Source organism: Silvimonas soli (assembly GCF_030035605.1).
Lineage (GTDB): Bacteria > Pseudomonadota > Gammaproteobacteria > Burkholderiales > Chitinibacteraceae > Silvimonas > Silvimonas soli.
On record NZ_CP106736.1, the window covers coordinates 3,283,024 to 3,340,000 of the forward strand.

54 protein-coding genes (2 of these 54 running past the window's edge) are annotated in these 56,977 nt (G+C 57.5%); 33 read left to right on the forward strand and 21 right to left on the reverse strand.

The window, feature by feature from the left end; translation table 11 throughout:
* A protein-coding gene (glgX, locus tag N7220_RS15095; RefSeq protein WP_283148346.1) for a glycogen debranching protein GlgX crosses the window boundary here: on the reverse strand, positions 1–779 show its 5' end (the start). 1,312 nt of this gene lie to the left of the window's left edge; only the first 779 of its 2,091 coding nucleotides appear in the window; it begins with the start codon at positions 777–779; the stop codon falls past the left edge of the window.
* On the reverse strand, positions 776–2,956 hold the full coding sequence (glgB, locus tag N7220_RS15100) for a 1,4-alpha-glucan branching protein GlgB (protein ID WP_283148347.1): 2,181 nt from the start codon (positions 2,954–2,956) through the stop codon (positions 776–778). The genes glgX and glgB overlap by 4 nt, the downstream gene beginning before the upstream one ends.
* 258 nt (positions 2,957–3,214) lie before the next feature.
* On the opposite strand from glgB, the gene N7220_RS15105 reads away from it, so the two are divergent.
* Together N7220_RS15105 and N7220_RS15110 are read left to right on the forward strand one after the other, a co-directional pair.
* The gene (locus N7220_RS15105; protein WP_283148348.1) at positions 3,215–4,891 is read left to right on the forward strand and encodes an alpha-glucosidase; all 1,677 of its coding nucleotides are present in this window, start codon (positions 3,215–3,217) and stop codon (positions 4,889–4,891) included.
* Positions 4,892–4,970: 79 nt separating this feature from the next.
* Entirely contained in the window at positions 4,971–6,116 is a 1,146-nt protein-coding gene (locus N7220_RS15110) for a glycerate kinase (RefSeq protein ID WP_283148349.1), read from the forward strand.
* 44 nt (positions 6,117–6,160) lie between these two features.
* Here N7220_RS15110 and N7220_RS15115 read toward each other — a convergent pair whose 3' ends face one another.
* Together N7220_RS15115 and N7220_RS15120 are read right to left on the reverse strand one after the other, a co-directional pair.
* On the reverse strand, positions 6,161–6,718 hold the full coding sequence (locus N7220_RS15115; protein WP_283148350.1) for a YbhB/YbcL family Raf kinase inhibitor-like protein: 558 nt from the start codon (positions 6,716–6,718) through the stop codon (positions 6,161–6,163).
* Positions 6,719–6,904: 186 nt separating this feature from the next.
* Positions 6,905–7,825: an AraC family transcriptional regulator gene (locus N7220_RS15120; protein ID WP_283148351.1), complete on the reverse strand. Its 921-nt coding sequence runs from the start codon at positions 7,823–7,825 to the stop codon at positions 6,905–6,907.
* Positions 7,826–8,188: 363 nt separating this feature from the next.
* Between N7220_RS15120 and cysE the strand changes: the two genes are divergently transcribed.
* From cysE to N7220_RS15180, 12 genes are all read left to right on the forward strand, one after another.
* Entirely contained in the window at positions 8,189–8,941 is a 753-nt protein-coding gene (gene cysE, locus N7220_RS15125) for a serine O-acetyltransferase (protein WP_283148352.1), read from the forward strand.
* Between the two features lie 116 nt (positions 8,942–9,057).
* Positions 9,058–9,558 (forward strand): Fe-S cluster assembly transcriptional regulator IscR, encoded by a 501-nt coding sequence (gene iscR / locus N7220_RS15130; protein WP_283148353.1) that lies wholly within the window; start codon positions 9,058–9,060, stop codon positions 9,556–9,558.
* Positions 9,559–9,689: 131 nt separating this feature from the next.
* The gene (locus tag N7220_RS15135) at positions 9,690–10,904 is read left to right on the forward strand and encodes an IscS subfamily cysteine desulfurase (protein WP_283148354.1); all 1,215 of its coding nucleotides are present in this window, start codon (positions 9,690–9,692) and stop codon (positions 10,902–10,904) included.
* Between the two features lie 150 nt (positions 10,905–11,054).
* The gene (gene iscU, locus N7220_RS15140) at positions 11,055–11,438 is read left to right on the forward strand and encodes a Fe-S cluster assembly scaffold IscU (RefSeq protein ID WP_283148355.1); all 384 of its coding nucleotides are present in this window, start codon (positions 11,055–11,057) and stop codon (positions 11,436–11,438) included.
* A gap of 93 nt (positions 11,439–11,531) precedes the next feature.
* The gene (gene iscA / locus N7220_RS15145) at positions 11,532–11,855 is read left to right on the forward strand and encodes an iron-sulfur cluster assembly protein IscA (RefSeq protein WP_283148356.1); all 324 of its coding nucleotides are present in this window, start codon (positions 11,532–11,534) and stop codon (positions 11,853–11,855) included.
* A gap of 141 nt (positions 11,856–11,996) precedes the next feature.
* On the forward strand, positions 11,997–12,530 hold the full coding sequence (gene hscB / locus N7220_RS15150) for a Fe-S protein assembly co-chaperone HscB (protein ID WP_283148357.1): 534 nt from the start codon (positions 11,997–11,999) through the stop codon (positions 12,528–12,530).
* A 207-nt stretch (positions 12,531–12,737) separates the two neighbouring features.
* Positions 12,738–14,594 carry a Fe-S protein assembly chaperone HscA gene (gene hscA / locus N7220_RS15155; RefSeq protein WP_283148358.1) on the forward strand — a complete coding sequence of 619 codons (1,857 nt, stop codon included), beginning with the start codon at positions 12,738–12,740 and terminating at the stop codon, positions 14,592–14,594.
* A 19-nt stretch (positions 14,595–14,613) separates the two neighbouring features.
* On the forward strand, positions 14,614–14,952 hold the full coding sequence (fdx, locus tag N7220_RS15160) for an ISC system 2Fe-2S type ferredoxin (protein WP_283148359.1): 339 nt from the start codon (positions 14,614–14,616) through the stop codon (positions 14,950–14,952).
* Positions 14,952–15,446 carry a YbaK/EbsC family protein gene (locus N7220_RS15165; RefSeq protein WP_283148360.1) on the forward strand — a complete coding sequence of 165 codons (495 nt, stop codon included), beginning with the start codon at positions 14,952–14,954 and terminating at the stop codon, positions 15,444–15,446. Before fdx ends, N7220_RS15165 begins: the two co-directional genes overlap by 1 nt.
* A complete protein-coding gene (iscX, locus tag N7220_RS15170; protein ID WP_283148361.1) occupies positions 15,443–15,634 on the forward strand; it encodes a Fe-S cluster assembly protein IscX in 192 nt (63 codons plus the stop codon). The genes N7220_RS15165 and iscX overlap by 4 nt, the downstream gene beginning before the upstream one ends.
* 107 nt (positions 15,635–15,741) lie before the next feature.
* Positions 15,742–16,713, forward strand: a complete 972-nt coding sequence (locus tag N7220_RS15175) for an HD-GYP domain-containing protein (protein WP_283148362.1) — start codon at positions 15,742–15,744, stop codon at positions 16,711–16,713.
* Between the two features lie 54 nt (positions 16,714–16,767).
* The gene (locus N7220_RS15180) at positions 16,768–17,082 is read left to right on the forward strand and encodes a DUF2322 family protein (protein WP_283148363.1); all 315 of its coding nucleotides are present in this window, start codon (positions 16,768–16,770) and stop codon (positions 17,080–17,082) included.
* A 96-nt stretch (positions 17,083–17,178) separates the two neighbouring features.
* Here the strand turns inward: N7220_RS15180 and cysB are convergent, their stop codons facing one another.
* The gene (gene cysB / locus N7220_RS15185) at positions 17,179–18,129 is read right to left on the reverse strand and encodes an HTH-type transcriptional regulator CysB (protein WP_283148364.1); all 951 of its coding nucleotides are present in this window, start codon (positions 18,127–18,129) and stop codon (positions 17,179–17,181) included.
* A 132-nt stretch (positions 18,130–18,261) separates the two neighbouring features.
* On the opposite strand from cysB, the gene N7220_RS15190 reads away from it, so the two are divergent.
* The 9 genes from N7220_RS15190 to N7220_RS15230 all read left to right on the forward strand — a co-directional run bounded on the left by N7220_RS15190 (position 18,262) and on the right by N7220_RS15230 (position 27,982).
* Complete coding sequence (locus N7220_RS15190) at positions 18,262–19,035, forward strand: sulfite exporter TauE/SafE family protein (protein WP_283148365.1); 774 nt, start codon at positions 18,262–18,264, stop codon at positions 19,033–19,035.
* Positions 19,036–19,092: 57 nt separating this feature from the next.
* Entirely contained in the window at positions 19,093–19,830 is a 738-nt protein-coding gene (locus tag N7220_RS15195) for a phosphoadenylyl-sulfate reductase (protein WP_283148366.1), read from the forward strand.
* A 174-nt stretch (positions 19,831–20,004) separates the two neighbouring features.
* The gene (locus tag N7220_RS15200; protein WP_283148367.1) at positions 20,005–20,886 is read left to right on the forward strand and encodes a glucosamine kinase nucleotide-binding domain-containing protein; all 882 of its coding nucleotides are present in this window, start codon (positions 20,005–20,007) and stop codon (positions 20,884–20,886) included.
* A gap of 101 nt (positions 20,887–20,987) precedes the next feature.
* On the forward strand, positions 20,988–21,728 hold the full coding sequence (locus N7220_RS15205; RefSeq protein ID WP_283148368.1) for a GntR family transcriptional regulator: 741 nt from the start codon (positions 20,988–20,990) through the stop codon (positions 21,726–21,728).
* 576 nt (positions 21,729–22,304) lie between these two features.
* Positions 22,305–23,558 carry an ABC transporter substrate-binding protein gene (locus N7220_RS15210; protein WP_283148369.1) on the forward strand — a complete coding sequence of 418 codons (1,254 nt, stop codon included), beginning with the start codon at positions 22,305–22,307 and terminating at the stop codon, positions 23,556–23,558.
* A gap of 193 nt (positions 23,559–23,751) precedes the next feature.
* Positions 23,752–24,999: an ABC transporter substrate-binding protein gene (locus N7220_RS15215; protein WP_283148370.1), complete on the forward strand. Its 1,248-nt coding sequence runs from the start codon at positions 23,752–23,754 to the stop codon at positions 24,997–24,999.
* 98 nt (positions 25,000–25,097) lie between these two features.
* Entirely contained in the window at positions 25,098–25,961 is an 864-nt protein-coding gene (locus N7220_RS15220; RefSeq protein ID WP_283148371.1) for a carbohydrate ABC transporter permease, read from the forward strand.
* 18 nt (positions 25,962–25,979) lie between these two features.
* The gene (locus tag N7220_RS15225; protein ID WP_283148372.1) at positions 25,980–26,819 is read left to right on the forward strand and encodes a carbohydrate ABC transporter permease; all 840 of its coding nucleotides are present in this window, start codon (positions 25,980–25,982) and stop codon (positions 26,817–26,819) included.
* A gap of 62 nt (positions 26,820–26,881) precedes the next feature.
* Positions 26,882–27,982, forward strand: a complete 1,101-nt coding sequence (locus N7220_RS15230; protein ID WP_283148373.1) for an ABC transporter ATP-binding protein — start codon at positions 26,882–26,884, stop codon at positions 27,980–27,982.
* 153 nt (positions 27,983–28,135) lie between these two features.
* Here the strand turns inward: N7220_RS15230 and thrC are convergent, their stop codons facing one another.
* Genes thrC through N7220_RS15260 form a run of 6 tightly spaced genes read right to left on the reverse strand, consistent with a single transcriptional unit; the run spans position 28,136 to position 33,246 of the window.
* Positions 28,136–29,545: a threonine synthase gene (thrC, locus tag N7220_RS15235; protein WP_283148374.1), complete on the reverse strand. Its 1,410-nt coding sequence runs from the start codon at positions 29,543–29,545 to the stop codon at positions 28,136–28,138.
* Positions 29,546–29,559: 14 nt separating this feature from the next.
* Entirely contained in the window at positions 29,560–29,853 is a 294-nt protein-coding gene (locus N7220_RS15240; protein WP_283148375.1) for an antibiotic biosynthesis monooxygenase family protein, read from the reverse strand.
* Between the two features lie 16 nt (positions 29,854–29,869).
* Positions 29,870–30,271, reverse strand: a complete 402-nt coding sequence (locus N7220_RS15245; protein WP_283148376.1) for a hypothetical protein — start codon at positions 30,269–30,271, stop codon at positions 29,870–29,872.
* Positions 30,264–31,580 carry a homoserine dehydrogenase gene (locus N7220_RS15250; RefSeq protein ID WP_283148377.1) on the reverse strand — a complete coding sequence of 439 codons (1,317 nt, stop codon included), beginning with the start codon at positions 31,578–31,580 and terminating at the stop codon, positions 30,264–30,266. The genes N7220_RS15245 and N7220_RS15250 overlap by 8 nt, the downstream gene beginning before the upstream one ends.
* A complete protein-coding gene (locus N7220_RS15255; RefSeq protein WP_283148378.1) occupies positions 31,577–32,017 on the reverse strand; it encodes a GNAT family N-acetyltransferase in 441 nt (146 codons plus the stop codon). The genes N7220_RS15250 and N7220_RS15255 overlap by 4 nt, the downstream gene beginning before the upstream one ends.
* Entirely contained in the window at positions 32,017–33,246 is a 1,230-nt protein-coding gene (locus tag N7220_RS15260) for a pyridoxal phosphate-dependent aminotransferase (protein WP_283148379.1), read from the reverse strand. Before N7220_RS15260 ends, N7220_RS15255 begins: the two co-directional genes overlap by 1 nt.
* Positions 33,247–33,588: 342 nt before the next feature.
* Between N7220_RS15260 and N7220_RS15265 the strand changes: the two genes are divergently transcribed.
* The gene (locus N7220_RS15265) at positions 33,589–33,957 is read left to right on the forward strand and encodes an Mth938-like domain-containing protein (protein WP_283148380.1); all 369 of its coding nucleotides are present in this window, start codon (positions 33,589–33,591) and stop codon (positions 33,955–33,957) included.
* A 4-nt stretch (positions 33,958–33,961) separates the two neighbouring features.
* Here the strand turns inward: N7220_RS15265 and hutG are convergent, their stop codons facing one another.
* The 8 genes from hutG to N7220_RS15305 all read right to left on the reverse strand — a co-directional run bounded on the left by hutG (position 33,962) and on the right by N7220_RS15305 (position 43,454).
* On the reverse strand, positions 33,962–34,771 hold the full coding sequence (gene hutG, locus N7220_RS15270; protein ID WP_283148381.1) for an N-formylglutamate deformylase: 810 nt from the start codon (positions 34,769–34,771) through the stop codon (positions 33,962–33,964).
* Positions 34,772–34,806: 35 nt separating this feature from the next.
* A complete protein-coding gene (locus tag N7220_RS15275) occupies positions 34,807–36,198 on the reverse strand; it encodes a formimidoylglutamate deiminase (protein WP_283148382.1) in 1,392 nt (463 codons plus the stop codon).
* Positions 36,199–36,238: 40 nt separating this feature from the next.
* Positions 36,239–37,468: an imidazolonepropionase gene (hutI, locus tag N7220_RS15280; RefSeq protein WP_283148383.1), complete on the reverse strand. Its 1,230-nt coding sequence runs from the start codon at positions 37,466–37,468 to the stop codon at positions 36,239–36,241.
* The gene (locus N7220_RS15285) at positions 37,461–38,072 is read right to left on the reverse strand and encodes a HutD/Ves family protein (protein WP_283148384.1); all 612 of its coding nucleotides are present in this window, start codon (positions 38,070–38,072) and stop codon (positions 37,461–37,463) included. Before N7220_RS15285 ends, hutI begins: the two co-directional genes overlap by 8 nt.
* 1 nt (position 38,073) lies before the next feature.
* On the reverse strand, positions 38,074–39,762 hold the full coding sequence (gene hutU / locus N7220_RS15290) for a urocanate hydratase (RefSeq protein ID WP_283148385.1): 1,689 nt from the start codon (positions 39,760–39,762) through the stop codon (positions 38,074–38,076).
* 423 nt (positions 39,763–40,185) lie between these two features.
* Positions 40,186–40,896 carry a histidine utilization transcriptional repressor HutC gene (gene hutC, locus N7220_RS15295; protein WP_283148386.1) on the reverse strand — a complete coding sequence of 237 codons (711 nt, stop codon included), beginning with the start codon at positions 40,894–40,896 and terminating at the stop codon, positions 40,186–40,188.
* A 77-nt stretch (positions 40,897–40,973) separates the two neighbouring features.
* Complete coding sequence (locus N7220_RS15300) at positions 40,974–42,158, reverse strand: GGDEF domain-containing protein (protein WP_283148387.1); 1,185 nt, start codon at positions 42,156–42,158, stop codon at positions 40,974–40,976.
* Positions 42,159–42,377: 219 nt separating this feature from the next.
* Positions 42,378–43,454, reverse strand: coding sequence for a BMP family ABC transporter substrate-binding protein (locus N7220_RS15305; protein WP_283148388.1), 1,077 nt, complete (start codon positions 43,452–43,454; stop codon positions 42,378–42,380).
* Between the two features lie 199 nt (positions 43,455–43,653).
* On the opposite strand from N7220_RS15305, the gene N7220_RS15310 reads away from it, so the two are divergent.
* From N7220_RS15310 to guaD, 8 genes are all read left to right on the forward strand, one after another.
* On the forward strand, positions 43,654–44,163 hold the full coding sequence (locus N7220_RS15310; protein WP_283148389.1) for a nucleoside deaminase: 510 nt from the start codon (positions 43,654–43,656) through the stop codon (positions 44,161–44,163).
* Between the two features lie 813 nt (positions 44,164–44,976).
* A complete protein-coding gene (gene xdhA, locus N7220_RS15315; protein WP_283148390.1) occupies positions 44,977–46,440 on the forward strand; it encodes a xanthine dehydrogenase small subunit in 1,464 nt (487 codons plus the stop codon).
* Positions 46,437–48,791 (forward strand): xanthine dehydrogenase molybdopterin binding subunit, encoded by a 2,355-nt coding sequence (xdhB, locus tag N7220_RS15320; protein ID WP_283148391.1) that lies wholly within the window; start codon positions 46,437–46,439, stop codon positions 48,789–48,791. The genes xdhA and xdhB overlap by 4 nt, the downstream gene beginning before the upstream one ends.
* Positions 48,788–49,825: a xanthine dehydrogenase accessory protein XdhC gene (gene xdhC, locus N7220_RS15325; protein WP_283148392.1), complete on the forward strand. Its 1,038-nt coding sequence runs from the start codon at positions 48,788–48,790 to the stop codon at positions 49,823–49,825. Before xdhB ends, xdhC begins: the two co-directional genes overlap by 4 nt.
* Positions 49,825–51,366: an ABC transporter ATP-binding protein gene (locus tag N7220_RS15330; protein ID WP_283148393.1), complete on the forward strand. Its 1,542-nt coding sequence runs from the start codon at positions 49,825–49,827 to the stop codon at positions 51,364–51,366. Before xdhC ends, N7220_RS15330 begins: the two co-directional genes overlap by 1 nt.
* Positions 51,353–52,426, forward strand: coding sequence for an ABC transporter permease (locus N7220_RS15335; RefSeq protein ID WP_283148394.1), 1,074 nt, complete (start codon positions 51,353–51,355; stop codon positions 52,424–52,426). The genes N7220_RS15330 and N7220_RS15335 overlap by 14 nt, the downstream gene beginning before the upstream one ends.
* Complete coding sequence (locus tag N7220_RS15340; RefSeq protein ID WP_283148395.1) at positions 52,423–53,349, forward strand: ABC transporter permease; 927 nt, start codon at positions 52,423–52,425, stop codon at positions 53,347–53,349. Before N7220_RS15335 ends, N7220_RS15340 begins: the two co-directional genes overlap by 4 nt.
* 62 nt (positions 53,350–53,411) lie before the next feature.
* Complete coding sequence (gene guaD, locus N7220_RS15345; RefSeq protein ID WP_283148396.1) at positions 53,412–54,731, forward strand: guanine deaminase; 1,320 nt, start codon at positions 53,412–53,414, stop codon at positions 54,729–54,731.
* Positions 54,732–54,784: 53 nt separating this feature from the next.
* Here guaD and N7220_RS15350 read toward each other — a convergent pair whose 3' ends face one another.
* Positions 54,785–55,291 carry a GFA family protein gene (locus tag N7220_RS15350; protein ID WP_283148397.1) on the reverse strand — a complete coding sequence of 169 codons (507 nt, stop codon included), beginning with the start codon at positions 55,289–55,291 and terminating at the stop codon, positions 54,785–54,787.
* 135 nt (positions 55,292–55,426) lie between these two features.
* Here N7220_RS15350 and N7220_RS15355 point away from each other — a divergent pair, with 135 nt between their 5' ends.
* Positions 55,427–55,813 carry an MAPEG family protein gene (locus N7220_RS15355; RefSeq protein WP_283148398.1) on the forward strand — a complete coding sequence of 129 codons (387 nt, stop codon included), beginning with the start codon at positions 55,427–55,429 and terminating at the stop codon, positions 55,811–55,813.
* A 19-nt stretch (positions 55,814–55,832) separates the two neighbouring features.
* Here the strand turns inward: N7220_RS15355 and N7220_RS15360 are convergent, their stop codons facing one another.
* A protein-coding gene (locus tag N7220_RS15360) for a urate hydroxylase PuuD (RefSeq protein ID WP_283148399.1) crosses the window boundary here: on the reverse strand, positions 55,833–56,977 show its 3' portion. The gene runs 61 nt beyond the window's last position; the window shows 1,145 of its 1,206 coding nt (coding positions 62–1,206); the start codon falls outside the window, past its right edge; the stop codon is at positions 55,833–55,835.

The following is a 56,977-nucleotide window of genomic DNA, read 5'->3' on the forward strand; positions in this document are numbered from 1 at the left end:
CCCGCACGATGCAGCGCTTTGACCAGATCACGAAACTCGGAAAGCGGCGTACTGCCTTTGGCGCCGGACCAATAACGCGTTTCCAGTGCCATCAGCGCCAGCGGGTTGTAGCCCCAGTAATTGACCAGGTTCATGCGTTGCAAACGCGGTTCGTCGGCATGCAGCGTTACCGGTAGCAATTCAACCGTCGTCACGCCCAGCTTTTGCAAATGCGCAATCACGGCGGGGTGCGCAAAACCGGCGTAGGAACCACGCAACGCTTCAGGCACATCCGGGTGCAACATGGTCATGCCGCGGACGTGGGCTTCGTAAATCACGGTTTGTGACCATGGATGACGCGGGCCAGCGTCACCTTCCCAATCGTATGTTTCGGCCGTGACTCTCGCTTTGGGGGCGAGTTCAGCGCTGTCGGTCGGATCTGCCTGACCCGGGTTTTCCAGATCATCCCCCAGAAAGTTGGAGTGATCGTGGACATGCCCGACGACATCCTTGGCGTAGGGGTCGAGCAACAATTTATTGGGATTGAAACGATGTCCGTCACGCGGCGCATAAGGGCCGCTCACCCTATACCCGTAAAGCTGTCCCGGTTTGCCATTGGCCAGATAGCCATGCCAGATGCCGTTCTCGTTAGCGGGCAAGCTCAGCCTGGTTTCGGTGCCGGCGGCATCAAACAGACACAGTGTGACCGCCGTGGCGTTCTCCGAGAACAAGGCAAAGTTGATGCCCTCGCCATCGAAAAAGGCACCAAGCGGCCAGGCACGCCCTTCTTGCAGCGTCATGGTGCTACCCGCTTCAGATAGATGGTCGCCAGAGGTGGCAAGGTCAGCAGCAGCGATTGGGCAAAGCCGTTGCAAGCTTCATCAGTGGTGTATTGCGGCGGATTGCCGATGTCGCCGCCGCAGTAATATTGCGAATCGGTATTGAGGATTTCGGCGTACTGGCCGCTGTGTGGCACGCCCACCCGGTAGCCTTCGCGCGGGACCGGGGTGAAGTTACAGATCACCACGATTTCTTCACCGGCCACGTCATTGCGGCGGAAGAAGGCGTAGATCGAATTGGCCGCATCGTCGGCGCTGATCCAGCCAAACCCTTCCTCGGTGAAATCCTTCTGATACAGCGCACCTTCGCGGCGGTAAGTCTGGTTCAGATCGCGCACTAGCGTTTGCACGCCACGATGCCAATCGATTTCCAGCAAATGCCAATCCAGGCTGGTTTCGTGATTCCACTCTTGGCCCTGGGCGAACTCGCAGCCCATAAACAGCAGCTTCTTGCCCGGATGCGCCCACATAAAGGCGTAATACGCGCGCAGATTGGCAAATTTTTGCCAGGTATCGCCGGGCATGCGGGTCAGCAGTGAGCCTTTGCCATGGACCACTTCATCGTGCGACAGCGGTAGCACAAAGTTTTCGTGCCACGCGTACATCAATCCAAAACTCATCTTGTTGTGATGATGTTTGCGATGCACCGGGTCCAGCATCATGTACGACAGCGTGTCGTTCATCCAGCCCATATTCCACTTGAAGTGAAAGCCCAGCCCGCCATCGGCAGGCGGTCGGGTTACGGCCGGGAAGGCGGTAGATTCTTCGGCAATGGTGATCGCCTCCTGGCGCACCGTGCCGACGGTTTCGTTCATGCGTTTGAGAAAATCAATGGCTTCCAGGTTTTCCCGTCCGCCAAAGCGGTTGGGAATCCATTCACCTTCTTTGCGGCTGTAGTCGCGGTAGAGCATCGAGGCCACGGCATCCACCCGCAGGCCGTCAATGCCGTAACGCTCAACCCAGTACAACGCGTTGCCGATCAGGTAATTGCGGACCTCATTGCGCCCGTAGTTAAAGATGAGGGTGTTCCAGTCCTGATGAAAGCCTTCGCGCGGATCGGCGTGTTCGTACAGGTGAGTGCCGTCAAAGGTGGCCAGCCCCGCGGCGTCGGAGGGGAAGTGTCCAGGCACCCAATCCAGAATGATGCCTAAGCCGGCTTTGTGTGCGGTGTCGACAAAATGACGGAAGTCATCGGGCGAACCAAAACGTGAGGTCGGCGCATAGAGCCCTAGCGGTTGATAGCCCCAGGAGGCATCAAACGGATGCTCATTCACCGGCATCAACTCGATATGGGTAAAGCCCAGACCTTGCACATATGGCACCAGTTGATCGGCCAGTTCGCGGTAAGTGAGCCAACGCTGGCCTTCTTCGGGGATGCGTCGCCATGAACCAAGATGCACTTCGTAAACGCAAACCGGCGCGTTAAAGGCATTGGCCTGGCGGCGCTCAACACTCGGCTCCACCCACGCCGGCAAACGGCTAACGCGAGAGGCTGTGCCTGGCCGCAACTCCATCGACAAACCATACGGGTCGGACTTCAAAAACACATCGCCGTTGTGGTCGCGAATTTCGTATTTGTAGAGTTGGCCGATCTGCGCGCCGGGCATGAATAATTCCCAGACACCGCATTCAGGCCGATACCGCATGGGATTGCGGCGGCTATCCCAGAAATTGAAATCGCCGACCAGTGCTACGCGGCGGGCGTTGGGCGCCCACACAGCGAATGACACGCCACCGACGCCATCAATGGTGGTCGGATGCGTGCCCAGTTTTTCATAGGGGCGAGTGTGTGTCCCTTCTGCCAGCAGCCAGATGTCCATATCGCCCAGACTCGGGCCAAACCGATAAGCATCTTCCAGATCAAACTGGCCGTGCTCCCAGGTCACCAGCAAGCGGTAGGCAAAGCGGTTTTTGCGGCGCGGGATAACACCTTCAAAAAAACCGCGCTCATCGGTGCGTTCCAGCGTGGCCAGCTTGCGGGCGTTGATGTCTATAACGCTGACTTCAGTTGCATCCGGCTGAAAAGCGCGCACCACCAAGCCTTCGTCAGTTTCATGCAGACCAAGTATCGAGAATGGATCGGCGTGATCGCCAGTGAACAGGGCATCCCGGGCGGCGGTTGCTAGCTTATAAGGCATGACGCGATCTCTTGGTGGGCGTTTATAGGCAAACGGATTGATGTCACGTGCTATATACAACTGCGTTGCATGCTCATTCAGAACCAGGCCGACCCAGAACCGGGCCAACCGGCGTTGTACTGTCTCTGGCTCCACTACATTAAGTTAATTTATAGCTCAACGGTTACGCGGATGCTGTTCTGCAATATTGGCTTGCTAAGTTTTCAGCGAAATCTGACAAAAATTTGCGTTTCACCCTGACCAGATTAAGGGCGACACATGGCTAAACAAAGTAAGGCGTGGTGGCGCGGTGCAGTGATTTATCAGATATACCCACGCAGTTTTATGGACAGCAATGGTGACGGCGTGGGCGACCTGCCCGGTATTCGCCAGCACGTTCCATACCTGAAGCGTTTGAACGTCGATGCGGTGTGGATTTCGCCCTTTTTCAAATCGCCGATGAAGGACTTTGGCTACGACGTTGCCGATTACCGCGAGGTCGATCCGCTGTTTGGCACGCTGGCCGATTTTGATGCGCTGGTGGCGGATCTGCACAAAGCCGGTTTGCGGGTGATTATTGACCAGGTGCTGTCGCACAGCGCGGACGTGCATCCGTGGTTTGAAGAAAGCCGCCAAAGCCGTGATAACCCCAAGGCTGACTGGTATGTGTGGGCCGATGCCAAATCCGATGGCACGCCGCCTTCCAACTGGCTTTCGGTGTTCGGTGGTTCAGCATGGCAATGGGATGCACAACGGCGGCAGTACTACCTGCACAATTTTCTGGTCTCACAGCCAGACCTGAATTTTCATTGCGAAGACGTACAACAAGCGACTCTGGATAACATCGAGTTCTGGCTGAAACGCGGTGTGGATGGTTTTCGCTTTGATGCCTGCAATTACCACTTTCACGACCGCAAACTGCGCAGCAATCCGCCCGCCGCAGTGGTGGATGACATCACCGTCACTGCTGCTAATCCCTACGGCATGCAGCAGCACTTGTATGACAAAAGTCGCCCGCAAAATCTGAAGTTTCTCAAGCGTCTACGCAAGCTGCTGGACCAATATGGTGCAGCCAGTGTGGGCGAGGTGGGGGACGATGACTCATTAACGCGCATGGCTGAATACACATCGGGCGGCGACAAGCTCAATCAGGCCTACAGTTTCAATTTGCTGACCGAACATTATTCAGCCGAGTTCATTCGCGGCCAGGTGTTGGCGATGGAGCATCATCTGGCCAATTACGACAAGCCGGGCTGGGTGTGCTGGTCGGTGGGCAATCATGACGTGCCGCGGGTGCTTACTCGCTGGGGCCACAATGTGGCTGATCCACAATTTTCCAGAATGGTGCTGGCGCTGTTGACCACCTTGCGCGGCAGCAGTTGTATTTATCAGGGCGACGAGCTGGGCCTGCCCGAAGCCGATATTCCTTTTGATTTGCTGCAAGACCCGTATGGCAAAGCGTTCTGGCCGCAGTTCAAAGGCCGCGATGGCTGCCGCGCGCCCATGCCCTGGAAAAAGCATGCAGCCAACGCCGGGTTCACGGTGGGCACACCGTGGCTACCCATCCCCGAGGAACACAAAGCGCATGCCGCGACGGTGCAAGAACGGCCACTGGATTCGGTGCTCAATTTCACCCGGCATTTTCTGGCATGGCGCCGCCATTATCCGGCGCTGATCCGCGGGGACATCAAGTTCTACAAAGCGCCTGAGCCGGTACTGCTGTTTACCCGCAAACTGGATGACACCACCATCCTGGTAGCGCTGAATCTGGGCGACGCGGAAATGCGCGTGACGCTCCCTGGCACTTTGCACAATGTGATTCCCTTGTCCGGACATGGTTTGGGGCGCGGGTTGATCGACGATGGTGTGATCGATCCCGGGCGTTTGGCGGCTCTTTTGCTACGGTTCGGTAGTTCATTCACCCCAAAGCGGTGCGGCTCCGCGAGGGCTGGGTGAGCAATTCGTTGCATCTGACGGGATTGCAATTCAGGATTAGCGAATCCGCTAGCGCACCCGTTACCGCGAATACACAAACATGAAAATCGTTATTGCTCCCGATTCATACAAGGAAAGCCTGAGCGCGCTGGAAGTTGCCATCCAGATCGAAGCCGGATTTCGCGAAGTCTTTCCATCTGCGGATTACCTCAAGATGCCGATGGCGGATGGCGGCGAAGGCACAGTGCAAGCCATGGTTGAGGCCACGCAAGGCAGACGCGTTGAGGTGGCGGTGACTGGGCCGTCAGGTGAACCGGTGGCCGCGTTCTATGGCTTGACCGGTGATGGCCGTACCGCAGTGATCGAAATGGCTGCGGCCAGTGGTTTGGCATTGCTGACGCCAGCGCAACGCAATCCGCTGTTTACCACCAGTTATGGTACCGGCGAGTTGATTGGTGCCGCGCTGGACGCGGGTGCTCGCCATTTCATTCTCGGTATTGGCGGCAGTGCCACCAACGATGGTGGCGTGGGAATGGCCCAGGCGCTGGGCGCGCGTTTTATCACGGCCGAGGGCAAGGAACTCGGGCACGGTGGCGCTGCGCTGGCGCAACTGGCCAATATTGATCTGGCTGGACTTGATCCGCGCCTGGCGCAAAGTGCGATTGAAGTCGCTTGTGATGTCGATAATCCGCTCACCGGCCCGAACGGCGCTTCTGCGGTATTTGGCCCGCAAAAAGGCGCGACGCCAGAGATGGTGCGCCAGCTTGATGCCAATCTCGCGCACTACGCCGGGATCATTCAGCGCGACTTGGGCCTGGATGTGAATAACGTCGCCGGAGCTGGCGCTGCTGGTGGCATGGGCGCGGGTATGCTCGCGTTCTTGCAGGGTCGTTTGCGTGCGGGCGGTGATATCGTCGCCGAAGCTGTGGGGCTGGATGCGGCAATACGCAATGCCGATCTGGTCATCACGGGGGAAGGGCGCATGGACGGCCAGACCATTCATGGCAAAACGCCCATGGCCGTAGCGCTGGTGGCGCAACGCCACGGCGTGCCAGTGATTGGCATTGCCGGAAGTTTATCCGGCGATGTGGCCGTGGTTTACCAGCATGGTATCGACGCCGTATTCAGTGTATTGCACTCCGCCAGCACGCTAGACGAGGCACTAGTCCAGGCGGCGCAGAATGTGCGGCTAGCCGCGCGCAATGTGGCGGCGGCCATTAAAGTGGGCCAGATCATCGGGCGATGATTGGCACTGCCGATTGATCATTGGCCCGCTTCAAGCCACGGGCATCAGCGCCCGTAGGTGGCGGTGATGGTCGCGCTGCCGATGGCCTGCGCCTGAATGGCAGCGCTGACCCGCTCCGGACTGTCATCCGGTTTTACTGCCAGATTGGGCACTTTTAGCGCATAAACAGTGAAGTTGTAGTGATGCGGTTTGTCGCCCTGCGGCGGGCAAGCGCCGCCCCAATAGGCACTGCCGCCGCTGGAGTGGCTTTGCTGCGCGCCCGCGGGCAAACCCTTGCCGCCATAGCCACCAGCGTCAGCGACCAGATGGTTGGTGCTGGCAGGCAAATTGAAAAGCAGCCAATGCCACCAGCCATGCGCGCCCGGGGCATCCGGGTCGTGCACGATTATTGCAAAGCTTTGAGTGCCAGCAGGCGGGTTCTGCCAGACCAGATCAGGCGAAATATTCTGGCCACGGCAGCCATCGCCATAGGCCACTTGTTTTTGCGACAAGGTAGCGCCGTTGGTGACTTCTTTGCTGGTCAGTACAAAATCAGCGGCACTGCCGTAGCTTGCGGCTAGCGCCAGGATAGTGGCGGAGAGAAGTTGGATAAGTTGTTTCATGGGCTTCGTTCCTCGTTACTGTGTCGGTTGTCGTGTTGCGGTATGCATCCGCATCTCTCAAATCAAACGCAGTCTCAATTTACGAAAACATGGCGCGAAGGTATCGCCGCAATCGGTCAGATTCTCGCCTGTACCGGTCAAAATTCAACGTATCCGGTATCGGCCAAGCGTACTCGCGTGGAGGGATCAGGCGTTTTGCATGTCGGCTGTTGCCCGTTCTGCCGTGCCAGCCTTGGGTAAAAAGTCCGTCGGGGATTGCTCAAACGAGGCCCGCAAGGCCAACGGCGCCAGACCAAAGCGCAAACGAAAAGCCGCACCAAAGCGTGAGGGCGAGGAATAGCCGCACGCCTCGGCAACGCGCTGGATGGGCGTGTGCCCGTCCAGCACCATGCCCAGCGCACGCTCCATGCGCACATCGTTGAGTAATTCGCTGAACGACGTCCCTTCATCCCGCAAACGGCGACGTAGCGATGATTCACTCAGTGCCAGCTTGCGAGCAACGTCGTCGGCCCGCCAGTCAGCGGCGACGTTACTGTAAATTGCCCAGACCACGCGTTCGCGCCAGCGGCCAGGTTGCGCCATCAGCAACTCGCGGCCAACACCTTGCCGGGCCAGCGCCAGCCATAAGGCCTCCCAGCGCAACTCGACCAGCGCGTCAGACAGTTTGTCGTGATGCGGCAGCAGAATTTCGCCGACATAATCGGCCAGCGCCTTGCGGCAGTTTTCGTCAGGTTGAATCTGGGGGTCGCCATCGAGCCGGGCGGGCAGCACGCTGGCATAACGTTGGCGGAACCGTTGCAGCATGCTGGCATCGGCAGCGATCACCACTGCGGCGAAATAACCTTTGTCCGGATCGGGCACGTTGGTGAAGGTGATTTCGGTGCCCGCATTGACGGTAAACCAGTCGCCGGCGCGGCAGACATATTCATGCTGCCCGGTCTTGATGTGCTTCTCGCCCGCCAATACGGCAATCAGGCACGGCACAAAGTACGGCGTGCGCTGTACTTGCACACGTTGGTGAAAGCGAAACAGCGCGGCGCCGCCCACGAAAGTGCGTTCGGTCAGATGCGGCAGAGCCAGTAGCTGTGTCAGGAGAGTCTCATGCATGGTCGGCTCCGCCGGATAGGTCGGCGCATAGACTACCGCGTGTTTTTCGGTTTTTCCTGAATTTATTGTGAATGTCGCGAAATCAGCCGCCAGACGTTGTCTTTGGCCTACACCTTCGCGCAATAACGCACGGCGGCGCGAGGGCGTTATTGATTAGCGTAAAGCGGCGTTTGAAGTGTTTTTAAGTGGCGGATTTACCCGCAAAACACCCGTCATTCGGTCTGCTGATTGGCCGAAACAAAATCGTGAAGAAAAAATAATGCAACAATATCAACGGGTTGCGTGGGTGTGTGCGGCTGGTCTTACAAATAAAAGTCGAGTAAAATAGTCGGCTTTCTAACCTTCCCTGAAAGCCAGCTGCTTATGCTAGATCGCTTGCGTGAAGACATCCGGGCCATTCTTGACCGCGACCCCGCCGCTCGTTCGATTTGGGAGGTGGTGATCTGTTACCCGGGCTTTCAGGCGCAAACGTTGCATCGCATGGCACACGGCTTGTGGCTGCGTGATTGCAAATTGCTGGCACGCACGGTGTCCCATTTTGGTCGCTGGCTGACCGGCATCGAAATCCACCCCGGCGCGACCATTGGCCGCCGCGTGTTTATCGACCATGGCATGGGTACGGTGATTGGCGAAACCGCCGAGGTTGGCGACGATTGCACCTTGTACCAAGGCGTGACACTCGGCGGGACATCTTTGCATGAAGGCAAACGCCATCCCACGCTGGAACCCGGTGTGGTGGTCGGTGCCGGTGCCAAAGTACTGGGCGGATTTGTGGTCGGGCAGGGCGCCAAGATTGGCCCGAACGCAGTGGTGATCAAAGCGGTTCCGGCTGGCGCGACCATGGTGGCCAATCTGGCGCGCATGGTCGACAAAGAACGCGACAAAGCCCGTGCTGAACAAGCGCAGAAGATGGGTTTTTCTGCTTACGGCATTAGCGATGACATGAACGACCCCACGGCCAAGGCCATTCACGGTTTGCTGGATCATTCCGTCATCACCGACAAGCGCCTGGAAATGATTCTGGCCCGACTGGAACAGTTGGGTGTGGATTGCACCCAGGAACGGGCCGAGCAAGATTCGTTTGATCCCAATTACCTGAACCGGATTGTGGATTGAGTGTGCTGCTGCCGCCATTAGACCGCGAAAACCCGACTGAACTACCAGGGCTTTTACTTGACTAAAACTGTAGGGTATTTTACGATTCACCCTATTCGACCACCCAGGACAAAGCGATGCGACTGACGACCAAAGGCCGGTTTGCCGTTACGGCAATGCTCGACCTGTCCCTGCGCCAAGCCAAAGGGCCGGTGACCCTGGCTGGTATCAGCGAGCGCCAGCAGATTTCGCTTTCCTACCTGGAACAACTGTTTGGCAAGCTGCGCCGCCGTGAACTGGTGGAAAGCGTGCGTGGACCGGGCGGTGGTTACTGTCTGGCGCGTAGTGCGGACCAGATCACCGTGGCAGAGATCATCAAGGCCGTGGATGAGCCCATTGACGCTACCCAGTGTGGCGGCAAGGAAAACTGCCTGGAAGATCACCGCTGCATGACCCACGATTTGTGGGCCAGCCTGAACAAAACCATTTATGACTATTTGTCGTCGGTCACGCTGGCGCAACTGGTCGAGCAGCAGCACGAAAAGCTGCGTCGCAAAGAACAATGCCAATCCGCAGTTTTGCTGGATCAGCGTCATACAAAACCGGTGGAAGCGGCCAGTTTGCTGCCGGGCGCATAAGCCAGGAACAAAGATATTTAACAGGTGTGATGCCATGAATCGGCATCGGCCTGGCAGTAGAGTCAGACAAGCCAAGAAGTAGAACCAGCCAGAAACTCTTACAAGCACAGATTGAGTACGGAGTACCCGCAATGGACCGCAAGTTGCCGATTTACCTTGATTACTCTGCTACCACCCCGGTTGATCCGCGCGTGGCACAGAAAATGATTCCGTACCTGACCGAACATTTCGGCAACCCGGCATCGCGTTCGCACGCGTATGGCTGGGAAACGGAATCGGCCGTGGAAGAAGCGCGTGAGCAAGTTGCCGCGTTGCTGAACTGCGATGCCAAGGAAATCGTGTTTACGTCCGGCGCGACCGAGTCAGACAACCTGGCCATTAAGGGCGCGGCGCACTTCTACCAATCCAAAGGCAAGCACCTGATCACCGTGAAGACCGAGCACAAAGCCGTGCTTGATACCATGCGTGAGCTGGAGCGTGAAGGTTTCGAAGTTACCTATCTGGATGTGAAAGACGACGGTCTGCTGGATATGGACGTGCTTAAAGCCGCCATCCGCCCGGACACCATCCTGATCTCGGTAATGTACGTGAACAACGAAATCGGCGTGATTCAAGACGTTGATACCATTGGCGATCTGTGCCGCGAGAAAGGCATTATTTTCCATGTCGACGCTGCACAAGCCACCGGCAAAGTAGCGATCGATCTGCAAAAGAGCAAAATCGATCTGCTGGCCCTGTCGGCGCACAAGACTTACGGACCGAAAGGCATCGGCGCGCTGTTTATCCGCCGCAAGCCACGTGTTCGTCTGGAAGCACAAATGCACGGTGGCGGCCACGAACGTGGTTTCCGCTCCGGCACGCTGGCGACTCACCAGATCGTGGGCATGGGCGAAGCGTATCGTCTGGCACGCGAAGAAATGGGCACCGAACTGGAACGCACCCGCATGCTGCGTGATCGGCTGTGGGCGGGTTTGTCCGATATTGAAGAAACCCACTTGAACGGTGATCTGGAACAACGCGTTCCGCATAACCTGAACGTGAGCTTCAATTTTGTTGAAGGCGAATCGCTGATCATGGCGCTGAAAGAACTGGCCGTGTCGTCCGGTTCTGCCTGCACCTCGGCCAGTCTGGAGCCTTCTTATGTGCTGCGCGCACTCGGTCGTTCCGATGAGCTGGCGCATTCGTCGATCCGCTTCACTATCGGCCGTTTTACTACGGTTGAAGATATCGACTTTGCCATCAAATTGATTCATGAAAAGATCGGCAAGCTGCGTGAACTCTCCCCGCTGTGGGAAATGTTCAAAGACGGCATCGATATCAGCCAGGTGCAGTGGGCTGCGCACTAATTGTGTTTGCGCAGTAAGGCGCGAAGATTGATAGCGCCAAACCTGCACTTCGACTTGAACGGTTAAACAGCAGAATATTTTATGGCGATGAGCGAACGGGTTTGAGGTTTACGCCTCACCTTTGCGGCTCATCCCTCTCAGGAGAATCTCATGGCATATAGCGAAAAACTGATCGACCATTACGAAAACCCGCGCAACGTTGGCTCGTTTGAAAAGGGCGACGAAACCGTAGGCACCGGCATGGTCGGCGCACCGGCCTGTGGTGACGTGATGAAGCTGCAGATCAAGGTGGGCGCGGACGGCGTAATTGAAGACGCCAAGTTCAAAACCTACGGCTGTGGTTCGGCGATTGCCTCGTCCTCGCTCGTGACCGAGTGGGTCAAGGGCAAAACCCTGGACGAAGCACTGTCGATCAAGAACACCCATATTGCTGAAGAACTGGCACTGCCGCCGGTGAAAATCCACTGCTCCATCCTGGCGGAAGACGCCATCAAGGCTGCAGTGCTCGACTACAAGCAAAAGCACGACGCGTAAATTGCGAGTGAGCGGTAGGGTTTGCACGCTTTTGCGTGCGAACGCGGTCAAGCTGACGGTGCGCATGAATGCGCACCCTACGGAGTTCGGTGAATGTCTTTGACTTTGAGTGAACGCGCGGCAACGCATATTGCCGGTTACCTCGCCCGCCGTGGCAAGGGTGTGGGCGTGCGCCTGGCAGTGAAAACATCCGGCTGTTCGGGCATGGCCTACAAGCTGGAATTCGTCGATGCGCAAAGCGAAACCGACGTGGTCTACGAAAGCTTTGGCGTGAAGATTTTCACGGATGCCAAAAGCCTGCCATATATCGATGGCACAGAACTGGACTACGCCAAAGAAGGCCTGAACGAAGGCTTCAAGTTCAATAATCCGAACGTGAAGAACGAGTGCGGCTGCGGCGAAAGCTTCCACGTTTGAGCGACGCGACCAGAGCCTGATGCCGGCAGTGCCGCATCGGCGCGCTGGAATAGTCCGGTAGATAACTGCAACAAGAAACACGGTGTTGGGTTGTTTTCTTGTTAATCTTGGTACTTTCATAGCTTGCGGCCCGCGTCGTCCATGACTTTCGATTTCAATCAGACTCATTTCCAGCTATTCCAGTTGCCCGCGACCTTTGCTCTTGATGGCAAAGCGCTGGAGACGCAATATCGCGCCTTGCAAGCTACGTATCATCCTGACCGCTTTGCCAGTGCTGACGATGCGCAACGGCGTTTGTCGCTGCAGATCGCCACGCAAGTGAACGAAGCCTGGCAAACACTCAAGTCTCCCGTCGCCCGTGCCCGCTATTTGCTGCAATTGAATGGCGTAGATACCGAAGAAGAAACCAATACCGCCATGCCGATGGATTTTCTGATGAATCAGATGATCTGGCGTGAACATATTGCCGAAGGCAAAGCCTCGCAAAATGTGGAGCGGCTGGAAGAGCTGAACGGTGAATTGCGCCAGGAAATTCACGCGCTGGAAGATGAACTCGGCCGCCTGATCGATGACGAAGGTCGTTATGCGGATGCGGCGATGGCAGTGCGCAAACTGCGCTTTATGGAAAAGCTGGATCAGGAAATCGGTAACGCGATTGAGTCCGTGCTGTATTGATTTGGTCTGACTGGTTTTGGCCACGCCGCAGTGAATGATTAGCCAGCGAGACCATTTTTCTTTTCGGCCTGGAATTCGGGTGGATTGACCCGGCAGGCCCGAAACAAAAATGCACTCATTACCGGGTTTGTCGGCAACGATAACCCAACCGTTTACAGGCGCGCGAATCGCAAACGCGCGCCTTTTTGACTTTAGAGGACAGGACCAATGGCCCTGCTGCAAATCGCCGAACCTGGCATGTCTGCCGCCCCGCACCAGCATCGTCTGGCGGTCGGTATTGATCTGGGTACCACCAATTCGCTCGTCGCGACAGTTCGCAGCGGTAGTGCAGTCTGTTTGCCGGATGCTGAGGGCCGTGCCTTGCTGCCATCGGTGGTGAACTACGGCGCCGAAGGTGTCATCACGGTGGGTCATGCTGCGCAAGCGCGCCAGAACAAAGACCCATCCAACACCGTGGTTTCGGTCAAACGCTTTATGGGCCGCGGCTTGAAAGACATAGCCGATCTGGCTACGCCGTACCGTTTTGTCGACGAACCCGGCATGCTCAAGCTACAGACGGTGGCTGGGGTGAAAAGCCCGGTTGAGGTCTCTGCGGACATCCTGCGTGCCTTGAAAAACCGCGCTGAAGAAAGTCTCGGTGGCGAACTGGTTGGCGCGGTAATCACCGTTCCGGCGTATTTTGACGACGCCCAACGCCAGGCGACCAAAGACGCGGCGCGACTGGCCGGTTTGAACGTACTGCGTTTGCTGAACGAACCTACCGCCGCCGCGATCGCCTACGGTCTGGATAACGGCGCCGAAGGCACTTACGTGGTGTACGACCTGGGCGGTGGCACTTTTGATGTCTCCATCCTTGAGCTCACCCGTGGCGTGTTTGAAGTCAAAGCCACTTCGGGCGATTCGCAACTGGGTGGCGACGATTTTGACCATCGCATTCACTGCTGGGCCATGGAGCAAGCCGGTATCTCGCGCTTGAACGCACAGGACTCGCGTCTGCTGTTGACCCGTGCCCGCGAAGCCAAAGAGGCGTTGACTGACCACGACAGCACGCATCTCACCGCGTTGTTGTCTGATGGCGAAATGATCGACGTTGAGCTCACTGTGGCTCAACTGCATGAGATCACCGCGCATCTGGTGCAAAAGACACTTACGCCAGTCAAAAAAGCGTTGCGCGATGCCAAGCTCACCATTGCCGATATCAAAGGCGTAGTGCTGGTTGGAGGAGCCACCCGCATGCCGCAGGTACGCCGTGCCGTGGCCGATTTGTTTGGCAAAGCGCCGCTGACCAATCTGGACCCGGATAAAGTCGTGGCCTTGGGCGCAGCGATGCAGGCCGATGTGCTCGCTGGCAACAAGGGCGACGATGAATGGCTGCTGCTGGATGTGATTCCACTGTCGCTGGGTCTGGAAACCATGGGTGGTCTGACCGAGAAAGTCATTCCGCGTAACTCCACTATCCCGACTGCTCGCGCCCAGGAGTTCACCACCTTCAAAGACGGCCAGACCGCCATGGCGATCCATGTCTTGCAAGGCGAGCGTGAGTTGGTTGCGGATTGCCGCTCGCTGGCGCGCTTTGAACTGCGCGGCATTCCGCCGATGGTCGCTGGCGCAGCCCGCATTCGCGTGACCTTCCAGGTCGATGCAGACGGCTTGTTGTCCGTGTCGGCGCGTGAGTTGTCTACCGGGCTGGAGTCCAGCATTGCGGTGAAACCATCGTATGGCTTGAGTGACGATGAAATCGGCAAGATGCTGCTGGATTCGATGAAATTTGCGGCCGATGACATGACCGCCCGCAAACTGGCCGAAGCCAAGGTCGAAGCCACCAGCCTGTTGCAAGCCACCGAAGCCGCGCTGGCATCCGATGGCCATTTGCTCAATGCGCAAGAGCGCGTGGAAATCGACGCCGTACTGGCTCGCCTGGTGCAGCAACTGCAAGGCGACAATGCCGATACCATTCGCACCACCGCTGAAGAGCTCAACCAGGTGACGGGTGAGTTCGCTGGCCGCCGTATGGATGCAGCGGTCAAGCGCGGCCTGGCGGGTCAAAAAATTGGCGAACTCTGAGATTTAAAAGGACTGCACTGTGACTCAAATCGTCGTACTGCCTCATCCCTCGCTGTGCCCGGATGGTGCGGTCATTGAAGCCGAACCGGGTGTGTCGATCTGTGATGCCCTGCTGCAAAATGATATTGAAATCGAACATGCGTGCGAGAAATCGTGTGCATGCACGACCTGTCACGTGATCGTGCGCGAAGGCTTTAACAGCCTGGAACCCAGTGATGAACTGGAAGACGACTTGCTGGACAAAGCCTGGGGCCTGACTGCGCAATCGCGTTTGTCTTGCCAGGCGCTGGTTGAAGACACCGATCTGGTAGTGGAAATTCCGAAATACACCATCAACCACGCGCGGGAAAATCACTGATGACTGAAGCGATCTCTGCCAGCCAGCAACGGGTCGCCGATGTTCTCGCCCGGCATGATATCGCCGCGCGGATTGTGACCTTTGATGCATCAACCCGCACTGCTGCCGATGCTGCTCAGGCTATTGGCTGCGATGTCGCGCAAATTGCCAAATCCATCATTCTGAAAGCCAAACCCAGCCAGCGGCTGGTGTTGGTGGTCACCAGTGGCCGTAATCGCGTGTGCGAAAAAACCGTGGCGGAACTGGTGGGTGAAAAGGTTGGCCGCGCAGATGCCGATTTTGTGCGTGTGAAAACCGGTTTTGCCATTGGCGGTGTTGCGCCGGTAGCGCATATCGAAGAACCGATTACTTTGATCGACGAAGACCTGCTGACTTATGCAGAATTGTGGGCCGCCGCCGGTACGCCCAACAGCGTTTTCCGGCTCACCCCGACTGAACTTGTGGCACTCACCACCGGACGCGTTGCTCGCGTCAAAGAGGAGAACCCGGCATGAAATGGACAGATTCCCGCGATATCGCCATCGAACTGGCTGACCGCTTTCCCGAAATCGACCCGAAAACCATCCGCTTTACCGATCTGATGGAATGGGTGATGGCGCTCGACGACTTCAATGATGATCCCAAGCATTGTGGCGAGAAAATTCTTGAAGCCATTCAACTGGCCTGGATCGACGAAGTCTGACTCTGAATAGCTGGCGCGGATCGCTCCGGTTATGACCGGGCCACGCAGCCGACACATAAGCTAGAATCAGAGGCCACTTCGGCCCACTTACGGACCCATTCCCGACCATGCCTGCCGCGTCATCGACCCACGATACCAATTCCTCCCCAGTCAGCAGCGCGAGTTCGGTGGCCGGGTTGGTATTGCATGCGCGTTTTCAGTTGTTTGAAGCGCTGCAGGCCGAGCAACCGCAGGCGGACTTCTCACAACGCATCGCGGATATCGCGCAATTGCTACAGCAAGCCTGTACGCAAAACGAGGATGTGGCGCTGGCCGTGATCCTGCATGCACAAGAGGGCGGTTATGGTATTCGTCATGCCGTAGACACGGCGCTGGTTGTGGAGCTGGTGTGTCGGCGACTGGCCATGAACGTGCAGGATCGCCAGTCGGTGTTAAGCGCAACGCTGACCATGAATATCGGCATGATGGCGCTGCAGGAAACACTGTCCCGCCAGGCCGGACCGTTGACGCCGGAACAACGTACCTCAATGCATCAACATCCGCAGATAGGTCGCGATTTACTGCGCCGCTACGGTGTATCGGACCAACTGTGGCTCGATTGCGTGTTGCAGCATCACGAACTGCCCGATGGCAGTGGTTACCCGGCGCATTTACAGGGCGAGCAGATTTGCTTTGAAGCTCGCTTGATCGGGCTGGCCGACCGCTATTGCGCCATGTTGACCCAAGCAGCGTGGCGTAGCGGTAGCGTGGTGGACAGCGCGTTATTCCGCACCTTGCGCGGTCATGGCGGGGCCGATGCCAAGCTGGGCAGGTTGTTTGGCGACACGCTTGGTTTGTATCCGCCCGGTGCTGTTGTGCGTCTGGCCAATGGCGAGGTGGGCGTGGTGAAGCGTTCGTCTAACGAAGTGGCACCCTTGATTGCGGCATTGTTTGACCCGGCGGATCAAGCCTTGCCCGAGCCCATTGAACGCGATAGTGGTGATGCGCAATATGCCGTCGCCGATATGCTCGAACCGGCCGTATTGATTGGCCGCACCCGCTTTGAACAGGTCTGGGGTCCGGCCGCAGCGGGGCTTTGACGTCTTTTTTACTATTCAGGATCAATTCCAGAATCAACGATCAGGATTGGAAACATGCAATTTAGCGAAGTGCTGGCAACCTTGCCGAGCGTAGATCATTTGGGTGCATTGGAGTTGCTGGAGGGTGAGGCCGTTGCGGCCCGCCTGGAAAACCGGCCTGGTCAGGCTGGCAGCGTGCGCGTTTACCATGCGCTGTATCAGGAGTTTGGCGCGATTGATACTGTTGCGGCAGATAAAGGCCTGCGCTTGTATGCCGAGCACACTGAAGATGCGCTCAAGCATCCGGGCAAGCATCCGAACATTGATCGGCTATTGATGTTGGCCGAGGGTGGTCAGCCGCTCTCGGTGCGGCTTGTTGCCGCCGTCTGAGTTAATACACGGATTAAGATATCCGGGTAGCCAATAAAAAAGGCCAGCATTGCTGGCCTTTTTTATTGGTGAGCAATGCAGGCCTGCGCGGGCCGCTTACTCTTCTTCTTCACCTTCCGGCTCATTCATCAGTAGCGAGCCTTGCACCATTTCGCGGGTGAGATGCGGTGAGAACAGTTCAATGAACTCAAACGCATAACCACGTAGATACGCATCGCGGCGCACGCCAATTCGCGTGGTCGATGGCTCGAACAAATGACCGGCATCGATGGCGACCAGGCCGCGATCCCGTTCTGGCTCAAACGCCATGGTGGCCAGAATGCCGACACCCAGACCGAGGCTGACGTAGGTTTTGATTACGTCAGAGTCGATGGCAGTCAGCACCACGTTGGGAGTCAAGCCCCGGCTTTCAAAGGCGCGGTTGATCAATGAGCGGCCAGTAAAGGCAAAGTCATATGTCACCAGCGGGTAGGCGGCGACGTCTTCAAGCCCAATTTTGCGATCCAGCGCGGCGAGCGGGTGGCCTTCGGGTACCACGATGGAGCGATTCCATTCGTAGCATGGCAACATGGCCAGCTCCGGATAGTGATCGATGCCTTCGGTAGCAATGGCCAGATCGGCTTCACCCTCAACCACCATTTCACTAATCTGGGTCGGGCTGCCCTGTTTGATGGACAGCCGGACTTTGGGGTAGCGCGACAGAAACGCCTTGATGGTTTTGGGTAGCGCGTAACGGGCTTGCGTGTGCGTGGTGGCGATGGTGAGACTGCCGCCTTCGACATTCACAAACTCTTCGCCGATGCGCTTGAGGTTCTGCGCCTGCATCAAAATGCGTTCAGCAATATGCAGAATCTCGCGGCCAGGCGCGGTGACGTCGACGACGCGTTTACCGTTACGGATAAATATCTGTACGCCCAGTTCGTCTTCCAGCAAGCGGATCTGCTTGGAAATCCCCGGTTGCGATGTATGCAGCTTTTCTGCCGCTTCGGAGACGTTCAGCCCTTGCTTGGAGACTTCGACCAGGTACCGCAATTGCTGTAATTTCATGGCTTTCCCAATAAATAACCACGCATTCTAAAATCTTAACATAACAGTCTATAGCATTATAAACCGAATGATATCATCGCCAGTTCTGAGGGAACGGCCAGCCCGTGCACCCCTCTCTGACGAGGTTGCGTAATGGGTGTTGGGTTTGTTGTTTCTGGCTTGATTGTGGGATTTATCGTGGGTGTCACCGGGGTCGGTGGCGGTTCTCTAATGACGCCCATCCTGTTGTTTTTTGGTATCAGCCCGGCCACCGCGGTCGGCACCGACTTGCTGTACGCTTCTATCACCAAGGCCGGCGGCGTCTGGGTGCACCACAAGCATCGCAATATTGACTGGAAGGTCACGGGCTTGCTGGCGGCGGGTAGTGTGCCGGCATCGATGCTGACTTTATGGGCGCTGCATAGCCTGAAAGCAGATACGGCGGCCATCAATGGTCTGATCAAACATACGCTGGGCATTGCGCTGCTGCTGACCGCCGCAGCGATTCTGACCAAACCGCTGATCCAGAAGCTGTCTGCCAACCCGGCTGGTTTTCTGAAAGTGGATTCGGGCCAGCATCTGGCCGCTACGGTGACCACCGGCGTGGTGTTGGGTGTAATCGTTACGTTGTCATCGATTGGCGCCGGTGCTTTGGGCACTGTGGCGCTGTTTTTACTCTATCCGTTGATTCCCACTTCCCGACTGGTCGGGACCGAAATCGCCCACGCGGTGCCGCTGACCATGATCGCCGGACTGGGGCATGCCGGCTTGGGTAATCTGGATTGGTCGGTGCTGAGCTTTTTGCTGATGGGGTCATTGCCGGGGATTTATATCGGCAGTCACCTTTCCGGCCGTCTGCCTGACCGCTTTTTGCGACCACTGCTGGCCTTGATGTTGGCGCTGGTCGGCAGCAAGTTAGTGTTTTGAGGCTGGCTTGTGCCCACTGGCTAAATTGCCGTTGTTGAAATATTTCCGGAGTGTCTGATGGATCTCGAGAGCAAGATTGCCGATACGCTGGCCCTGCTTAACCGTATTGCAGCGGAGTTTTCTCCCGCCGTGTTTGCTAATTCATTTGGCGCCGAAGACATGGTGCTGACTGATTTGATTGCCCGCCATAACGTCGGCATTGCCTCGTTCAGTCTGGATACTGGTCGCCTGCCTGCAGAAACCTACGAGCTGATGCAAACCGTGCGCGAACGTTATCCGGATCATCCGGTGCAGGTGTTTTTCCCGGACGCGGTGGCGATTGAAGCATTTGTGAACGGCAATGGCATCAATGCCTTTTACGACTCGGTGGAGATGCGTAAAGGCTGCTGTCACATTCGCAAAATCGAACCGTTGCAACGCGCGCTGACCGGTAAAAAGGCTTGGGTAACCGGCCTGCGTCGCGAACAATCTCCTACCCGTACCGACTTGGGTAATCAGGAATATGACGCTGGCAACGGACTGGAAAAATTCAATCCGCTGATTGAATGGACCGAAAAAGACGTCTGGGCTTATATCAAAGCCAATAACGTGCCGTATAACGCTTTGCACGATAAGCATTATCCATCGATTGGCTGCGCGCCCTGTACGCGGGCCATCGCCGTGGGTGAAGACGTGCGTGCTGGCCGTTGGTGGTGGGAAAACCCGGAAAACAAGGAATGCGGTCTGCATGTAAAGGGCGGCGAAACCAGTGCGGTTTCGTTTGTCAGTAGCTTGCCTGGTGTTGCTAATCGTTGATTGAGAGCAACGCCTTACCAAGAGTCGTTGCCTAATTCTTACAATGCCGCCATCATCAGGGCGGCATTGTCGTTTTTGGCAATGGCAACTGAACACCACATGCCAGGCATGGGTGAAAATAAACGGCACCGCAACACGATTGCAGTGTCAGTACAGATGGAAAGGAATCGAATCATGGGTGGTCTTCAATACCTCATCGGCGTGGATGGTGGTGGCACTGGCACGCGTATCTGTATCTCGGGTCTGGACGGCGTAGAGCTGGTGCGGGCTGAAGCGGGGGCTTCTGCTCTGCAACAAGGCATCGATAAAGCATGGGCCAACATCCTGCAGGCCGTCCGCGACGGCTTTTCTGCCATCGGCGTCAATAGTCCGGATTTCTCGCTATGCGCCGTAGGTCTGGGAATGTCAGGTGTGCATAACCGCACCTGGGCAGCCGAGTTTGAAGCCAGCAACCCCGGCTTTGCCAAGATCATCGTGGAAACTGACGGTTTCTCTACCTTGCTGGGTGCGCACAATGGCGCACATGGCGCTGTCATCGCAGTGGGCACAGGCTCCATTGGTGAAGGCTGGTTGCCTGACGGCCAGCGCGTGGAAGTGGGCGGGTGGGGCTTTCCGACATCCGACGAAGGTTCGGGTGCGTATCTGGGCCTGAAAGCCATCAACCATATCCAGCGCCTGTTTGATGGTCGGCAGCCAATGACTGACTTCGGCCGAGCCTTGCTGGCTGAAGTGGGCGATACCAAAGAAAAGATTTTCGACTGGATGGGTAAGATGAAACAGGGCGAATGCGCCTCGTTGTCGCCCATCGTGGTTCAGTACGGCGAGAAAGATGCCGTCGCTCGCGGCTTTTTGCTGGATGCTGGCCGCGAAATCAAGATTATTGGCGCCGCATTGCGGACAACCGCACCAGACCTGCCGATCGCATTGTGCGGTGGTGGTTTGTCTGAAGCAATGCGTCCGTATATTCCAGCCGCCTTTCTCGCCACCACCTCGCGTCCACAGAAGGACTCGTGTGCCGGGGCGTTGATCCTGATCCACAAAGCGGTAAGCGCTTGAGTGTTTCTGCTGCAGCACATCCTTTATTCGGGTGTGCTGCCTGAACGACTTTTGCTGCATCGTTGGGAGACGATGCACCGCCAATAAGGGGAGTGCAGGATATGGATCAACAGCAAAAGCTGTTGTTTCTCAAGCCGGAAGCAGACAGCGCCACGCCGCTTTATCTGCAACTCAGCCACAAGCTGGCTGCCGCGATACACGCCGGGTTCTGGAAGGCTGAAGACCCGTTGCCGTCCGAGCGCACTTTTTGTGAGGTGCTGGGCTTGTCGCGGGTGACTGCGCGTAAAGCGCTGGATCTGTTGTACGAACAAGGCATGATCGTGCGCCGCCAGGGCGCTGGCACGTTTATCACTCCCAAGCTGGAACAACCGCTGTCGCGACTGACCAACTTGTCGGAAATGCTCAAGCAGCGTGGTTTTGTGCCGGGGAGTCGTTGGCTCAAGCGCGAAGTGGCTCCGGCTACCGCTGAAGAGTTGATGCGGCTTAACCTGGCGCCGAATGCGCGCGTCTCACGTTTGCTGCGGGTGCGTACTGCCAACGACGTGGTGATGGCGGTTGAAGAAACTGCGTTGCCGCATCATCTGGTGGCCGATCCGCTCAAGATTGGCGATTCGCTTTATGAATATATGCAGAACGCCAAGCTTAGTGTTGTAAGGGCGATACAGAATATCGCTGCGGTAAATGCCAATGCCCGGCTTGCTGGCCTGGCGGATATTCCGGAAGGGCAGGCGATGTTGCACCTGGTGCGGGTGGGTTATCTGGAAAACGGCCTGCCAGTTGAATTGACGCACTCCTGGTTTCGCAGCGATTACTACGACTTTGTGGTGGAATTGCATCGCTAAATCCAGTGTTTTTGCGCCTTTTGGCCGCATTTTTAAAAATCACGTGTGTAGTCATTTTCTTTGTGTGCTTGTATCTGACTACATGCGAGAAACGGTTCGGCCAGCTTGCCACGCAGTTTGTCGGCAGCCGATCCCATCAGGTGAATTGTGGAAGTAATTCACCGTATTGATAAATTGTTGTAATCTGCCAAAGCCTCGAAGAAAGAGGTGGGCATGGTCTGGCAGCGAAGCCGGCCTGGAACCAGAAATAACCCGACAATGAGCGGGTGTGCATAGAGGATGGGGAAGTGCAGTGGTCAAGATAGTCCGCTCACTACCCGGGAAACGAACAGATACAAGGTATTTCGGTCGGTGCAACCACGTTGCGCCTGGTCTTGTGCAGCCGCAATTTGCGCTGTCGCAGGATTGCCGTCGTAATCCAGGTTTTCAGTTCAGATTCCTTTCGCTATTTCTGTGTTTCTGTAAGTGCTTCGCCGCATGATGGAGTCGCTGTAGCTGCGCCGTATTGCAGCAAGTGACGACACCGGTTTAACCGGCGTGCATGACACTTACTCGAATAGAAGATGGGGAATCACGATGAAGTTCAGGAAGGTCGTTCTGGCGCTTGCCGCCGCCTCTTGTGCTGTAGCTTCGCTGCATGCCACCGCCGCCGACAAAGTCAAAGTCGAATTCTGGTCCAATAGCCTGTCGCCCAAGTTCGACGCCGTCATGAAAGACCTGACCGCGAAATTCAACGCTGCCAATCCTGATATCGAAGCAGTTTGGTCCGATGTAGATTGGGATGCCTTCCAGCCGCGCTTTGTTGCTGCGCTTGCTGCAGGTAACGCACCTGATCTGGTGAATCTCCCAGTGCCTTGGGCGGCCGAATATGCCCAGAAAGGCCTGCTGTTGCCCCTGGATAGCAAAATCGGCGGTTTCAAAAAGGTTTACACCGACGCGGCCATCAAGGACGTGACCTACGGCGGCAAAATCTACGGCCTGCCTTGGTACAACTCGGTTTCCATCATTGCCTACAACAAGGCGTTGTTCGACAAAGCGGGCCTGAAAGCTGCGCCCAAGTCACTCGACGAATTGTTTGCCTACTCCAAACAGCTTAAAGACAAGACCGGCGTGTCTGGTTTTGCTCCCAAGCTGCAAGAATTCTCCAGCTGGTTCATGTACGAAGGTCTGCCGGTTATCCAGAATGGCAAAGCGGTTTTCAATAGCCCGGAACACGTGAAGTTTGTTGAGCGTTTTGCCCAGGCGTACAAAGACGGTTCTATTCCAAAAGACGTGTTCAAGATGGAATTCGAACAGGAAATCGCCGCTTATGATTCTGGCAAGATTGCGATGATGACCACTTCGCCGCAAGCGCTCAAACGCACCCAGACTGATGCCAAGCCGATCTACGCGCAGACCGTGACCACATCGTTCCCGCTCTCTAACGGTAAAACCCCGTTTGGTGGCTACCTGTTCTTCTGGTCGGTGCCCAAGGGTTCCAAGCACGCTGATGCGGCTATCAAACTGGGTCAATTCCTGACCAACGATGCCAATCAGCTGGCGTTCTCCAAAGCTACCGAGACCACCTTCCCTTCGACCCGCAATGCGGTGGGTGATGCGTACTTCCAGAGCGGTGCCAATTCGACCGATCCTATTGAACATGGCCGCGCAGTCGCTGCGCTGGCGATTCGCGATACCCGGACGCTGACCGTAACCGGTTTGCCGGATGAAGCATCGATGAACAAAAAGCTGCAGGATGAACTGCAAGAAGCCATCGCGGGGCGCAAGCCGGTGAAGCAGGCGCTGGACGAAACTGTTGCCTTCTGGAACAGCAAGCTGGGTGCCAAATAGGCAGCAATTGTTGTAGGTGTATTACGCAATTGACATATTGCGTGGTCGCAAAATTTGTCGCGGGGATATCTGATACACTCCCGCGGCGTGCAGAAATCCGCATGATCTGATGGGCACACGTCGGATCAAGTGTGGTGTACCGCAAGGAAAAAATTCCTGGCGTATTTGTCGATAACTCCAAGAGGAAGACAAGATGAAGCTCAAGAAGATGTTGGCCGTAGGCGCTGTAGTTTTCGGTTTTGCTGCTGTTTACGCACAAGCTGATACCGAACTCGAATTCTGGACAATGAACCTGGCTCCTAAATTCAATGACTACTTCAACAAGTCAGTTGCTGACTTCAACAAAGCCAACCCAGGCCTGACCGCCAAGTGGGTTGACATGAACTGGGACCAGATCCAGCCGAAGCTGATCGCTTCCATCGCTGCTGGCAACCCGCCTGCACTGGTGAACTTCAATGTGCCTTGGGTGCATGACTTTGCCGCACAAGGCAACATCCTGCCGCTGGACCAATACCTGGGCGCAGCCAAGAACACTTACTCCGTTGGCGCGATCAAAGACGTGACCGTAAACGGCAAAGTGTACGCATTCCCTTGGTACAACTCTGTTTCGATCATCGCCTACAACAAGGACATCCTGGCTAAGGCTGGTGTGAAAGCTGCTCCGAAAAACTTTGACGAATTCGTTAAAGACGGTCAGCAAATCACTGCCAAGACTGGCGTTCCTGCATACGCACCGAAGCTGGGCAACTTCGTAGGTTGGTTCTACTACGCTGGCCTGCCAGTTGTTGAAAACGGCAAGGCCGTGTTCAACAGCCCGAAGCACATCGCTTTCGTTCAGAAATTTGCTGATCTGTACAAAGCCGGTGTAATGCCTAAGGACGTGTTCAAGGTTGAATTCGAGCAAGAAATCGCTGCGTACAACTCTGGCAAGATCGCCATGATGACTACCGCGCCTCAAGCTCTGAAGCGTACCGAAACTGATGCCAAGGCTGTTTACGCCAAGACTGGCGTTGCCAAGTTCCCGGTTGATGCCGGCAAAATGGCATTCGGCGCGTGGCTGATGGACTTCGTGATTCCGAAGGGCACCAAGGATCCTGCTGCAGCTGCCAAGCTGGGCGTGTTCCTGACCAACGACGAATCGCAAGTTGCATTCTCCAAGGCAACCGAAACCACCTTCCCATCGACCAAGAAGGGCAATCTGGATCCGTACTTCCAGGCTGGTGCCAAGAGCGCCGATGCAGTTGAACAAGGTCGTGCTGTTGCAGCTCAGTCCATGGACAACGCTCGCACTCTGACCATTCCGCCAGGCGTACTGCCAGACGAAGCAGCTATGAACAAGAAGCTGCAAGACGAGATCCAGGACGCAGTGGAAGGCCGCAAGCCAGTTAAGGCTGCGCTGGACGAAGCTGTTGCTGCCTGGAACGAAAAGCTGAAGAAATAAGCTGTTGCAGTAGCTGAAGTTCCTGAGCGGATCCGCTGGCAACGGCGGTTCCGCTCAGTCCTTTACATAAAAAAATAAAGATACAGTCGAGTTGCGTCGTGAAGACTTCAAACAGTTACACCGCGATAGCCTATTTGTTCCTGGCGCCAGCCCTGATCCTGATGGGTCTGTTGACGTTCTGGCCAGTTGGCTATAACACCTACCTCGCATTCCAGGACTACAGCATTGCCGACGGCACCGCCACCTGGAATAATTTCGCAAACTTCAAATACATTGCCAACGAACCGCTGTTCTGGAACGCGCTGAAAAACTCGGCGTTGTACCTGCTGATCGTTCCGGTGATACAGCTGGCCGCGCTGGTTGTCGCCAAAATGGTCAACAACAAGTTGCCTGGCATGACGCTGTTCCGCGCGCTGTTCTACATCCCGGTCATTACCTCGATCTCGATTGCCGGTGTGGTGTGGGCCAACGTCTACAAGTACGACGGTGTGCTGACCTGGTTGCTGCAGTCGCTGGGCCTGATTCATGATCAGGTGAACTGGCTGGGCGAACCTTCCATTGCCTTGTACATGCTGATGATCTTTACCTTCTGGAAAGGTATCGGTTACTACATGGTGTTGTATCTTGCCGGTCTGCAAGCGATCCCTTCGGAAGTTGAAGAAGCCGCTATTCTGGACGGCGCCAATGCCTTCCAGCGTTTCTGGAAGATCACTGTTCCCATGGTCAAGCCGACCATTCTGCTCTGTACGCTCCTCAGTACCATTGCCGCTATCAAGGTGTATCTGGAAGTGATCGTACTGACCAAGGGTCAGGCTGATACCTACACCGCGTTGTATTACGTTTACGACCAGGCATTCCGGAACTACAACTTTGGCCGCGCAGCTGCTGCCGGTGTGGTTGTGACGTTCTTCTGCATGCTGCTCGCCGTGATTCAATTCCGCTTCTTCGGCGACAAGAAATAAGGCATAGGGAGATTACAAATGGCGCTTGGCAAAACGTCGCGGACGGTGATTGGTCGTGGTATGCATTACTTCGGCTTGCTCCTGTTCGCCATCTTTACCGCATTCCCCTTTATCTGGGCCCTCTCTGCGGGCCTGTCTGAAGATTCTTCCAATATCTGGTTGTTCCCGCGCGCCTTCTGGCCGACGGACCCGGGCTTTGGCTGGTTCATCCGCGTGTTTCACGACATGCCCTTCATGACCTATCTGGGCAACTCCGCCATCATGACCTTTTGGGCCGTGGTGGGTGTGACCGTTGTTTCGGTGATGGCGGGTTATCCGTTGGCACGGCTGAAGTTTGCCGGTCGCAATCTGATTTTTGTGGCAATTATCGCCACAATGATGCTGCCGTCTGAAGTCGCGCTGGTGCCTAACTTCATTACCATGAAGAATCTGGGTCTGCTCAATACCTGGACCGGAGCGGTGCTGCCCAACATTGCGGGTGCTTTCGGTATTTTCCTGATGCGCCAGGCATTTGAAGCTGTGCCACAGGATTTGATCGACGCTGCGCGGGTTGACGGTGCTACAGAGCTGCAGATCATGTGGCGAATCATGGTGCCGGTATGCGCACCGTCCATTGCTGCCCTGGCCATCTTTACTTTGGTCAACGAATGGAACGATTATCTGTGGCCATCGATCGTATTGAACTCGCGTGAGAAGCTGCCATTGGCGGTGGGTGTGTTTAACGACCTGACCGGGCCGTTTGCAACCTCTACCAGCCTGGTGATGGCGGCTATCGTGATGACGATCATCCCGGTACTGATTTTCTTCGCCTTCACTCAGCGTTATTTCGTCAGTGGTCTGGACGGCGCAGTGAAGTAAGCGGCCGAACATTTCGGTTTTGCAGCACATACAGAATGACAAGTTTTCAAGGAATCGAATAAATGGCTTCGGTTACGCTCAAGGGCATCAAAAAAACATACGGTAAGGACGTCGCAGTTATCAAGGGCGTCGACCTCGAAATCAAGAATGGCGAGTTTGTGGTGTTCGTTGGCCCATCGGGCTGCGGCAAATCCACTCTGCTGCGCATGATTGCCGGTCTGGAAGATATCAGCGAAGGCGACTTGCTGATTGGCGAGACGATGGCCAACGATATCCACGCTTCCAAGCGCGGTATTGCGATGGTGTTCCAGTCTTACGCCCTGTACCCGCACATGAGCGTGTATGACAACATGGCGTTCTCGCTCAAACTGGCGGGCAACCCCAAGGAAGACGTTGATCGCCGCGTGCAACGCGCCGCCAATATACTGCAGATCACCCATTTGCTGGAACGCAAGCCTAAAGCTCTGTCGGGCGGTCAGCGTCAGCGTGTAGCTATCGGTCGCGCCATCGTGCGTGAGCCAGAAGTATTCTTGTTCGACGAACCACTGTCGAACCTGGACGCCGCCCTGCGTTTGAATATGCGCGTTGAGTTGTCCAAGCTGCACAACGATCTGAAGACCACCATGATCTACGTGACGCACGATCAGGTGGAAGCCATGACTCTGGCTGACCGTATCGTCGTGCTGAACGCCGGTATCATCCAGCAAGTCGGCAGCCCGCTGGACCTATACGAAAACCCGTCCAACCTGTTCGTGGCCGGCTTCTTGGGTTCGCCCAAGATGAACCTGCTCGAAGCGCAACTGGTGGGTGTCGAAAGCGGCGCTGCAGTACTGCGCCTGCCCAAGGGCATTACCGTGCGTGCAGCAGTTGACGCAGGTTCCTCCAAGATCGGCGAAAAAATGACTCTGGGCGTTCGCCCGGAGCATGTGCAACTGGTGCTGGAAGGCGAAGAAGGCGTACCAGCCCGCATCGATCTGGTCGAACACTTGGGCGATACCGTGCTGACCTATGTTGAAGTACCAGGCGTGAATGAAATCCTGTGCGTGAAGTTGCCAGGCAATCATCCGGAACTCAAGCGCGGTGAATCTGTGCGTCTCGTGTTCCCGGAAAAAGAAACACTGGTATTTGATGCACAAGGCCTGGCGCTCAAGCGTACGGTTTGATTGCGAAAGTAGCTTTAGCACTCACAAAAAACCCGCCACTTCGGCGGGTTTTTTATTTTCCACACATGTTGAAGAAATTCAGCATTTATTAGAAACACATAAAAAAACGCCGCATCTGCGGCGTTTTTCAAAGGTGATGGATATCTCCTCCAATCAACCCACGCGAACAGCCACGTAATCCTTCAGCGCCTGCACGTCTGCATCCATTACATCGAAGCGCTGGGGCAGCTTTTCCAGGTTAGCCACTTCTGCGGGCATGACTGGCTTGGTGCCAAGCGCTTCTTCCATGGTCGCTTCAAATTTGGCGGGCAGGGCGGTTTCCATGATAACCAGCTTCACGCCTGCTTCACGGTGCGCTTTGGCGGCGTGGTAGCCATCGGCGGTGTGTGGATCAACCTGTACGCCATATTTGTCGAAGACTTCGCGGATATTGGCGATACGGTCGGCATGAGAGCTTTTCTCGGAACGGAAACCATATTCATCGCGCAGGCGGGCAAAGTCGGCGGGCGAGAGGTCAAAGCCGTGTTCTTTTTCTACGGTGTGCCACAGCGCAGACAACTTGGCGCCATCGCGGCCAATCAGATCGAATACAAAGCGTTCCAGGTTGGAAGCCTTGGTGATATCCATCGACGGGCTGGATGTCTCGTAAGTCTTGTCCAGACCGCGCGGGTGATAACCGCCGGTTTTGAAGAACTCGTCCAGCACGTCATTCTCGTTGGTAGCGACGACCAGATGGCGAATTGGCAGGCCCATCTGGCGCGCAATATGTGCGGCGCAGATGTTGCCGAAGTTACCAGAAGGCACACAGAAATCGACCGGCTCGCCAACTTCGCCAGCCACGGCAAAGTAGCCCTTGAAGTAGTACACCGCTTGCGAAACCACGCGGCCCCAGTTGATCGAGTTCACGGCACCGATCTTGTGTTTGGCCTTGAACGCGGCGTCGTTGTTCACGGCTTTGACCATGTCCTGGCAAGCGTCGAACATTGATTTGACCGAGATATTGAAGATGTTTTCGTCTTGCAGCGAGAACATCTGCGCGCGCTGGAACGGGCTCATCTTGCCGAATGGCGACAACATGAACACCCGCACGCCTTTCTTGCCGCGCATGGCGTATTCGGCGGCGCTACCGGTGTCGCCGCTGGTGGCGCCAACAATGTTGATTTCTTCGCCGGCGCGGGTCAGTACGTATTCAAACAGATTGCCCAGCAACTGCATCGCCATGTCTTTGAAGGCGAGCGTTGGGCCGTTGGACAACTGCTGGATGAAGAGGTCGTCTTCCAGGCGGGTTACGGGGGTGATCTCATCTGTACCAAAAGCCTCTTTGGTATAGGTCTTGGCGATCAACGCTTTCAGGTCAGCCGCCGGAATGTCATCGACAAAACGGCTGATGATGGCAAAGGCCAGATCCGGATAGCTCAGGTTCGACAGCGCTTTGAGGTCGTCAATGGACAACTGCGGATATTGATCCGGTACAACCAGCCCGCCGTCCGGCGCCAGGCCGCCCAGCAGGATTTCAGAAAAGTGTTTGGGCGACATGCCGCCACGGGTGGAGATGTATTGCATGATCAGGACCTGTCTCAGGGAGCGATTAGCTCGTAATGTTCCACCGTCGGGAACGGGTCGTAGAAGTGGTGCAACAGCGCTTTCCACTGTTGGTATTGGGGCGAGCCGCGAAAGCCTTCGGTATGGGCTTGCAGCGTGTCCCAGCGCACCAGCAAGGCGTAATGGTTGGGGCGTTCAAGGCAGCGTTGCAGTTCGTGGCTGATATAGCCGGGCATGCTGGCGATGATGCTTTGGGCTTGCTTGAACGCCGCTTCAAAAGCGCCGGTTTCACCGCCTTTGACGTTCAGATTGGCTATTTCCAGGATCATCGCAGGGGCCGCCCGTTTATTGCGCAGGTTGGTCGATCAAGGTATCGATCATCTCACCCATGCAGCTAAACCCGGCCGCTGCCGCTTTGCCCTTGAGTACGCGATCCAGATCAGCGTCACTCAGGGCGGGTTCTTTACCGGCAATCAGACCATTGATGCGGGTGTCACGCATCAGCCGCTTGCCGACGCAGCCGCAAAACGCGTCTTTATCCAGTTGCACGTTCAGCTTGGCCAAAGTATCAGCGGCAGACTGCGGCAAGTCGTGCCGTTTGCACTGGCTGACTACCGCGCCGCGCATAACCGAGATATTGGTGGCGCGCACGCCGGCGTTGTCGGCCAGCGTGCCGGCACTGGCACCCAGCACCAGCAACGCGGCCAGCCACGTTGTGTTTGCCCGATGCCGGCGCAGATCAGCCATTCAAATGTTCCAGTCGCAGTTTCACCACTTTGCCGGTGGTGCTACCCAAGGCTTCGATCTTGACCAGCGCAGCGTCGATATTTTTTTCCACCGCTTGATGCGTCAGGATGATGATATCGGCACGGCCATCGGCTTGATCGGCCGCAGGTTTTTGCAGCATTGAATCCACCGAGATATTGGCATCAGCCAGAATCCGGGTCACGTCGGCCAGCACGCCTGGGCGATCTTCCGCATCCATGCGCAGGTAGTAGCAAGTTTCCACTTCGCCAATCGGCAGAATCTGCAGGTTGGCGATTTCGCTCGGCTGGAAGGCCAGATGCGGTACGCGGTTTTCCGGGTCAGCAGTGGCCAGGCGGGTGACGTCGACCAGATCGGCAATGACGGCGGAGGCGGTTGGCTCGGCGCCAGCGCCTGGGCCGTAATACATGGTGGCGCCGACGGCGTCACCCTTCACCAGCACGGCGTTCATCACGCCATCGACATTGGCGATCAGGCGTTTGGCCGGGATCAGCGTTGGTGCGACGCGCAGTTCAATGCCGTTTTCACGGCGACGGGTTACACCCAGCAGCTTGATGCGATAACCCAGTTCACCGGCGTATTTGATATCCAGCGCGTCCAGTTTGCTGATGCCTTCCAGGTACGCTTTGTCGAACTGCACCGGAATGCCAAACGCAATCGCGCTCATGATCGTTAGTTTGTGCGCGGCGTCGTGGCCTTCGATATCGAAGGTCGGATCAGCTTCGGCGTAGCCCAGCTTTTGTGCATCAGCCAGCGCGGCGGCAAAGCTCACGCCCTTGTCGCGCATTTCGGTCAGGATGAAGTTGCTGGTGCCGTTGATGATGCCGGCAATCCATTCGATACGATTGGCGGTCAGGCCTTCGCGTAGTGCCTTGATAACTGGAATGCCACCGGCGACGGCGGCTTCAAATGCCACCATCACGCCTTGTTCCTGGGCGCGCTCGAAAATCTCGTTGCCATATTCGGCGATCAGCTTTTTGTTGGCGGTGACCACGTGCTTGCCATTGGCAATGGCCTTGAGCACCAGCTCTTTAGCCACAGTAGTGCCGCCAATCAGCTCGACCACAATGTCCACGTCCGGGTGATTCACCACGGTGAGCGCATCGCTGACGATCTCTACGTCGGGGCCACACACTTCGCGGGCACGTTCCAGATCGCGGTTAGCCGCAATAATGATCTTGATCGGGCGCCCGGCGCGGCGTGCGATCTCTTCTGCATTGCGTTTCAATACGGCAGCAGTGCCACCGCCCACGGTGCCAACACCGCATAAACCAACATGAATCGCTCTCATTTCAGCGCCTTTTTAAAGTTATACGAAGCGATATGCATCCCCTCGCGAAAATAGAATTTGTGCGCCAATGCGCGCTGAACGCCCGAATCCAGGGCCAGCACATCGCAATCGAGCGCGTGTGCTTTGGCTTGTAGCCAGTCCAGTAACATTTTGCCAACGCCGGTGGATCGCACATTCGCGTCGGTGACCAGATCGTCTACGTAAAGACGGCGGCCTTCATAGGTATTCTCGATCAGGCGCCATAGCGCGAGCCCGAGTACCCGGTCTTCTTTGGTGACGGCGATGAGTCTGCCGCCATTTTGCGCAATCACCAACAAGCGGCCCGCGTAATCCGCAGGCAGGTTGGGGCGCAACTGAACATGAACGGCTTCGGCCAGCGGTAACCACTGCGGGGCAGCCAGCTTGCCCGAATCATCAATCAGTTCAAGAACCTGCATTATGCCGTACCGTGCCGTTTGCGATAACCCGCCAGGAAGCGTTCAACGCGATTGAGTGCGTCGGTCAGATCATCCAGATTGGGCAAGAAGGTTATACGGAAGTGATCCGGCTGCGGCCAGTTGAAGCCCGTGCCTTGTACCAGCAGCACTTTTTCTTCCTGCAGCAGTTCCAGGATCAGTTGCTGGTCGTCTTGGACCGGGTAAACCTTCGGGTCCAGCCGCGGGAACATATACAGCGCCGCATGCGGCTTGTTACACGTTACACCCGGAATGGCGTTGAGCATCTCGTACGCCAGATCACGCTGTTTGGTCAGTCGCCCGCCCGGTTTCACCAGGTCGTTGATGCTTTGATAGCCGCCCAGCGCAGTCTGGATCGCATATTGCGCGGGCACGTTGGCGCACAAACGCATGGTGGCCAGAATGTTCAGGCCTTCAATGTAATCTTTGGCGATCTTCTTGTTGCCCGAAACCACCATCCAGCCAGCGCGGTAGCCGCAGGCACGGTAGTTTTTGGACAAACCGTTGAAGGTTACAAACAGCAGATCGTTGGCCAGCGAAGCGATGGAAGTGTGCGTGCGGCCATCGTACAAAACCTTGTCGTAGATTTCGTCGGCGTAAATGATCAGCTTGTTCTGTCGCGCAATCTCGACGATCTCTTTCAAGAGGTCATCCGGATACAGCGCGCCAGTGGGGTTATTGGGGTTGATCACCACAATGGCGCGGGTGCGCGGAGTTATCTTGGCGCGGATATCGTCCAGCGACGGAAACCAGCCATTGTTGCTGTCACACAGATAGTGGCGTGGCGTGCCACCGGCCAAGCTCACGGCGGCAGTCCACAGCGGGTAATCCGGCATGGGCACCAGTACTTCGTCACCGTTATTCAACAGGCCCTGCATGGACATCACAATCAGCTCGGACGCGCCGTTGCCAATGTAGATATCGTCAACCGTGACATCGGCGATTTTCTTTTCCTGGGTGTAATGCATGATCGCTTTACGCGCCGGGAACAAACCTTTGGAATCCACATAACCGGCCGCGTTGGGCAGATTGCGGATCACGTCCTGCACGACTTCTTCGGGTGCTTCAAAGCCAAACGGCGCGAGGTTGCCGATATTGAGCTTGATGATGCGATAGCCTTCTTCTTCCATCTGCCGCGCTTTTTCCGGCACCGGGCCGCGGATTTCGTAGCAAACGTTCAACAGCTTGTTCGACTTGAGAATGGCTTCCATCAAATACGCCTGAAAGAAAATCGGAGGGGAGCCTGACATTCTAGCGAAGAAGGACCGAAAACGGGCACAAGTGCGTGTTTAATTTGGCTTGTTACCAGTGGTTACGGCCAAATCCGGTCGAGATAGCAAGTTATTCGGCGCTTGGTCTGTTTTTATCGGGCGGCAGTCTATGAACAGACTGACCAGGCGCGCTTGCGCTGGAGAGCCTGGATTGCCAAACAGTGTGATCGCAAGCGTTGGTCCCCGCGCGGAGTGATGCTGTTACACCATCGCCAATCCTTATGCCGCGCAAATCAGGGCACATCCGGTAAAATAGCCGCTTCGCTCTGAGGAATGCGCGTCATGAAACTGCATCACACCAACGTCGACAACCTGAACCAGTTCACGTCTTATGGCGACGGCTTTGTCAGGGTGAATCAGCAGCAGTACGAGGGTAGCCTGATTGTGACGCCGAACGAGATTCGGGAGTGGCAACCGGCCTCATTCGAGGACATGACTGCGGAGCATTTCGAGCAATTGCTGGAGCTCAAGCCGGAAGTGGTGTTGCTGGGCACGGGTAAATCCATTCGTTTTCCGCATCCGCGGCTTTACGCGACGCTGGGCCAGGCGCATGTCGGGCTTGATGTGATGGACACCGGGGCCTTGTGCCGTACCTTCAATATTCTGACCGCTGAAGAGCGCCGGGTGATTGCGCTGGTGCTGGGCGCCTGAACGGTTAGCTGCTGCGGCGAGTACTGGCCCAGTCCAGCATTTCCTGCAGCAAATCCCTGATCACCGGGCGGACTTGCCCGGCCAGATTGTCATCAAAGGCATACGGTGGCTTTTCGGCCATATAGGTGGGCAAAGACAACTCCAGTTGAATGGCGTGGATGTTGTCCGCCGGGGCGCCGTAGGCTCGCGTGATATAGCCGCCTTTAAAGCGCCCGTTGAGCACTGCGCTGTAATCCGGATGACGTTGCGCGGCGGCCAGCAATTGTTCGCCCAGCCCAGCCGCACATGAACTGCCATTAGCGCTGCCCAGATTGAAGTCCGGCAAGCGTCCGTCAAAAAAACGCGGCACTTCTGAGCGGATGGAATGCGCATCCCATAGCAGTGCAATGCCGTGCTCCGCCTTCAATCTTGCGAGTTCGGCTTGCAAGGCCTGGTGATACGGTTGCCAATACGTGGTGACGCGCTCGGCGATTTCTGCCGTATCCGGTGCCTGACCCGCGAGATAAAGCGGTGATTTGGCGAAGGTATCGATCGGGCACAGGCTGGTGGTGTCCTGACCAGGATAGAGGTTGGCGTTATCTGGCGGTCGATTCAGGTCAGTTACATAACGCGAATGCTGCGCAATCAAGATCGATGCCCCTAACTCGCGGGCAAAGTCATACAACTGCGGCAAATGCCAGTCGGTATCATCCAGTTGCGTTGCAACGGGATTCATCCGTTGCAACAAGCTGGCCGGGATATGCGTGCCCACATGTGGCATGGAGATCAGTAGCGGTGCGGTGCCGCGATGCAAGGTGTAGATGGGGTGTGCCATCGGTTTCATTTATTCCGTCAAAATGGCGTGCTAGGTCACGCCAGCAATTGCTTGAGCGCCTTGCCATAATCCGCCAGCGCAGTGTCTTGTGCGGCATGTTGGCGATCGGCGATGATGCATTTGCCGCCAGCATAAACGTCACGAATCGGCGTCTCGCCGTGCTGACAGAACACCAGCCCGGCCAGTAGTTGGTCATCCTGGCGCTGTAGCAGATTTGGGTGTTGCGCATCCAGCACCAGAAAATCCGCTCGTTGCCCGTGCGCCAAACCAGCGATAGGACGAGCACTGGCTTGCGCGCCGCCAGCCACGGCATCCAGATACAAGCGATCTGCTACGGCGGGCGTTGCGGTGCTGGCGAGCGCATTGCGGCGCTGGTCGCGCAGGCGTTGGCTGTATTCAAACAACCGCAATTCTTCGCGGGCGCACACGCTGATATGGCTGTCCGAGCCAATGCCCCAGCGCCCGCCTGCAGCCAGATAATTCACGCCATCAAAAATGCCATCACCCAGATTGGCCTCGGTAGTCGGGCAGATACCGGCAATTGCGCCGCTGCGTGCCAGATCAAGCGTTTCACCAGCTTGCATATGCGTGGCATGGACCAGGCACCAACGTTCGTCCACCGGCTGGTTGTCCAGCAGCCAGCGCACCGGGCGGGCTCCGGTCTGGGCCAGGCAATCGCTAACTTCTTTTTGTTGTTCCGCGATATGAATATGGATGGGCGCGCTTGGGTCTGCCGCGTGTAGTTGCTGGCGCACGATATCCAGCGTGGCTGGCGCAACCGCGCGCAGCGAATGCGGCGCCACACCAAAGCGCAGACCGGCGTGTTGCGGATGGTCTCGCCGTAAATGGGCCAGCAGGTTGAGCATCCAGTCCGTACTGCTGATAAACCTGGCTTGTTCCGGCAAGGGGGGGCGCCCGCCAAAACCGCTGTGCTGATACAACACCGGCAGCAAGGTCAGGCCAATTCCAGCGGTTTGCGCCGCTGCAATCAAACGACCGGATAGCTCGGCCGGGTTGGCATAGTACTGACCCTGCGCGGCATGGTGGATATAGTGGAACTCGCACACTGAGGTGTAACCGGCTTTGGCCATCTCGATGTACAACTGCGTGGCGACCGCCTGCAAGGTTTCGGGCGTGAGTTGCGCGGCAAAGCGGTACATCAGCTCGCGCCAGCTCCAGAAACTATCTTGCGGGTTGCCTAGATATTCGGTCAGCCCGGCCATGGCACGCTGGAACGCATGCGAGTGCAGATTGGGCATGCCGGGGAGGACCGGGCCGGCTGCGCTCGGAATATCAGAACCGGGTTTTGAGTCCGGCGTGACGCCAGTTAACAGGCCTGAGGTGTCCCATTGCAGCAATACGTTGTGGCGCCAGCCCTGCGGCAACAGTGCGCGTTCAGCCAGCAAGCATTGGATGGTGTGGTTCATGAATGGCAAACCTTTGCGGCTTGAGTTTGTTGTGTGCCGGTCATTGCTGCGGATACTCCGGGCGGACGTACACCGTCTCGCCACCGCGGATCACTCGCTGGCAAAGTGGACGACCAATCCAGTAGGCCAGTTCGGCCAGCGTATCGACCGACCACACTGCGAAATCGGCTTGCCTGCCCACTGCCAATGAACCGTGTACCTCTGCTTCACCCAGCGCTTGTGCGGCATGGCGAGTCACGCCCGCCAGCACTTCCGGGACGGTCATGCGGAACAGCGTACAAGCCATATTCATGGTCAACAGCAGGGAGCTGACTGGCGAAGTGCCAGGATTGTGATCAGTCGCCAGGGCAATCGGCACTTGATACTGGCGCAGCAAATCCAGCGGCGGCAGTTGGGTTTCGCGGATAAAGTAATACGCGCCGGGTAGCAGCACGGCCACCGTTCCCGCTGCCTTCATTGCAGCAACGCCCGCTTCATCCAGAAACTCCAGGTGATCGGCCGACAGCGCTTGATAACGCGCCGCCAGCGTTGTGCCGCCAGCATTGGATAGTTGTTCGGCATGGATTTTTACCGGTAAACCGCGTCGGGTCGCCGCCTCAAAGACGCGTTCAGATTGGGACAAGGTAAAGCCGATGCGCTCGCAAAACACATCTACGGCATCAACCAGTCCTTCATCGGCCAGCGCGGGCAGCATGCGCTCACAGACGAGCGTGATGTAGTCGTCGGCGCGTCCGGCATATTCGGGCGGCAGAGCATGTGCGCCGAGAAAAGTGGTGTAAACCGATACCGGATAATGCTCGCCCAGTTTGCGCGCTACCCGCAGCAGCTTGCGTTCGCTGGCCAGGTCCAGCCCGTAGCCGGATTTGATCTCGACGGCTGTGACACCTTCGGCCAGCAGTGGCGTGAGGCGATCGGCGGCTTGGGCAAACAATGTGCATTCATCGGTAGCTCGAGTGGCGCGCACCGTGGAGACAATACCCCCGCCATTGCGGGCGATCTCTTCGTAACTGACACCTGCCAGGCGCTGGGCAAACTCGTCAGCACGCTGGCCGCCGTAGACCAGATGCGTGTGGCAATCCACCAGTCCGGGCGTTACCCACGCGCCATTCAGGTCATGCTTGAGCAAGCTGGCATATTCCGCCGGGAGCTCATCCAGCGCGCCCAGCCAGGCAATCTTGCCCGCACGTACCGCAATTGCGGCGTTGCGGGTTGTTTGCTCGGGATTGCCATGCGGGCACAGTTGCAGGTTATGCCAGAGCGCGTCAGTCATGGGTTTTCCTCAGTAGTGCAGGGGTGAACATCTCAAGCTCGACGGCCAGCAACGCGCCGCTACCGGTGATGTAACAGCCCAGACCGCTCGCGGCATCAATACGGATGGCGTCGTTGGCTCGCAGGATGAGCGGCGCGTGCTGGCTCAGGTGGACCAGCAGCGAGCCGCTAGCGCAGAACAAAACGGCAGTCTCGGTGGCAAAACGGTGTTCGTGCGCGTTGTGCCAGATGTTCAGTGCAGCGCGCGCCAGATCGCGCCTTACCATCAGATTGAAGTCTTGCGTGGCACCGCCGGGCAATGTGGCGGTGATGGCGGTTTCGCCAGCAAACTGGTGGTGGTCCAGCGGCTGCAACAGGGCGTGTTGCGGGCCGCTTTCTTCCTGCAACACCATGCCATCGCCTGCCAGCAAGACCAGCGTGCGATCAACCCCGGCAAAGCGCGAGAACGGCCCGGCCTGGTTGACGTCGGCCACGCTGATACGCCAGATGAAATCATCCAGCCCGGCGCCCGGCGGATCGCAAGTGATTTCACGCGTGACACCACCGCCGTTTTTCCAGGGCGTGGCGGTGAGCGTGGCTGCGCGGATCAGCGTGACATTGGCCATTTCAGCGACCAAGCATGGGCAGTTTCAAACCGGCTGCACGCGCTGTTTCTTGCGCCAGTTCATAACCGGCATCGGCGTGACGCATGACGCCGGTAGCCGGGTCATTGAACAGCACGCGTTCCAGCCGTTTGGCGGCAGCATCGGTGCCATCGGCGACGATAACCACGCCAGCGTGCTGGCTGAAACCCATGCCAACACCACCGCCGTGATGCAACGAAACCCAGGTCGCGCCGCCCGCAGTGTTCAGCAGCGCGTTCAGCAATGGCCAGTCGGATACGGCATCCGAGCCATCTTTCATGCTTTCTGTTTCGCGATTGGGGCTGGCCACCGAACCGGTATCCAGATGATCGCGCCCGATCACTACCGGCGCTTTCAGTTCGCCGTTTTTGACCATCTCATTGAACGCCATACCCAAGCGGTAGCGGTCTTGCACACCTACCCAGCAAATCCGCGCTGGCAAGCCCTGGAAGGCGATGCGTTCACGTGCCATATCCAGCCAGTTATGCAGATGCGCATCATCCGGGATCAGTTCTTTGACCTTGGCATCGGTCTTGTAGATATCTTCCGGGTCGCCCGACAGCGCCACCCAGCGGAATGGGCCTTTGCCTTCACAGAACAGCGGTCGGATATACGCGGGTACGAAGCCGGGGAAGTCGAAGGCGTTTTGCACGCCCATTTCCAGTGCCATCTGACGGATATTGTTGCCGTAATCCAGCGTCGCCGCGCCGCGTTCTTGCAGCGTTAGCATGGCTTGCACTTGCTTGGCCATCGATTGTTTGGCTGGCAGGGTGATGCTTTCGGGCGCGACCTGGCGAGCATCGCGCCATTGCTGCAACGTCCAGCCTTGCGGCAGATAGCCGTTGATGGGGTCGTGGGCGCTGGTTTGATCGGTCACCACGTCCGGCGTGATATTGCGGCGGACCAGTTCGGCAAACACATCGACCGCGTTGCCCAGCAGGCCAATCGAGGTGGGTTTGCCGGATGCTTTGGCCGCTGCAATCATCGTCAGTGCTTCATCCAGCGTTTGGGCTTTCTGGTCGACGTAACGGGTTTTCAGGCGGAAATCTATACGGCTTTCGTCGCACTCCACCGCAATCATCGAGAACCCGGCCATGGTCGCGGCCAGTGGTTGCGCGCCACCCATGCCACCGAGCCCGCCGGTAAGAATCCAGCGCCCCGCCGCGTTGCCACCAAAGTGCAGATTGGCGATCGAGAAAAAAGTCTCGTAAGTGCCCTGAACGATGCCCTGCGTGCCGATGTAAATCCAGCTGCCGGCGGTCATCTGGCCGTACATCATCAGGCCTTTGCGATCCAGCTCATGAAAGTGTTCCCATGTGGCCCAGTGCGGCACCAGATTGGAATTGGCGATCAATACGCGCGGCGCGTCGGCGTGGGTACGAAATACCCCGACCGGTTTGCCCGATTGCACCAACAGCGTTTCGTCGTCATTCAAGTCTTTGAGCGATGCCAGAATCTGGTCGAAACACGCCCAGTTACGCGCGGCGCGGCCAATGCCGCCATACACCACCAACGCATGCGGATGCTCGGCTACTTCGGCATCCAGATTGTTCTGGATCATGCGATAGGCCGCTTCGGTCAACCAGCTCTTGCAGGCTTTTTCGCTACCACGTGGCGCGCGAATGACGCGGCTGGTATCGAGGCGTGGATCGGCGTTTTGTGGTTTGTTCATAACATCACTCCAGAGCTTGAGCACGCGGCATACGACCGCGAAGGGCTGATTGGCAGAGCTGGCAATTCAGTGATGTTTGCCAACTTGTCTATACAAGATGGCTGCAGTTTAGATTGAGCTATTTGTATATACAAGTAGGTGTTTGCGGCAACGGGATGAACGTAGTGCCGGTGTTGGAAAAAGATGGGAGGGAAGGCGGGGACAATGCCGAGAAGCGGCCTTCATCCGGGCTACATGCTGACCACTCCGCCATCACCCAGGCTGACGGGACCCAGTGGCTTCGTTTGTCATTGCCGCTGGATTCCCGCATGCACGGGAATGTCGGCCTGTTATGCAGGGTGGATTCGCGCAGCAATCCGTCATCGCAACGGTGGATTGCTGCGCGAATCCACCCTGCATATCCTCAAGCTTTCTGGAGCAAACTTAAAAAGCGCCGGAAAACTGGAAGCGTGATCCCGGATGCCACAAGGTGACATCGGTAGCGACTTGATCGTGCGCCCAGGTGCGACGGTGCAAGACCAGGCATGGATCGCCACTTTCCATGCGCAAACGCTGGCGCGTTGACGCATCGGGCATATGCGCGGTGATGACATATTCCGCCCGCTGCAGCGGCGCTTCGCGAGTCATGTATTCGTTGGGGGTGATGGCGTTGAAATCCTGCCCCAGATAGGCCGGGTACAGGTGCGGATTCACAAACCGGTCTTCCAGCTGGATGGGAACGGTATTCTCGAAATGCACAATGCGCGAATGAAACGCGTAGCTGTCGGCAGGTAGTTCCAGTGCAGTGAGCGCTTTGGGATCGGTGGTGCGTTCCAGAACCAGAATCTCACTGGTATGCACATCGCCGCGGCTTTCAATTTCGTGCGCAATGCTTTTGATCTGGATAAGCGTGGACTGGTACTTCTTGCCATTCACGAAGGTGCCCGCGCCCTGCACCCGGGTCAGCAATTGGTCGCCGGTCAACTCACGCAAGGCCCGGTGCACCGTCATGCGCGAAACGCTGAATTGTTTGACCAGATCATGTTCCGAAGGAATCATGTTGCCCGCCGCCCATGCGCCGCTTTCAATCTGTTTGCGCACGTACTCCTTGATTTGCACGTAGGCGGGAACAGGTTTTTGCGCGGTGGTTACCATGGTCAACTCATGCCGGGATATGCGCCGCAATATAGCATGAGCCAATTTGTATAGACATGTCGGGGCGTTAATCCCGCTTAACTGGCGTATTCAGGCGGCGCTGTGGGCGCGGTGCGTTCAGACAGGATGATCCGGTTGCGCCCTTTGGCTTTGGCTTCATACAAAGCCGTGTCGGCGCGCAAGGTGAGTTCTTGCAGGCTTTCGTTGGGGTTCCAGTGAGCCAGTCCGCCGCTCATGGTGTACGAGGCCTGACCATTGCCGATGCGAATGGTATTGGCCTCGACCAGCGCGCGCAGGCGTTCCGAGATCGTACGCGCTTCGGCCGGGCTGGCGCCGTACAGCAGCAAGCCAAATTCTTCACCACCCAGTCGTCCCAGGCTATCTACCGAGCGCAAGGCGTTTTGCATGATGAGGGCGAAGTCTCGCAGCACCTCATCGCCGACCGCATGACCGTAACGGTCATTGATTGATTTGAAATGGTCGATATCCAGAAGCAGTAAAGACAATGGCCGCCCGTTGCGACTGGCCAGCGCCATTTGGCGTGTGGCGGTTTCAATAAAGGCGCGGCGCGACAAGGTGTTGGTCAGGTAATCGCGGCTGGCGGTTTCCTCCACGGCGGTGAGCATGGCATCGTGCACCATGACCACCGCGCCCATGCTGAAGGCAGGAACGACAATGGCGCCGAGGGTTAGAAACGTCAGATTCAGCAATGAATAATCGGCCAGCCAGTTGTGGATCTCGGGGTGTTGCAGGTACAGGGCGCACCGCACAAAATGGCCAAAGGCCAGCAAGAATGACAGCCCGGCGGTGTAGTAATGGCCGTAGGTTGAGTGGGTTTGTGGCCGGTTGCGCACGATGGTTGCGCCAATCAGCAAATCCAGAATGGCGTGAAACAACGACGTTGCCAGCACGCGCGCGGTGAAGTTATCAACATAAAACCGCAGCAGGCTCAAGACGATGGCCAGCACCACCAGGCTGCCCAGCAGCGTGCGTACTGGCACTGATAACTGAAAGAAGCGACGACAACCGCTATAGATCAGACACAGCGCCGCTGCCAGCAAGGTATTGCCCAGCACAATCGGCACTACTGCAGGCAACAGGCCGGTGGTTAGATAGCACAACAATGCCACCAGTTCGAGGCCGTTGGCCCAGATCCAGTCACGTACGCCAGGCAGGCCGCTGCGGCGCAACGAGGCCAGCACCAACATCATCATGAAGGTGAGCAGGGCCGTAACAACCAACAAATTGGCGGGGCTTAACATGCTCCAACTCACTCGGGCGGCTCGTACTGGTTGGCCAAAGGCGAACTGCTTATTATCGGCAATTGCTTATGCAATTGTCATTGCGGTAACGGCGCATTGACTGACTGATCAATCTGGTCTTTAGCCTGGAAAATCAGCTTTTGCTCAACAAACACACTGTTTATCAAAAACAAAACGGGCCGCAGCGGGCCCGTTCTGGTTGCACGATAATTTTGCCGCTTACTTGGGCACGCTGCCCACCACGCCATCTACATAGAAATTCATCTGTTTCAGATCGGCATCGGCGTAGGTCTGACCTGCCGCCACAAACACTTTGCCGGTTTGATCTTTGAGCGGGCCCGCATACGGATGCAGCTTGCCGGACTTGATGGCGTCGCGCCGATCTTCGGCCAGCTTCTTCACGTCCGCTGGGACCGACGGGCCAAAGTCAGCAATATTGATCGCGCCTTCTTTCACGCCCCACCAGATGTTTCCGCTCTTCCAGGCGTTGGTTTTCACTTCTTCCTGCGTCTTGGTGTAAATCACGCCCCAGTTCAGTTCAGATGCCGCCAGATGTGCCTTGCCGCCGAACTTGGTCATGTCCGAATCCCAGCCAAACGCGAACACGCCTTTTTCCTGCGCGGCTTGTACAACTGCCGGGGAATCCGTGTTCTGCATCAGCACGTCGGCCCCTTGATCGATCAACGCCAGCGCGGCTTCGCGTTCCTTGCCCGGATCAAACCAGCCATTCACCCAGATCACGCGGGTGGTGGCATTGGGGTTCACACTGCGCGCGCCAATGGTAAAGGCGTTGATGTTGCGGATGACCTCGGGGATTGGAATCGAACCGACCACGCCCAGCTTGCCGGTCTTGCTCATCTTGCCCGCCACCACGCCCAGCATGTAGGCACCTTCATAAGTGCGGATGTCATACACGCCCATGTTCTTGGCGGTTTTGTAACCGGTCGCATGCATGAAAATGGTGTTCGGGAATGACTTGGCCACCTTGGCCATCTGGTTCATGTAGCCAAACGAAGTGCCGTAAATGACCTTATAGCCTTGCTGCGCCAGATCACGGAACACACGCTCCGAGTCTGCCGTTTCGGGCACGTTTTCCACAAAAGTGGTTTTGACGTCCGCGCCATACTTGGCTTCCAGCGCCTTGCGGCCTTGATCATGCGAATACGTCCAGCCGTGATCGCCCGTGGGGCCGATATACACAAACCCGACTTTTACCGGATCAGCCGCAAAGGCCGTGACCGATAAACCGAACGCCAGCGCGGTACAGCTTGCCAGCAATTGAAGGCGCGAAAACATGGATAACTCTCCCCGATTTGGTTGATGGACTTGGCGCGCAAACGGCCAGCCGGAATTCTGATGATTACGACAAGCAATGTAGCAATCCGCAGCCTTGCAACCTATGTCTGCAACGTTATGAGTGGTATGCCGTTCTGCATGCATTCGGCATGGACATCGGTGGGGATAATGGCGTCATCCATTTTCCGGAGTTGCCGTGATGCCATCGTCTTACCCAGCGCAAGGGCTGGAACCTACGCCTGAACAAATCCTGCGGCACCTGCGCCGCTCCAATGCGGTGGCTGAACGGGCCATGGCGCTGGGACATCACCCGTTTGGCGCAATCCTGGTCGGGCCGGATCAAGAAACGGTGTTGATCGAACAATGCAACGTGGACACCGTGAACCACGCTGAATCCACCCTGGCGCGCATCGCCGCGCAGAACTTTACGCCGGAGTATTTGTGGAGCTGCACTTTGTATACGGCGGTTGAACCGTGTTGCATGTGTGCGGGTACTGCGTACTGGGCCAATATCGGGCGAGTGGTTTATGGCATGCCGGAGAGTGCTTTGTTGGGGGTAACCGGGAATCATGACGAGAACCCGACGATGAGTGTGTCGTCGCGGTATGTGTTTGATCACTGCCAGAAGCCGGTGAGGTTGATTGGGCCGGTAGAGGGGATTGTTGAGGAGACGTTGGCGATGCAGAGGGGGTTTTGGGCGGGTAGATAGAGTTTGTTAGTGCCTGCGGCACGGATTTTAAAGGCGTTTGATACCCGGGGGTGCCCGGGAGCACCTTACTTCTCTTTGCGTCGCCAAAGAGAAGTAAGCAAGAGAAAGGCGACCCGGGCGCGAGCGCCGACGGGGCCCAAGGTCAAAAGCCGAAGCAAATCGTCTGTATGCGAGGGTTCTTTGCGCGCATCCTGCGTTCCCTCGGTCGGCCGGAGCCTAAGGTCTCCGGCTCTCGGTCGGCGTGATCAACAGCTCTATCAGCTAGGTTCAAGACCTAAATCAAACCAATGGCCTTTGGGCTCCTGTCCTTCGAAGCCCCTGGCGTTCAAATTACACCGAACCGCCCAGGGAGAGCCGGAGACCCAGGCTCCGGCCGATCGCAGGGTACGGCGGAGCCGCGAAGGCCGTCCTGGCTAACAGACGGTTCGTTTCGGTTTTTGACCTTGGGCCCCGTTTGCGCTTGCGCTGTCGGGTCGCCTTTTCTTTGGTTTCTTTCTTTTGGCGACGCAAAAGAAAGAAACGTGTTCCCGGGCGCCCCCGGGTATCAAACGCTTTTCACCACCCGTGCCAAAGGCACTCAACTAAACACGCTTTTAAAGCCCAAGCCCAAGCCCAAGCCCAAGCCCAAGCCCAAGCCCAAGCCCCAGGGCGGATTGCACCCCCCTACAAAACCCGCTCACACCACAAACAACACTCCCCCCACATTCCCATAACCGAATAACGGTTATAAGAACCCCCAGGCAGGCCATCCCCCCGCAAAGTGGTAGATTGAAATCATCGACCATCACACCAGACCGGCGGGTATTTCCGGCTATGACTACACGATCCATCCAGTTCTGGTACCGCGGGCAAATCCACAAGGTGGATGGGCTGGCGACAACGCGCAGCGTGCTGCAGCACCTGCGTGAAGACCTGCAATGCACCGGCACCAAAGAAGGCTGCGCCGAGGGCGATTGCGGCGCATGTACGGTTGTTGTGGGTGAACAAGTCGATGGCGAACTGCGCTTGCGGGCGGTGAATTCCTGTATCCAGTTCTTGCCCACGCTCGATGGCAAGGCGCTGTTTACGGTGGAAGACGTGGGCACGCCGGCGCATCCGCATCCAGTTCAGCAAGCCATGGTGGATTGCCACGGCTCGCAGTGTGGTTTTTGCACACCAGGTTTTGTCATGTCGTTGTGGGGCATGTACCAGAACGCACCCACCTGTCCGGGACGGGAAGAGTTGGCCGATGCCATCTCCGGTAACTTGTGCCGCTGCACCGGATATCGTCCGATTCTGGATGCCGCCAAAGCCGCCTATGCCGCGCCGCGCAAAGTGCTGGATGCGGTGCCGGTATTGGCTGCGTTGAGCAAACTGGCGCTGCTGCCGCCGCTGCGCTATCAATCGCACGGCCACCATTTCTTTGCGCCACGCCGTTTGAGCGAGCTGGTGGCAATCCGCAGTGAATATCCCGATGCCCGTTTGCTGGCCGGTTCCACCGACGTGGGTTTGTGGGTGACCAAGCAATTGCGCGAATTGGGCGACATCATTTATCTGGGCCAGATCGCCGAACTCAAAAAAATTGAGCACACTGAGCATGGACTGGAGATTGGCGCGGGCGTGGCGCTGAGTGACGCATTTTCCGCGCTGACGCAGCAAGAACCACAATGGCTGGAACTGGCCCGCCGCTTTGCTTCCGTCCCCGTGCGTAACGCCGGTACGCTGGGTGGCAATATCGCCAATGGCTCGCCGATTGGCGACAGCATGCCGGCGCTGATTGCGTTGGGCGCCACGCTGGTGTTGTGGCGCGGCGATCTGCGCCGCGAAATGCCACTGGAAGCGTTTTATCTGGGCTACCAGAAGAACGCGCTGGAGCCAGACGAGATTGTCGAAAAAATCTGCCTGCCCGATGCGCCTAACCAGGGTCATTTGTTCCGCACCTGGAAAATCTCCAAGCGCTTCGAGCAGGATATCTCCGCCGTGTGCGGCGCTTTCATGTTGCAACTGGATCGTCACGGCATCATCACCCAGGCCCGCGTGGCGTTTGGCGGCATGGCCGCAACGCCTAAACGGGCTGAACAAACCGAACACGCTTTGCTGGGGCAGCCGTGGAATCGCCAAACCGCTGAACAAGCCGCCTTGGCGCTGACAGAAGACTATCAACCATTGTCGGACCTGCGTGCCAGTGCCCAATACCGGCTGGAAGTCGCCGCCAATCTGCTGCAACGATTCTGGCTGGAAACCGGCGCCGGTGCGCCAGTGACCCGGTTGGGGCAAATTCATGAGGTGAGCGCATGAATATCCAGCGCGATCCTGGCCCGCATCTCGCCGCTCCCACCAGTCAGGTGGGCAAGCCGCTACCACACGAAAGTGCGCTGCTGCATGTAACCGGCACGGCGACCTATACCGACGATTTACCCGAACTGGCCGGCACCCTGCACGCTGCTCTGGGGCTGGCGACCGTGGCGCATGGCCGCGTGGTCAAAATGGATCTGGATGCCGTACGCGCCGTGCCCGGCGTGATTGCGGTGATCACGGCCAGCGACATTCCCGGCGTCAATAATTGTGGCGTGGTAGTGCACGATGATCCGATTCTGGTCGATGCGGATATCCAGTTTTATGGCCAGCCGCTGTTCGCAGTGGCGGCGCGGAGCCACGATATTGCCCGCCGTGCCGCCCGGCTGGCGAAGGTCGAGTACGAAACGCTGCCCGCGATTCTCACGATGGAGGAAGCCATCGGCGCGCAGTCCTGGGTTTTGCCGCCAGCGGACATGAACCGTGGCGATGCTGCCGCAGCGCTGGACAACGCGCCGCACCGGCTCACCGGTTTTGCCAGCGTGGGTGGCCAGGAGCATTTTTATCTGGAAGGGCAGGTGTCTTATGCGCAGTTGCGCCCAGACGACACCATGCATGTGTATTGCTCCACTCAGCACCCGAGCGAAATGCAGCATCTGGTGGCGCACGCCTTGGGTTGGCGCTCGCATCAAGTCAGTGTGGAATGTCGACGCATGGGCGGCGGCTTTGGCGGCAAGGAATCGCAATCCGGACAATGGGCTTGCCTGGCGGCGCTGCTGGCCTGGCAAACCGGCAAGCCGGTCAAGCTGCGGCTAGATCGTGACGACGACATGGTACTTACCGGCAAACGCCATCCGTTTCAGGCGCGCTGGGAAGCCGGGTTTGATGCTGACGGATTGATTCGGGGACTGAAGCTGGAGCTGGCCTCCAACTGCGGTTACTCGGCGGATTTGTCTGGCCCGGTGAATGATCGGGCGCTGTGCCATCTGGATAACGGATATTACCTGGACGCCGTGGCCATCCGCAGTCTGCGCTGCAAAACCAACACGGTATCCAATACCGCGTTTCGTGGTTTTGGTGGGCCGCAGGGCATGTTCATGATCGAGAGCATCGTCGATGACATTGCCCGCCATCTCAAGCTGGACTCGCTGGCCGTGCGCCAGCGTAATCTCTATGGCGAGAGCGACGGTGATACTCGCAACACCACGCATTACGGCATGAAGGTGGAAGACAACATTCTGCCGCAAATGCTCAGCGAACTGGCGCAATCCAGCCAGTATGCCGAGCGCCGGGCGGCGATTGCGTTATTCAACAACAACAGCCCGATCATCAAGCGCGGCATTGCGCTGACGCCGGTGAAATTTGGTATCTCGTTTAACGCCACGCTGTTTAACCAGGCCGGCGCGCTGGTGCATGTTTATGCGGACGGCACCGTGCTGGTGTCGCATGGCGGCACCGAGATGGGCCAGGGTTTGTACACCAAGATCCGGCAGATCGTGGCCGAGGTGTTCGGGCTGCCGCCTGCCGATATCCGCTTTACCGCGACTGACACTTCACGCATTCCCAATACCTCCGCTACCGCCGCTTCGAGTGGCACCGATCTGAACGGCTATGCCTCGCATAACGCCGCACTGGCGATTCGTGAACGGCTGGCGTTGCTAGTGGCGCAAATCGCTGACTGCCAGCCGCAAGAAGTGCTGTTCCTCGATGGTCGCGTGCTGGCACCGGGTTTTCTGGAGAGCTTTGCCGATGTCGCCCGGCGCGCTTATGCCGCCCGCGTGCAGTTGTGGAGCGATGGATTTTATCGCACGCCCAAAATTCATTGGGATGCGACGACCCGTACCGGTCGGCCGTTTTTCTACTTTTCTTATGGCGCGGCGGTGAGCGAAGTGGCGATTGATACGCTCACCGGCGAGATGAAAGTGCTACGCGCAGACATCCTGCATGACGTGGGTCGCTCGATTAACCCGGCGCTGGATATCGGCCAGATTGAAGGTGGTTATATCCAGGGCATGGGCTGGCTGACTTCAGAAGAACTGTGTTGGCAGCGCGAAGGTGCGCAGCGGGGTCGTTTTAACTCGCACGCACCATCCACCTACAAAATCCCGACTGCGTATGATGTGCCGGAGGTACTCAACGTCAAATTGTTTGACGGTGCCAATGTCGAAGAAACCATCCACCGTTCCAAAGCGGTTGGCGAACCACCGCTGATGCTGGCGTTGTCCGTCTTCTTTGCGGTGCGCGATGCCGTGGCCTCAGCCGTAGGGCCGGGCAGTCGGCCGCCGCTAACTGCTCCGGCTACACCTGAAGCCATTCTGCGGGCCATCCGCCAGGGCAAGGAGCAAGCCGTATGAGCGCGTGGTTGCAAACTCTCGCCCAGCGCTTGCAGGCCGGAGACGACCAGGTGCTGGTGACCGTGGCGCGCGCAGAGGGCTCCACCCCACGTGATGCGGGTACGGTGATGTTGGTCGGCGCCACCGACACGCTCGATACCATCGGCGGTGGGCACCTGGAATGGGAAGCCATCGCCATGGCCCGCGTATTACTGGCGGGCGGGCCGCAACAAGCTTTGCTGCGCTTCAGTCTTGGCGCGCGATTGGGCCAATGTTGTGGCGGAGTGGTCTGGCTGGTGCTGGAACGTATCGCGGCCAGTGACGCGTCCGCGTGGCAACAACGCGCCGATGCTTTGCGCCATGGCAAAGCCTTGCAACGCAGCGTGGCCAGCAACGGCAACGGTTCAGCCTGGGCGCTGGTTGCGGCAGAAGAGCTGGTGGCCAAAGCCGAGCTGGCGGGCGATGTCAAAACCTGGTCTTTGCAGCAAACGCTGGTGCCGTATCCATTCACCGTAATGTTGTTCGGCGCCGGGCATGTCGGCGCAGCGTTGGTGCGGGTGCTGGCGCCGCTGGGCATCCGGCTGATCTGGATAGACGAGCGTGACGACATTTTTACCACCATGCCCGATACCTGGCCGGACAACGTTGAATGCATCGCCACCGACACGCCTGAAGCCGACATCGCCGCCGCCGCGCCGGGCACGTGTTTCTTGCTGATGACCCACAACCACGCGCTGGATTTTCAACTGTGCCAGGCCGTGCTGCGGCGAGATGATTTTGACTACTTTGGCATGATCGGCTCGCACAGCAAACGCGCCAGTTTTGAGCATCGTTTGCGCGATCGCGGTGTGGCGCCGGAGCGTTTCAAAGAGCTGATCTGCCCGATCGGCGTGGCCGGGATCACCGCCAAAGAACCCGCCGCGATTGCCATTTCTGTAGCCGCGCAGCTATTACAGGTGCGCGAACGCCGCGCTTTGCTGGGCCGGCTGGCTTATTCGCAAGACGACCAACATCTTTCTGACCAACCTGCCACCCAATCCTCGGAGCACGTTTGATGAGCGAAACGCCCCGCTTGCAACTGGCGCATGTCACCAAGCGCTACCCCGGCGTGGTCGCCAATGATGGTGTTGATCTGAGCGTGCAGCCGGGCGAAATCCATGCCGTGCTGGGCGAGAACGGCGCGGGCAAAAGCACGCTGATGAAGATCATCTACGGCGCGGTGCAACCTGATGACGGCCAGATGCTGTGGAACGGCAAGCAGGTCAAAGTCGCCAGCCCGCACGAAGCGCGGCGCTTGGGCATTGGCATGGTGTTTCAGCACTTTTCGCTGTTTGAGACGCTCACCGTCGCCGAGAACATTGCGCTGGTGCTGGATGAGAAATTCGACCTGGCCGCGCTCTCCGCCCGCGTGACTGAGGTCTCGGAGCGTTACGGTTTGCCGATTGATCCGCAGCGGCTGGTGCATGGTTTGTCGGTGGGCGAGCGCCAGCGGGTGGAGATCGTGCGCTGCTTGCTGCAAAACCCGCAGTTGCTGATTCTGGATGAACCCACATCCGTGCTGACGCCGCAGGCGGTGCAAAAGCTGTTCGAGACCTTGCGACGGCTGGCCAGCGAGGGTGTGTCCATTCTCTACATCAGCCACAAGCTGCATGAAATCCAGTCGTTATGCGACGGCGCAACAGTAATGCGCGGCGGCAAAGTCACCGGCACCGCCATTCCGCGAGATGAAACGCCCTCAAGCTTGGCGCGCATGATGATCGGGCGTGATTTGCCGGTGTGTGTATCCCCGCCATTTACCGGTGATGCCAGATTGGTGCTCAGCGTCGATAAACTGAGTGCCACCACCGATGACCCGTTTGGCACGCAATTACACGATATCGATCTGCAACTGCATGCGGGCGAGATCGTCGGCATTGCCGGGATATCCGGTAACGGCCAGGCCGAACTGCTGGCGGCGCTGTCCGGCGAATTGCCGGTGCAGGCCGAAATGATCACGCTGGAAGGTAAAGCCATTGGCCATCTGCGCGCCGGGAAACGACGTGATGCGGGTCTGTGTTTTGTGCCGGAAGAACGCCTGGGGCGCGGTGCAGTCCCGGCAATGTCGCTGACGGAAAACACCGTGCTGACCGCGCATCGTAAAGGGCTGAAACAACACGGCTTGCTCAAGCTGAATGCCGCGCGGGATTTTGCCCTGCGCTGTATCGAGCGCTTTGACGTGCGTTGCTCCGGGCCCGCTGCGGCGGCGCGGTCGCTCTCCGGTGGCAATCTGCAAAAATTCATCGTCGGGCGCGAAATCATGCAGGCGCCAAAAGTGATGATCGTCGCGCAGCCAACCTGGGGCGTGGATGTGGGTGCAGCGGCGTTCTTGCGGCAAACGCTCATTGACTTGTCGCGCCAGGGCGTGGCGATTCTGGTGGTGTCAGAAGAACTGGATGAATTGTTCGAGATTTGCGACCGCATCGCCGTGCTGGCGCAAGGGCGCTTGTCGGCCGCGCTGATCAAGGCGCATACCAATGCTGAATCCATAGGCCTGCAGATGTCCGGTTTGGCGGCTACACAACAAAAACAAGAGGAACCCGCCGATGCACTTGCTTGAGCCCCGCGCCCAGTCCTCGCGCAAGATGCGTTGGCTGGCGCCTGTCTATGCCATTTTGCTGACGCTGATCACCGGCGCTTTACTGTTCACCGCGCTGCATAAAAATCCGTTTCACGCGCTTTATATGTTTTTTATTGCGCCGCTGACCACGTCATACGGCTGGAGCGAACTGCTGGTCAAAGCCTCGCCACAAATCCTGATCGCGCAAGGGCTGGCGGTAGGGTTTCGGGCGCGGGTGTACAACATTGGCGCGGAAGGCCAGTTGATCATGGGGGCGATCTTTGGCGGCGGCGTGGCGATCATGACTGACGGCAGCACCTCGCACTGGATTCTGCCCATGATGGTCATTGCCGGTGCGGTGGGTGGTGCCTTGTGGGGCGCGCTGGCAGCGTGGCTCAAGACTCAGTTCAACGCCGAAGAAACCCTGACTACGCTGATGCTGACCTACATCGCCACACTGCTGATGGCCTATATGGTCAACGGCCCGTGGCGTGATCCATCTGGGCAGAATTTTCCGCAATCGATCATGTTCAGCGATACGGCGACTTTTCCGATTCTGCTGGAAGGCAGCCGGGTGAATGTGTCGGTGTTCATTACGCTGGCGGTGGTGGTGGTCTTCTGGGTGTTCATCAGCAAGAGTTTTCTGGCCTACCAGATTGAGGTGAGCGGCCAGGCTCCCGCTGCCGCGCGTTATGCCGGGTTTTCGCAAAAGAAATCAATCTGGCTGGGCTTGTGTTTGTCCGGCCTGACGGCGGGTCTGGCTGGAGTAGGCGAGGTGGCCGGGCCAGTGGGGCAGCTTAATCTGAATATTTCTCCGGGCTACGGCTTCTCGGCCATCATTGTGGCCTGGCTGGGCCGTTTGCATCCGGTGGGCATGGTGCTGGCGGGTTTTCTGATGGCGCTGATTTATCTGGGCGGCGAGGCGGCGCAAGTGTCGCTGCAACTGCCATCTGCTATGACGGGTTTGTTCCAGGGCATGTTGCTGATCTTTCTGCTGGCCGCCGATGCCTTTATCAATAACCGTTTCCGTCGGCGTAAACGCGCTGCGAGGTTCGCATGAGTATTGCTCAAATATTGCCGGTACTTGCAGCCTCGATGGGCGCCGCAACACCCTTGTTGCTGGCTGGCCTGGGCGAGTTGGTCGCTGAGCGCTCCGGCGTCATCAACCTGGGCGTGGAAGGCATGATGCTGATCGGCGCCATTGCCGGGTTTGCCTGCGCAGTGGATAGCGGCCTGGGCGCATGGGCAGGCTTGGGGGCCGGCGCAGTGGCCGGGGCAATAGCCTCACTGTTTTTTGCCATCCCGGCCTTGTCGCTTTCGGCCAATCAATCCGCCTGCGGACTGGCGCTGACCATCTTTGGCGTGGGTCTATCGGCCTTCATTGGGCAGAACTATGTCAGTTACAGCCTGCCCGGCATGCAACCGTGGCCGGTGCCGGGGCTGGCATCTATTCCGTGGATCGGGCCGGTGTTATTCAATCAGGCGCCAGTGGTGTACGTGGCGCTGGCGCTGTTTGCCGTGACATGGTGGATTCTGGCCCGCACGCGCGTTGGCCTGGTGTTGCGCGCGGTGGGCGAGTCCCCCGACAGCGCGCACGCTATTGGTTACCCGGTGCTGCTGATCCGCTACGGCGCGGTGATGTTCGGCGGGGCGATGGCGGGCCTTGGTGGAGCGTATCTTTCCACCGTGTATACGCCGCTGTGGGTGCAAAACATGACCGCCGGACGCGGCTGGATTGCCATCGCGCTGGTGGTGTTTGCCAGTTGGAAGCCGGGGCGTTTGCTGATTGGGGCGTTTTTGTTTGGTGGCGTCACCATCTTGCAGTTTCACGCGCAAACGCTGGGGATTACGGTGCCGATTCAGTTGCTGGCGGCGTTGCCCTATCTGGCAACAGTGGTGGTGCTGGTGGTGATCTCGCGGGATAAACGCTTGGTGCAGTTGAATCTGCCAGCGTCGTTGGGGAAGCCATTTTTGCCGAATTGAGGCCGGTTACCCAAGTAATGCAGTCGGCATAATCCAGCGTAAATAGGCCTAAAATAGACCGCATGAATACCCAAACCTCCCAAACGCACTTGATCGTCCGCGGCAGCATCCTGCACTTTCTGCAAGATCCTGGTTTGTACCCGGACGCCGAGTCGTATCGCTATCTGGACGACGGCTATTTATGGCTGGCGGATGGCTACGTGCGTACCACCGGTGCATGGGATGCTCTGGGCGATATCCCCGCGCCCGTGCGCAACGTGGCTGAATGGGCCGACCATTCTGGTCAGCTGATTTTGCCGGGCCTGGTCGATACCCATATGCACTACGTGCAAGCGGGCATGATTGCCTCGTTTGGCTGCCGCCTGCTCGATTGGCTGAACGATTACACCTTTCCCGCTGAAGCGGCGTTTACGCACCCGGAAGTCGCCGCCGAAACGGCGCGGTTTGTGGTGGACCGTTTGCTGGCACATGGCACCACCACTGCATCCGTGTTTGGCAGCGTGCACCCGCAATCGGTCGATGCTTTCATGGCCGAAGCCCAGCGTCGCGGTTTGCGCATGTTGTGTGGCAAAGCGATGATGGATCGACATTGCCCGCCGGAAGTGCGTGACACCGCCGAGCGTTCCGGCCGCGATAGCCAGGATCTGATCGACCGCTGGCATGGTAAAGATCGCCTGCGGTACACCATTACGCCGCGCTTCGCACCGACCTCTACACCTGAGCAATTGGCCATCGCCGGGCAGCTGTATCAATCACGGCCGGATTTGCACGTGCAATCGCATCTGGCTGAAAACGATAAAGAAGTAGCATGGGTCGCCGAGTTGTTCCCGGATCAACGCGATTATCTGGATGTTTACGAACATTACGGCCTGACCGGCCCGCGCACCATCTACGGCCATTGCATTCATCTGACCGAGCGTGAGCAACTGGCAATGAGCCAGTCTGGTACGGCGGCGGCGTTTTGCCCGACCTCCAATCTGTTTTTGGGCAGCGGCCTGTTCGATTACTACGGCATGGCGAAATCTGGTGTGCGCGTGGGTCTGGCGACCGATGTGGGTGGCGGCACGTCTTTCAGCATGATTCGCACGCTAGCCGAAGCGTACAAAGTCTCGCAAGCGCGACATCATGCGTTGTCACCTTTACGCGGCTGGTATCTGGCGACATTGGGCGGGGCGCGGGCGCTGTACCTTGAGGAGTTTATCGGCAACTTTGAACCGGGCCGCGAGGGCGACTTTATCGTCCTCAAGCTTGATGCCACGCCAGAACTGGCTTTCCGGATGGACCGCACCCGCACGCTGGCGGAGCGCTTGTTTGCCCTGACGATATTGGGCGATGAGCGCTGCGTGGCCGCAACTTACGTGATGGGCCAACGTATCCACTGAGGCGTTCAGCGAGAATAATGCACCGGCATTATTCTCTTCGTTACCCAATTCATTTATTTAGTCTCAGATGCCGGCGATACGCCGCCAACTCTCTCGTGAAACTCGGCAATGGATTCTTCCGAATAACGCTGGAAGCGTTGATCCTGCGCTTTGAAATCCACCTCCACCCAGTCCGGCTTGAATTCCAGCATCATGTGCGTGGTTTCGGGCGTTTGGGGGAGCGGGGTGTCGATGGCGGAGGCAAACGGGTGAATCAGCTCTGGCCATTCCGCGTCATAGACCCACAACGCCGTGCCGCATTCACCGCAGAAATGCCGTTCGCCGCTACTGATATGAACCTTGGCATCTTCCGGGTTTTTGACACGGGCGTGATACATGCGGATGTGCTTGCGGCCATTGACCTTGAGCGTATCGGCCAACGCACCCAAGTTGATGGCATAGCCACCGCCACCCTGGGTTTTGCGGCAGATGCTGCAATAACAGCGCTGGTAGGGGAGCGGATGCGGCGCTTCAACACTGAATGTCACCGCGCCACACTGGCACGAACCTTCTAGCAACATTGCGTTCTCCTCTGGCAGGGTGCGGCAGTAGCCGCTCTGATGCAGTATGGACGCCCATGTCCTGTTTGCATCCCGGTCAACGGCGCATCGCCTCACCGGATTTCTCTGACGACGTTTTTTGGGGAACACGCTTTCATGACCACAGAGTTGCAGTACCTGGCCTGGAGTATCGTGTTGGGTCTGGTGTATTTGATGGCCTATGCCACGGCCATTCGGCGGCAGAACGGAGTGGAGTGGGCGACCGGCGCGCGCGATGCAGACAAACCACCGCAAGGATTGGCCGGGCGGCTGGCCCGGGCCCAGCGCAATTTCATGGAAACCTGGCCATTTTTTGCGGTAGCCGTGTTGCTGGTGCATTTGTTGGCGAAAGAATCGGCCCGCAGCGTGTGGGGTTGTGAAATCTATTTATGGGCACGCGTGGCTTATCTGCCGTTGTACGCCTTTGGCGTACCCTGGCTGCGCTCGCTGGTTTGGGTCGTATCGATGATCGGGCTAATCATGGTGTTATCAGCCGTGTTCTGAACTGGCCCGATATGCACGCTTACTTTGCGCCACCTTCAAACCAGCGACCGATTTGCGCCCGTTCAGCGTCGGTTATCCCTGTCAGATTACCCAGCGGCATGGCTTTGAGTTGCACCACCTGCTGATAGATTTTGGGGGCGTTGGCGCGCACCACGGCATCGGTATCAAACTTCAGGCCGTTTGGCGCCGTGGGCATTTTGGTTGGTTTTTCTGAGTGGCACTCAATACAGCGACTATCAATAATCGGCCGGATGTCTGCCAGCGTGGTGGCGGCAGGTTTGGCAGGCTCGGCGCTCGCCTGCGCGGCCGGGAGCGCTTTGGGCGCATGCCACACCAGCACCACCGCCAGCAAAGCCAGCCCGGCCAACGGGTATTGCCACTTATATATACCTTTGTGGCGCAGGTTGAAAAAATGCCGGGTCAGCGCGGCGGCAAGCAGGATGATCGCCAGTGTCAGCCACGGCAATTCGCCCGAATAGGTAAAACCGTAGTGATTACTGAGCATGCAGAAAATCACCGGCAGCGACAGATAGTTGTTATGCACGCTGCGCTGCTTGCCGCGTTTGCCATGGATGGGGTCTGGCGTTTGCCCTGCGCGCATGGCGGCGACCATTTTTTTCTGGCCAGGGATAATCCAGAAGAACACGTTGGCGCTCATGGTGGTGGCGATCATCGCTCCCACATGCAAAAACGCGGCGCGGCCAGATAACAGATGGCACAGCACAAAGCCGACTAGAACCACAAAGGCGTAATAGATCACGCCAAACAGCAGCTGGCTGCGGGCAAACAGCACTCGACACAATATGTCGTACACCACCCAGCCGATCACCAATGTGGTGATGCCGACCAGCACTGCGGCGCCGGGTGTCTGGATGACGCTGTTGGCGTCGACCATGTACACACCAGCCTGCGAGTAATACAGCGTGCTCATCAGGAAAAAGCCGGACAGCCAGGTGGAATAGCTTTCCCATTTGAACCAGTGCAATTCATCCGGCAGTTTCTTTGGCGCGAGCAGATACTTTTGCGGGTTGTAAAAACCGCCGCCGTGCACTGCCCACAATTCGCCGCCCACCCCTTTGGCTATCAACTCCGGATCAACGGGCGGCTTGAGGCTGTTATCCAGCCAGATGAAATAGAACGAAGAACCTATCCACGCGATGGCAA

Bases quoted from the DNA above. Each gene is read 5' to 3' on its own strand.
- glgB (WP_283148347.1), bottom strand. From the start codon at position 2,956: ATGCCTTATAAGCTAGCAACCGCCGCCCGGGATGCCCTGTTCACTGGC.
- N7220_RS15105 (WP_283148348.1), top strand. From the start codon at position 3,215: ATGGCTAAACAAAGTAAGGCGTGGTGGCGCGGTGCAGTGATTTATCAG.
- N7220_RS15110 (WP_283148349.1), top strand. From the start codon at position 4,971: ATGAAAATCGTTATTGCTCCCGATTCATACAAGGAAAGCCTGAGCGCG.
- N7220_RS15115 (WP_283148350.1), bottom strand. From the start codon at position 6,718: ATGAAACAACTTATCCAACTTCTCTCCGCCACTATCCTGGCGCTAGCC.
- N7220_RS15120 (WP_283148351.1), bottom strand. From the start codon at position 7,825: ATGCATGAGACTCTCCTGACACAGCTACTGGCTCTGCCGCATCTGACC.
- cysE (WP_283148352.1), top strand. From the start codon at position 8,189: ATGCTAGATCGCTTGCGTGAAGACATCCGGGCCATTCTTGACCGCGAC.
- iscR (WP_283148353.1), top strand. From the start codon at position 9,058: ATGCGACTGACGACCAAAGGCCGGTTTGCCGTTACGGCAATGCTCGAC.
- N7220_RS15135 (WP_283148354.1), top strand. From the start codon at position 9,690: ATGGACCGCAAGTTGCCGATTTACCTTGATTACTCTGCTACCACCCCG.
- iscU (WP_283148355.1), top strand. From the start codon at position 11,055: ATGGCATATAGCGAAAAACTGATCGACCATTACGAAAACCCGCGCAAC.
- iscA (WP_283148356.1), top strand. From the start codon at position 11,532: ATGTCTTTGACTTTGAGTGAACGCGCGGCAACGCATATTGCCGGTTAC.
- hscB (WP_283148357.1), top strand. From the start codon at position 11,997: ATGACTTTCGATTTCAATCAGACTCATTTCCAGCTATTCCAGTTGCCC.
- hscA (WP_283148358.1), top strand. From the start codon at position 12,738: ATGGCCCTGCTGCAAATCGCCGAACCTGGCATGTCTGCCGCCCCGCAC.
- N7220_RS15165 (WP_283148360.1), top strand. From the start codon at position 14,952: ATGACTGAAGCGATCTCTGCCAGCCAGCAACGGGTCGCCGATGTTCTC.
- iscX (WP_283148361.1), top strand. From the start codon at position 15,443: ATGAAATGGACAGATTCCCGCGATATCGCCATCGAACTGGCTGACCGC.
- N7220_RS15175 (WP_283148362.1), top strand. From the start codon at position 15,742: ATGCCTGCCGCGTCATCGACCCACGATACCAATTCCTCCCCAGTCAGC.
- N7220_RS15180 (WP_283148363.1), top strand. From the start codon at position 16,768: ATGCAATTTAGCGAAGTGCTGGCAACCTTGCCGAGCGTAGATCATTTG.
- cysB (WP_283148364.1), bottom strand. From the start codon at position 18,129: ATGAAATTACAGCAATTGCGGTACCTGGTCGAAGTCTCCAAGCAAGGG.
- N7220_RS15190 (WP_283148365.1), top strand. From the start codon at position 18,262: ATGGGTGTTGGGTTTGTTGTTTCTGGCTTGATTGTGGGATTTATCGTG.
- N7220_RS15195 (WP_283148366.1), top strand. From the start codon at position 19,093: ATGGATCTCGAGAGCAAGATTGCCGATACGCTGGCCCTGCTTAACCGT.
- N7220_RS15200 (WP_283148367.1), top strand. From the start codon at position 20,005: ATGGGTGGTCTTCAATACCTCATCGGCGTGGATGGTGGTGGCACTGGC.
- N7220_RS15205 (WP_283148368.1), top strand. From the start codon at position 20,988: ATGGATCAACAGCAAAAGCTGTTGTTTCTCAAGCCGGAAGCAGACAGC.
- N7220_RS15210 (WP_283148369.1), top strand. From the start codon at position 22,305: ATGAAGTTCAGGAAGGTCGTTCTGGCGCTTGCCGCCGCCTCTTGTGCT.
- N7220_RS15215 (WP_283148370.1), top strand. From the start codon at position 23,752: ATGAAGCTCAAGAAGATGTTGGCCGTAGGCGCTGTAGTTTTCGGTTTT.
- N7220_RS15225 (WP_283148372.1), top strand. From the start codon at position 25,980: ATGGCGCTTGGCAAAACGTCGCGGACGGTGATTGGTCGTGGTATGCAT.
- N7220_RS15230 (WP_283148373.1), top strand. From the start codon at position 26,882: ATGGCTTCGGTTACGCTCAAGGGCATCAAAAAAACATACGGTAAGGAC.
- thrC (WP_283148374.1), bottom strand. From the start codon at position 29,545: ATGCAATACATCTCCACCCGTGGCGGCATGTCGCCCAAACACTTTTCT.
- N7220_RS15240 (WP_283148375.1), bottom strand. From the start codon at position 29,853: ATGATCCTGGAAATAGCCAATCTGAACGTCAAAGGCGGTGAAACCGGC.
- N7220_RS15245 (WP_283148376.1), bottom strand. From the start codon at position 30,271: ATGGCTGATCTGCGCCGGCATCGGGCAAACACAACGTGGCTGGCCGCG.
- N7220_RS15250 (WP_283148377.1), bottom strand. From the start codon at position 31,580: ATGAGAGCGATTCATGTTGGTTTATGCGGTGTTGGCACCGTGGGCGGT.
- N7220_RS15255 (WP_283148378.1), bottom strand. From the start codon at position 32,017: ATGCAGGTTCTTGAACTGATTGATGATTCGGGCAAGCTGGCTGCCCCG.
- N7220_RS15260 (WP_283148379.1), bottom strand. From the start codon at position 33,246: ATGGAAGCCATTCTCAAGTCGAACAAGCTGTTGAACGTTTGCTACGAA.
- N7220_RS15265 (WP_283148380.1), top strand. From the start codon at position 33,589: ATGAAACTGCATCACACCAACGTCGACAACCTGAACCAGTTCACGTCT.
- hutG (WP_283148381.1), bottom strand. From the start codon at position 34,771: ATGGCACACCCCATCTACACCTTGCATCGCGGCACCGCACCGCTACTG.
- N7220_RS15275 (WP_283148382.1), bottom strand. From the start codon at position 36,198: ATGAACCACACCATCCAATGCTTGCTGGCTGAACGCGCACTGTTGCCG.
- hutI (WP_283148383.1), bottom strand. From the start codon at position 37,468: ATGACTGACGCGCTCTGGCATAACCTGCAACTGTGCCCGCATGGCAAT.
- N7220_RS15285 (WP_283148384.1), bottom strand. From the start codon at position 38,072: ATGGCCAATGTCACGCTGATCCGCGCAGCCACGCTCACCGCCACGCCC.
- hutU (WP_283148385.1), bottom strand. From the start codon at position 39,762: ATGAACAAACCACAAAACGCCGATCCACGCCTCGATACCAGCCGCGTC.
- hutC (WP_283148386.1), bottom strand. From the start codon at position 40,896: ATGGTAACCACCGCGCAAAAACCTGTTCCCGCCTACGTGCAAATCAAG.
- N7220_RS15300 (WP_283148387.1), bottom strand. From the start codon at position 42,158: ATGTTAAGCCCCGCCAATTTGTTGGTTGTTACGGCCCTGCTCACCTTC.
- N7220_RS15305 (WP_283148388.1), bottom strand. From the start codon at position 43,454: ATGTTTTCGCGCCTTCAATTGCTGGCAAGCTGTACCGCGCTGGCGTTC.
- N7220_RS15310 (WP_283148389.1), top strand. From the start codon at position 43,654: ATGCCATCGTCTTACCCAGCGCAAGGGCTGGAACCTACGCCTGAACAA.
- xdhA (WP_283148390.1), top strand. From the start codon at position 44,977: ATGACTACACGATCCATCCAGTTCTGGTACCGCGGGCAAATCCACAAG.
- xdhB (WP_283148391.1), top strand. From the start codon at position 46,437: ATGAATATCCAGCGCGATCCTGGCCCGCATCTCGCCGCTCCCACCAGT.
- xdhC (WP_283148392.1), top strand. From the start codon at position 48,788: ATGAGCGCGTGGTTGCAAACTCTCGCCCAGCGCTTGCAGGCCGGAGAC.
- N7220_RS15330 (WP_283148393.1), top strand. From the start codon at position 49,825: ATGAGCGAAACGCCCCGCTTGCAACTGGCGCATGTCACCAAGCGCTAC.
- N7220_RS15335 (WP_283148394.1), top strand. From the start codon at position 51,353: ATGCACTTGCTTGAGCCCCGCGCCCAGTCCTCGCGCAAGATGCGTTGG.
- N7220_RS15340 (WP_283148395.1), top strand. From the start codon at position 52,423: ATGAGTATTGCTCAAATATTGCCGGTACTTGCAGCCTCGATGGGCGCC.
- guaD (WP_283148396.1), top strand. From the start codon at position 53,412: ATGAATACCCAAACCTCCCAAACGCACTTGATCGTCCGCGGCAGCATC.
- N7220_RS15350 (WP_283148397.1), bottom strand. From the start codon at position 55,291: ATGTTGCTAGAAGGTTCGTGCCAGTGTGGCGCGGTGACATTCAGTGTT.
- N7220_RS15355 (WP_283148398.1), top strand. From the start codon at position 55,427: ATGACCACAGAGTTGCAGTACCTGGCCTGGAGTATCGTGTTGGGTCTG.